The following is a 57671-nucleotide window of genomic DNA, read 5'->3' on the forward strand; positions in this document are numbered from 1 at the left end:
CACCGCGATTACGAGGCGCTGCCGGAGCGGTCCCGTTCGATGATCCATTGGGCCATGGTCAACTCCATGGTCAGCAGGCTGACCGCGAGCCCGAGTCAAATCGGGCAATACCTCCGCCCGAAACCGCCCGCGGCAGCATGAAACGGTACCGAACACCCTCTGAGACTGCAGCTGAACGACACGACCTGAGACAGCGAGCACATCTCCAGGTCACAGCATCGGCATCTGACATCGAAGCTGAGAACCTACACGGTCCTGCGGGGTCTCACGCACCGTGTCGTGCTCTCACGGCCGATGCCATAAGGATGTCGTTTACGACATCACCGTGAGACTGCCGACCGAGCACGTTCCCATTCCGGCTGGGGGTCCTGACCGCCATCGAGGTCCCCGAGAAAATGGCACGCTCCATGAGACGAACCCACCATGGCATGACGTGAGACAGGCTGAAGAACCGCAGGTCAGCCGTACTGCGGACTTTCCCGGTCTCGGACGACCGGTGCGGGACGGGTTCAGGACGGCGGAATGACGCGCGTGACCACCGTCCCCACCAGCCGGTTCAGGGTGGCTTCGGCCCGGAGATCGCTCTCGGGGTCGATGAGGACGTCGGGCAGCGTGAAGTGCTCCAGCAGCAGGCCCGTCATGGCCAGGTAGAGCACCAGGAAGGCGTCCGCGTCGCCCGGCAGGCCCGCCTCCTGGTGGAACCGGGCGGCCTCGTCGAAGTTGGCACGGACGGGCCGCGTCAGCCGGTTGCGGAGCGCCGGTCGGCGAGTGGCCTCCAGGCGGAGTTCCAGCATGGCGAGGTAGCCGGTGCGGTCGTCCTCCATGCGCTGCACCAGCCATCGCATCAGGTCGGCGACCAGCTCACGCGAGGGTGTCGGGCGCATGGCCTCCTCGACCTTGGCCGGGTCCGGTGTCATCCGGACGGTGATACGGGCGGCCGCCTGCATGAACAGGTCGTCACGGTTGGCGAAGTAATTGGACGACGTGCCCACCGGGACGTCGGCGCGTGCATCGACCGCGCGGAACGTGAGCCCTCGCGCGCCCTCGTCCGCCAGTACTTCGATGGCGGCATCGACGAGCGCTGTTCTGCGCTCGGGGTTCCTGACCATGCGTATGCCTTCCTTGATCTTCTTCTTCGGCTCTTTCGCGGAAAGGGATTGCATAACCACTACACATGAAGCACTCTAGCTGAAGTGGTTGTGGCTCGGATACGCCGCAACGGAACGGGGATCGTGTGCGCAAGCTGACCTACTTCGTCGCCTGCTCCATCGACGGTTTCATCGGAGACCCGAGCGGTGACGCGTCGTCCATGTATCAGTTCGTGAACGAGGAGTTCCTTGAGTTCCTGAAAACGCAGTACCCGGAGACGATTTCGACCGAGGGCCGCAAGCTGCTCGGCTTTCACGGCGTCGAGAACCAGCGGTTCGACACCGTGATCCAGGGGCGGGCCAGCTATCAACTGGCGCTGGACGTCAACATCACCAGCCCGTACGCCCAGCTGCGCGAGATCGTCGCTTCGCGGACTCTCAAGGAGTCACCCGACCCGAATGTCGAGCTCATCTCCGACGACGTGGTCGCAAGGGTCCGGGAACTCAAGGCGGAGAACAGCGAGCTCGGGATCTGGCTCTGTGGTGGCTCCCAGCTCGCCGGAGAGCTGATCGACGAGATCGACGAGCTGGTGATCAAGACGTATCCGCTGGTCTACGGATCGGGCATGCCGATGTTCGGATCGGATTCCGCGCCCACCGTGTTCGCGCTGGACTCGGTTCGTGCCTTCGGCAACGGCGCCCTGGTCAGGACCTACAGCCGTACGCGCTGACCGGGCGTCCGGTGGCGATGGCGGTGCGTGGTCCAGATGCTGCGAAATGGGCTCGCCACGGCTTGGGTTCTGCGGGTAGTTGTTGAGCATGACCTCCCCATCTGAACAGTTGCTCCCTGGTACGCAGCGTGCTCTGCTGCACCGCATCGCCACCGCACAGTCAGAAGGCCGGGCGCCCTCGCTCGTCGCCGCAGTACAGAGGCAGGGGCAGACCGTCTGGAGCGGCTCCCGCAGCTGTGTGGACGGCCATGCCCCCGACGCAGAAACCCAGTTCAGGATCGGCTCAATCACCAAGACCTTCACGGCCGTGCTGGTTCTGCGGCTGCGCGACGAGGGACTTCTGGATCTGGACGACCCGCTGGAGAAGCATCTGCCCGGCACGGGCGTCGGTGGAGTCACTGTCCACCAACTCCTGGGCCACAGCGCGGGACTGGGTGCCGAGTCACCTGCGCCCTGGTGGGAGAGGACTCCGGGCACACTGAGGCCCGAGCTTGCCGATGTACTCGGCGAGCAGACGAGGATGCACACTCCAGGCCGCCGTCACCACTACTCGAACCCGGGCTACACACTGCTGGGCGCGCTGGTCGAGAAGGTGCGCGGGGCGAGCTGGGCCGAGGTGCTTCGACGCGAGGTCCTGGAACCGCTGGGCATGCACCGCACGAGCCCCCAGCCGCAGGCGCCGCACGCAGGCGGCTGGGCCGTGTATCCCTGGGCGGATGTCATGCTGCCCGAGCCGACCGAGGATCTCGGGCTGATGGCCCCGGCCGGCCAGCTCTGGTCCACCACCGGCGACCTCCTCCGCTTCGCGGCCTTTCTCGCCGGAGGGGACGACCGGGTGCTCTGTGCCGCATCCGTGGAGCAGATGCGCGAACCGTCCGCGCCGACCGAGTCCGGTGAATGGGAGTCCAATTACGGTCTGGGGCTTCAGCTCGGGCGGCGGAACGGTCGCACGCTCTTCGGGCACACAGGCTCGCTGCCCGGCTTCCTGGCCGCCCTGTGGGTCAGCGTCGAGGACGATGTAGCGGCCGTCGTTCTCACCAACACCACGTCGGGGCTGATGGTCGGCGGTGTTGCCGCCGACCTCGTAAAGATCGTCGCCGAGGCCGAGCCCCGCATTCCGGAGCCCTGGCGCCCGCTGCCCGAAGCGGACGCGGAGCTGCTCGCTCTGACCGGTCCCTGGTACTGGGGCACAAACACGAACATCCTGCGACTGACTTCGGACGGTGGGCTGGACCTTGAGCCCCTGCGTGGCAATGGCCGCGGTGCCCGATTCACCGCACAGCCCGACGGCACCTGGGTCGGTCGCAACGGCTATTACGCGGGGGAGACGCTGCGTATCGTCCGGAACGGCGACGGCAGCGTGAACCATCTCGACCTGGGTTCGTTCGTCTTCACACGGGAGCCGTACGACGCCACAGCGGCCGTCCCCGGCGGTGTGGACGAGGGCGGGTGGCGGGGCCTCGGGGCCTGAGTACCACGTTTCACGTGAAACGGGCGGGGTGGTCGGCTCGGGCCGTCAACTCCCGTTCCAATGGGGGTACGAAAGCGTGGAGTGATCCGTGCTTGGCCCACCCATGGCGACAGCCGGGATGCTTCCGCCTCGACCACGGCGGTGGCATCCCGGTCGATGTCGGACAGCAGCCGCCAGACCGGCTCGCCATTGGCTCGCTGTGCCTCGGACATCCGGGCGTCCCCGGAAAGGAAGACGGTGGCGGTGCCGGTGGCGTGCAGAGCGACGACCGCATCGGCCACGGACACCGGGGACGCGGTCCGTACGGACAGGGCCAGGAGATGTTGCCGCCCGAGCCTGATCCTGCGCCGTTCGTCAGTGATGCGGTGCACAGACAAGCCCCCGGACTCCGGACTGGGGTCAGAGCGCGAGCTTGAAGCCCACGTGGCTGGCGGTGAATCCCAGTTGCTCGTAGAAACGATGAGCGTCGGTCCGGGTCGCATCGGACGTCAACTGGACCAACTGGCAGCCCTGGCGCCGGGATTCGTCGACGGCCCATTCGATCAGCTGGGTGCCGAGGCCGCTGCCGCGCTCGGCGGCGTGGATACGGACGCCTTCGATGACCGAGCGGGTCGAGCCGCGCCGGGAGAGTCCAGGGATCACCGTCAGCTGCAGGGTTCCGACGACGCGGCCCTCGCGCACGGCGACGACCACGTGCTGGTCCGGGTCGTCGGCCAGCCGCCGGAATGCGGCGCGGTAAGGGGTGAGGTCGTCCGGCGACTCACGTTCTGCACCCAGCGGATCGTCGGCGAGCATGGCCACGATCGCGGGGATGTCGGCGAGGGCCGCGGGGCGTATTTCCAGATCGCTCATGAGCGGCAGAGTACGCAGATCACGTGGATGGCGCGGGGAATTACCCGGCCTGCTCGGGGGACTCTCAGCGGCTGCGCGGCGGCTCACGCGACCTGTGCGGGGGCCTTAAGCTCTTCGACCGCCTTGACGAGTGGGGCCAGCTCGGGATTCTTGGCGGCTTCGTCGAGTGCGGCGCGCAGTGCGGTGTCATTGGTCGGCCGGGCCTCGGCGAGCAGGGTGAGGCCGGCCTCGGTGACATCGGTGTAGATGCCGCGGCGATCGGTGTCGCAGAGATACCGGGTCAGCAGTCCGCGGTCCTCGAGGCGGGTGACCAGGCGGGTGGTGGCGCTCTGGCTGAGCACGACGGCGTCCGCGACCTGTTTCATCTGGAGATGGCCGCCGGGGTCGTTGTGCTGCCTGCTCAGGACGTCGAGCAGGGAGTACTCCCGCACGCTGAGGCCGTGCCCGGCCTGCAGCGCCCGCTCGATACGGGCCTCAATCTTCCCGTGAAGCAAAGAGAGGGCGCACCAGCCCTGGGAGAGGGCGGTCAGTGCGGGGTCTGTAGCTGTCATGGGTCTCTTCTCCGTCTCGGAGCTGCTTGCGTCCAGGATAGGCGACGTCCACAATAGCCCGCGTTTGCAATTAGTGAGCGTTTGCAATTATTGTGGACGCTCGTAAGGCGCAGATGTAATCGTCAGGGAAGGTGAAACCCATGCCGCTCGCGCTCCTCGCCCTCGCCATTGGGGCTTTCGGTATCGGAACCACCGAGTTCGTGATCATGGGATTGCTCCCCGAGGTTGCTGCGGACTTCCAGGTCTCGATCCCGACCGCAGGATTCCTCGTCACGGGATACGCCCTCGGTGTCGTCCTCGGGGCACCGCTGATGACGGTCCTCGGCACCCGCGTCACCCGTAAGCGCATGCTCATGCTGCTGATGGGGCTGTTCGTCGTGGGCAACGTGGTCTCCGCCGTCGCCCCGGTCTTCGGCGTGATGGTCGCCGGCCGCGTGATCGCCTCCCTCGCCCACGGCGCCTTCTTCGGCATCGGATCGGTCGTGGCGGCCGATCTGGTCGCCCCGCAGAAGAAGGCCGGCGCGATCGCCATGATGTTCACGGGTCTCACCGTCGCCAACGTCGTCGGCGTACCGCTGGGCACCTACATCGGACAGAGCGTCGGCTGGCGGACCACATTCTTCGTCGTCGCCGCGCTCGGTGTCATCGGCCTCCTCGGTGTGGCCAGGCTCGTCCCCGAACAGCCCCGTCCCGAGGGCGTACGGCTCCGCCACGAGCTGGCAGCGTTCCGCAATGTGCAGGTCCTGCTCGCCATGGCGATGACCGTGCTGGGCTTCGGCGGAGTCTTCGCCGCGATCACCTACATCACCCCGATGATGACCGAGATCGCCGGATACTCCGCGTCTTCCGTCACCTGGCTGCTGGTCCTCTTCGGTCTGGGCATGGTGGGCGGCAATCTGCTGGGCGGCAAGTTCGCCGACCGCCATCTGATGCCGATGCTGTACGTGTCGCTCGGTGCCCTCGCCGTGGTTCTGGCCCTGTTCACCCTGACCGCCCACAACAAGATCGCAGCGGCCGTCACCATCGTGCTGATCGGGGGCCTGGGCTTCGCCACAGTGCCGCCGCTGCAGAAGCGGGTGCTCGACCAGGCAGCCGGTGCTCCGACCCTCGCCTCCGCCGTCAACATCGGTGCCTTCAACCTCGGCAACGCGCTGTCGGCATGGCTCGGTGGCCTCGTCATCGCAGCCGGCCTCGGCTACACCGCACCCAACTGGGTCGGCGCCGCTCTGGCCGCCTCCGCCCTGGTCCTTGCGGTCGTCTCCAGCGCTCTGGAACGCCGCAGCAAGGTCTCCCGGGGCCGACTCGTCGCCCAGCACAGTCCTGAACCGCTCGCGACCCCCGCGCCCCAGCGCTGACCCCCCTCACACCACTCCCCTCACACACAGCACCACATCGCACCAAGGAGACACCCCCATGAGCACCACCACTGTCGCCGTCGCCCCGCTGACCACCCCGGACGCCGAGGCGCTCATCGAAGCGGCCCGCGGCGCCGCCGAAGCCGCCGGTGTCGCCGTTGCTGTCACGATCCTCGACGCTGGCGGCCATCTGCTGGCCTTCCGGCGGGATGACCGGGCCGTTCTCATCGCGGGTGAGTCCAGCACCCGCAAGGCATACACGGCCCTTCAGCTCAACGCCCCCACCGCCGACCTCGTGGACGCGGTCCAGCCGGGCGGGCTCTTCCACACCCTGCCGACCGCCCTCGACCGTCCGCTGCTCTTCATTGCCGGTGGTGTCCCGGTCCACCGCGACGGTCGGCTCATCGGCTCCATCGGCGTCGGCGGAGGCGCTCCCGACCAGGACCACGGCTTCGCGACGGCTGCGGTGAAGGCTCTCGCCTGACGCTCGCACCGACCACGCTCGGTGTCAGTTCAAAGCCGCGTGGGTCAGCCCGTCGCTACGGTCAGCGGAGCGTAGCGACGGGTCCAATCGCCCGGCAGGTCCGAGGTTCCATAAGTCATCACCGTGGTTCCGGAATCTCTTTGCAGACCGCACTCCTCGAACCAGTCGAGCAGCTCCGCATGGCGCGCGTCGATGTCCGCGCGCAACCGTAGATCCGTCGCCTCTGCGAGCGATGCGACGAGTGCCTGAGCGGTGTCGGTGTCGGGTGCGATGAGCGGGCCGACCACATGCGTATGAGCGCTCGGCCAGGTTGCTGCGTAACCGACGAGCTTTCCGTCGTTCTCCGCGACCCGGATGTGGTCGGCATACGCGGGCAGCCGGGCGAGCACATGCGTCCGGTCGGAGCCGAAGACGTCCGTGTCCAGCCGGACCATGGCTTGCAGGTCCTCCGCCGTGGCCGGACGGACGGTGACAGCGGACGCTCTGTCGCCGGTCGGCCGGAAGAACCCAATGACCCGCTCGACGCGGCCCACTGCCGTGAAGCCGAGCTGTTCGTAGAGCGGTTGTCCCGCGGGTGTCGCGTACAGGCTGAGCGGGGTGCCTGCGGCCTCGTCGATCACATGGCGCATCAGATGGCGGGCGACTCCCTGTCGCGCATATCGCTCGGCGACGAGCAGCATGCCGATGGCAGCCAGCCGTGGGCCGTAGGAGGTCACTACACAAGCGGCCATCAGGCCTTTGCCTCCGGGGTCGTCCATGCCATAGCCGGTACTTGCGGCGAGGAGCAGACCCCACCTGTGCTCATCGCGTGGCCATGCGCGGTCCTCGCAGAGATCGGCGCAGGCGACCAGGTCACCCAGGGTGAGACGCCGGACAGGCAATTCGGCGAGCGGGCGGGGCAGCGGGGTGAGCATGAAGGTCAGACTCTCCGACGCGGTGATTGTTCGTCCACTCCTTTACCGGCTCCGGCCAGGATGCGCAGCCGTCGGCCGCGCTGGGTCAATCCCCAGGGCTTCAGCACTGATACCGCGGTGATGAACAGGTACGTTGCCGTCGCCACCGACGGAGCGACCACCAGGTCGATATCGACAGCGCCACGCGTCGCCGCCTCGTTGATGCCGGGGCGCAACGAGAAGATCGACAGTGCCGCAGTGATCAGGGTCAGCCAGAATTTTGTCCAGACCCACCGGTGCCTGGCCAGTCCCCAAGGCGTACGGAGAGCCAGGACGAGGCCGCTGAGCAGGGAGAGCAGGGCGACCGGGATGATCAGCCAGTCTCCGAAAATCTTCATGGCGCGGGTGGCGGCCTGCGCGGTGGTGGGGTCGCCGGTGAGGAAGGCCGTGATTCCGAGCGTCAGTAGTCCGACGGTCAGTCCCAGCCAGCTCACGGATACCGCGACATGCGCGACGAGAAGGCTGCGGCGAGCGGAGCGTTTGAGTGGTTTCACGTGAAACACGGTGCCGGGAATGGGGTAATCGGGCGTCTGACAGCGGGAGTAACCGCGCGTACTCGCCTCGGCGTACAGCGCCCACCGTTCTGCAGCCTTGCCGGTGAGGCGAGTTGGTGCGCACTCCTCTCGGCTGAATCGGTTGGTGCAAACTCCCGCGCTGATGTGGATGTGAGCGACTGTTGTGGATTCACGGCTCGGCCATGAGGCAAAGGAGCGTAACGGGAAAACCGGTTCGGATACCCGGACTTCCCGCTATTTGTCCGGTCTGCGTTCGTGGCAAGGCATGCTGGGGTGAGGGACCGCGGGCAGGACCCGACTACGCCCGCAGACAAGGGCCCGCGGGCCGCGAGTGGGTGTGTAAGGCGACCAGAAGACCTTCGAGGCGAGGCACAGTATGGATGCTCCGGCCACCAGGTGGACCGAAGACGGAACGGACAGATCTCCCGACGCGACCCTGGTCCACCGCACCCTGACCGAGATCTCGCCCGTCGCGGATCAGGCAACCTCGTACTTCTACGCCCTGCTCTTCATCCGGAACCCCGATCTGCGCGACCTTTTTCCGGTCGCGATGGATGTCCAGCGCGACCGTCTTCTCCGCGCGGTCCTCACCGCGGCGGACCGGCTGGACGACCCCGATGCGCTGGCCGAGTATCTCGGAGAACTGGGCCGGGGGCACCGCAAGTACGGCACACTGCCTGCGCACTATCCCGCTGTGGGCGAGGCACTCCTCGGCGCGTTGAGCCGCTACGCGCCCACCACCTGGGACGCAGAGACCGAAGCGGCGTGGGTCCGTGCCTACACCGCGATTTCGCAGATCATGATCGACGCGGCTGCCGAGGACGAGCAGCGGGCTCCCGCCCGGTGGCATGCCGAGGTCGTCTCCCACGACCTAAGGACCCGTGACATAGCGATCCTCACGGTCCGTCCCGACCAGGCCTACTCCTTCCTCGCAGGCCAGTACGTGGCGATGGAGACCCCGTGGTGGCCCCGGAATTGGCGGCATTATTCCTTCGCCTCGGCGCCCCGCCCGGACGGTCTGCTCACCTTCCACATCAAGGCAGTTCCGGCCGGCTGGGTCTCCAACGCCCTGGTGCACCGGGCCCGGCCCGGCGACATCCTGCGCCTTGGCCCACCCACGGGCTCGATGACGGTCGACCACTCCACCCACACCGGTCTGCTCTGCTTGGGCGGCGGCACGGGCATTGCGCCCATCAAGGCGCTCGTCGAGGACGTTGCGGAGCATGGCGACCGGCGTCCCGTGGAGGTCTTCTACGGGGCACGTAGCGATCACGACCTGTACGACATCGACACGATGATGCGGCTCCAGAAGACCTATCCCTGGCTTGAGGTGCGGCCGGTGGTCTCCACCGGCCCGGGAACGGAGGGGGGTCTGAAGGGGCTGTTGCCCGAGGCCGTGCGCCAGTGCGGCCCGTGGCACGAGTACGACGCCTATCTCTCGGGCCCGCCCGGCATGATCCGCAGCAGCGTGGATGTGCTCAGGGGCATCGGCATGCCGGCCGAGCGCATCCGGCACGACTCCGTCGAGGAACTCGCGACCACCGGCCCCGACTGAACCCGGGAGCGGCAGCCGGTCAGCCCAGGTCGGGCGCGTGCATCGCCCGTACGCCCTCGATATTGCCGTCCAGGTAGTGCCGCAGCGACAGCGGTACGAGATGAACGGCAGCGATCCCCATCCGGCTGAACGGCACCCGTACGACGTCGTACTCCCCGCAAGGATCCTCGATCTCGGGGCCATGGCGCCGGGACAGGTCCATCGACTCCAGCCGGCAGACGAAGAAGTGCTGCACTTTGACGCCCTTCACTCCGCCGCCCTCGATGTGCTCCACGGTGTCGACGAAACAGGGGACCACATCGGTGATCTTGGCGCCGAGCTCCTCGTCCACCTCACGGTGCAGGGCGTCGATGACGGTTGCGTCCTCGGGTTCGACCCCGCCACCCGGCGTGAGCCAGTACGGATCCACCCCGGGCTTGGTGCGTTTGATGAGGATGAGGTCGTTGCCGTCGAGCAGGATGGCACGTGCGGTGCGCTTGACCACAGGACGTTCGGTCATGGCAAGAGAGTGGCCCATGGAACCGGTTCTGAAACACTTGACCCGCGCCGGACCGCCCCGCGCTCACCAGTCGGCGGCAGCGCGCAGCAGCCACTCGTGCGCCCGCGCTATGTGCGGCAGCGCGAGCGTGCCGGTCCGCACGGCCACGAAATAGGTGCGCAGCGGAGGCACGGGAGGGTCGAGGAGCGCCACCACCTCGCCCCTTTCCAGTGCCCCCTCGCACAGATAGCGCGGTAGCACGGCGAGTCCGGCGCCCGCTGCCGTGCACTCCAGGACCGCCCGGAGATCCGGCGCGATGACGGCTCCCGCAGCGGCAGGCCGGCTGTCGAAGACGGCGGCCCAGTAGCGGGAGACGAGCGGCAGGCTCTCGTGCACCTCCACGACCGGCAGCTGGTCCAGCACCACGGGCCCCTTGTGCCGCAAGGTCCCGGGTCCCAGGCGCCCGGCCCAGCGCGGCGCGGCGATCAGCACATGTTCTTCGTCGCAGAGCGGAGTCGCGGTGAGCAGCCCACCGCGCGGACGGGCCGTCGCAATCGCCAGATCATGATGTCCGGCGGCCAGTCCGTCCAGCATCTCCTCGGCGCTGGTGAAGAACGAACTGCGCAGAGCCAGGCCCTGGGCGATGAGAGGGGTGAGCGCCGGCAGGGCACGCATCGACGTGAACTCGGGTGGCCCGGCCAGATGCAGTGTCCGTACGCCCGACTCCTCGTCGAGCTCGGTCTCGGCGATCTCGATCAGCGCGTCCAGATGGGGCGCCGCCCGGTGCGCGAGTTCGTCACCGATGGTCGTCGGGGTCACGCCGCGGGCCCTGCGCAGGAAGAGCGGGCGACCCAGCTGCCGCTCCAAGGTGCGGATCTGCGAGGTGACCGCGGGCTGGGAGAGGCCGAGCAGGGCAGCAGCCCTGGTGAAGGAACCGGCCCGGTGCACCGTGATGAATGTGCGCAGCAGGGCCAGGTCCATGTCCTGCCCCCTCCCACCCTCGCGCCGCTTCGGACCCGTACAACTATAAATATGTCGATAGGTCGCTGTCGCTACCGTGATTGGACACTGACGGAGAGTCAATTAGCCTTGTTCAAGCGGTTCTTCACGTTCGGAACCGGGACGGTCCGAGCCACGAGGGGGGAGGCTCGGGCCGTCCGTACCACCGGCTGGATCAGGTCTCGCCCAGCGCCGCGTCCAGTGCCCGCTCCACGTCGGCCATCAGGTCGTCCGAGCTCTCGGCGCCGACCGAGAAACGGATGAAACCCTCTGGTACGGCGTCACCGCCCCAGCGTGCTCGCCGCTCGGCGGTGGAGCGCACGCCGCCGAAACTCGTCGCGTCGTCGACCAGCCTCAGCTCGGTCAGGAAGCGCTCGGCCCGCTCGCGGTCAGGCAGTACGAACGAAACCACGGAGCCGAAGCGCCTCATCTGACGCACGGCGTTCGGATACGAAGGGTCGGTGGGCAGGCCGGGGTACCGCAGCCCGGTCACCCCCTGGCGCTTGCCCAGTGCCTCGGCCAGCGTCAGGGCGGTGGCGCACTGCCGGTCGATCCGCAGTTCCAGCGTGGCCAGCGAACGGTGCGCGAGCCAGGCCTCCATCGGTCCCGGAATCGCGCCGACGACCTTGCGCCAGCGCCGTACACCCGCTGCCAGCTCAGGATCGCGGCAGGTCACATGGCCGAGCAGGATGTCTCCGTGCCCGGTCACGCCCTTGGTGTCACTGGCCACAGAGAAGTCGGCCCCCAGTTCCAGCGGGCGCTGGCCGAGCGGTGTGGCGAGGGTGTTGTCGACAGCCACCAGAGTGCCGGCCGCGTGTGCGGCGTCGACGAGCCGGCGTACGTCGCAGACATCGAGCCCAGGATTGGACGGGGTCTCGATCCACAGCAGCTTGGCTCCTTCGAGGACCGCCAGCTGGGCATCGCCGCCGGTCGGCGCGGTCCGGACCTCGACGCCGTACGCCTCCAGCTGTTCACGCACCAGCGGCAGCGCCTGATAGCCGTCATCGGGCAGCACGACCACATCGCCGGTGCGTGCCTGGGACAGCAGCACGGCCGAGATCGCCGCCATCCCGGAGGCGAAGACCGTGGTCTCGACCGGTTCCCCCGGCGCCTCCAGCTCGCCGATGGCGCGTTCCAGATGCGTCCAGGTCGGATTGGTGTCCCGACCGTAGGTGTACGGACCGGTCGGTTCACCGGAGAGATGGAAGTGCGCGGCGAAGACCGGTCCGGGCAGGGTGGGCTCGAACTGCTCCGGTTCGGGCAGCCCGGCCCGTACCGCCCGGGTTCCGTCACCCATGGTGCTCATACCGTTTCCTTACTTCCCTCCCCGGTGTGCCACCGGTCCGACCTGCACTGTTTCAGTAGATGTCGGTCAGTCCTCGTCGGGCAGGACTACGTTCAGCGCCCACGACACGATCGAGATGATCAGACCGCCGAGCACGGCGGTCCAGAAGCCGTGGACATGGAAGCTCAGATTGAACTGACCGGCCAGCCACGAGGTCAGCATGAGCATGAGCGCGTTGACGACCAGGGTGATAAGCCCCAGCGTGAGGATGAAGAGCGGCAGGGTGAGCAGCTTCACGATCGGCTTGACCACAAAGTTCACCAGGCCGAAGAGCAGGGCGACCACGATCAGCGTGAGCGCCTTGCGCCCGGTGCTGCCGCCGTTCAGCGTGATGTCCTGGAGCAGCCAGATGGCCACGGCCAGCGCACCTGCGTTGGCGATCGTCTTGACTACGAAATTCTTCATGTGTCTGATCGTGGCAGACATGATCGGTGACGGACACCGGCAGGGCAGAGGCAAGGGGCGGACGGGCCATGAAGGCATTCAGACTGGACGAACTGGAAGCGGAACGGGCTGCCAACGACGGTGCGTATCTGCAGTTCGTGAAGGAACGGAACATGTCCGTCGGCCTGTACGCACTGGATGCCGGCGAACTCGACCCGCAGCAGCCGCACCAGGAGGACGAGGTCTACTTCATCGTCAGCGGCCGCGCCTCGATCACGGTCGGCATGGAAACCACGCAGGTGGGCAGAGGGAGCGTGGTGTATGTACCCGCCGGTGTTGCCCACAAGTTCCACCACATCACCGAGGACCTGCGGGTCATGGTGGTCTTCTCCCCGCCGGAAAGCTGAGCCGTTCCTACGGAGGACCGGGCTCCGGTCTCAGGGATCCCTAAGGGGTCGATCAGGGGACTTCAAGGGCTGTGGAACCCACGCCGGCCCCCTTTGCGCCTCTAGCATCGAGGTATCGAAACAGGAACTCACAGAGACGAGGCAAGGACGATGGCCGTGCGGGAGATATTCGCGGGGATGCCCTGGTGGGTGAAGTGGATCGCGGTGCCAGTCATCGCGATCGTCGTGTTCGGCGGTCTGATCGCCAGCGTGGTCGGGTTCGTGATCGGTCTGCTCTTCAAGGTTCTGGTCTTCGTGATCCTGGTCGGCGGACTCGTTTTCGTCGTACGCAAGTTCATGTCGTCCTCTTCCTCGCGCAGCGACTGGTAGGACGATCGGAAGCCGACCGGGGATTAGCCCAGCTGAGCTAAGTGCAAGACGAAACGAGACCCCTTACGGATGCGGCCGATATGGTGGCAGTCCGCTGCCACCACCTGGGAATTTACTGTCCGTTACCACCCTGACCAGTGGTTTGTACGGCGTTCGGCCTCCGGATCCCAGTCATGCGGCGGTCTGTGGGGGCGGCCCCCACAGGCGGGCTGACCGCCCGTCACCATGCCTGGGGGTGACCGTTGACCACGGCATCGAGCGCTGCTGTCCCGACGCTGATCGGTTCGGTCCAGCGAGCGCTGAGGCTGCTGGAAGCTGTGGGCGCCCATCGAGACGGGGCGCCCGCGAAACAGTTGGCCAGGGAAGCGGGCCTTCCCCTCCCCACTGCCTACCATCTGCTGCGCACCCTGACCCATGAGGGCTATCTGCGTCGGGAGAACGGCGTGTTCCTCTTCGGGACCGCCGCCGAGCGTCTGGTCGACGAGGGTTCGCTGCAGAATCGTCGCAGCAGAATGACCGAGTCGCTGAGCCGCTGGCGCGACACCATCGGCGCACCGGTGTACTGCGCCGTCTACCGCGAGGGTGAGATCGAACTCATCGCGGTCGCCGACGGCCCCGCCACACCCGCGGTGGACGAGTGGGCATCCTTCCGGGAGACCGGGCACGCCCATGCGATCGGTCAGTGTCTGCTGAGCCAGCTCGACGAGAAGGCCCGCGAGGACCATCTGGACCGTCACCCTGTGCGGCCGTTGACCCGCTACTCGGTGAGGGACCGCCCGGCGTTTCTTGAACGATTGCGGTCGTTGGAGCGAATGGAACCTGTCATCGAGCGACAGGAGTACGCCTTGGGCACGGTCTGCGCAGCCATCCCGATCACAGCCGGATTCACTGCCGCCGCGATGGCGATTTCGGTACCCCTGGAGCAGGAAGAACGGTTGCTCCCCGCAGTCGAACAACTACGTGGCGAAGTTGCCAGCCTCTTGCGCTCGTTCGTGTTCTCTATCAGTATCTGAAAAATCACTCCTTGTGATCTGCTATCGCGTGCACCACGATGGCGTCAATAGGGCCATGGGGGATCATTCCTGGCCAGATTCATCTACTGCGGGGTTGGACGATGCGCGAGTCGGTTCAAGCTGAGGTCATGATGAGCTTCCTCGTCTCCGAGGAACTCTCTTTCCGGATCCCGGTGGAGCTCCGGTACGAAGTGTGCGATCCGTATGCGATCCGGATGACGTTCCATCTGCCCGGCGACGCCCCCGTCACCTGGGCATTCGGCCGTGAGCTGCTGCTCGACGGCCTCAACAGCCCCAGTGGCGACGGTGATGTGCATATCGGGCCCACGGAGCCCGAGGGGCTGTCCGATGTACATATCCGACTTCAGGTGGGCACGGATCGCGCCCTCTTCAGGGCCGGTACGGCACCACTTGTGGCCTTCCTCGACCGGACGGACAAACTCGTGCCGCTCGGGCAGGAGTGCACGCTGGGTGACTTCGAGGGCAACCTGGAAGAGGCCTTGGGCCGGATCCTCGCCGAGGAACAGAACGCCGGCTGAGGAGGACGGCGCCGCCGATCGGCCCGCCGGTCGAACACAACACCTGCCGAATGGGTGAATCGCTCTCCGTGAGGAGGCGTTCAAGGCTTTGTCCTACGACGACGGCCCTTCCCGGTCCGTACGGGTGCCGAAGCTCCGGCTTCCGCGCCGACCCCTGTGCGGTCCGCGGAGACCACCAGCGCCGCGAGCACCGTCGTCACCGGCACCGCGGCGACCAGTCCGATCGAACCGACCAGCGTTCGTACGATCTCCTCCGCCACCAGCTCGCTGTTGGCCACCGTCCCCACGCTGCTCTGGGCGATCGAGAACAGCAGCAGCAGCGGCAGTGCGGCGCCCGCGTAGGCGAGCACCAGCGTATTGACGACCGACGCGATGTGATCACGCCCGATCCTGATCCCTGCCCGGTAGAGCCCCCGAGCACCCATCGTCGGGTTCGCCTGGTGCAGCTCCCAGACCGCCGATGTCTGGGTGACCGTCACATCGTCGAGCACCCCGAGCGAGCCGATGATGACACCGGCCAGCAGCAGGCCGCTCATGTCGATGTGCGGGTACAGGCCGTGGATGAGGCCGGTGCTGTCGTCGGTGTTGCCGGTCAGGCTTGCCCAGCCGATGAAGAGCGACCCGAGCAGCCCGATCAGCAGCAGTGAGATCAGTGTGCCGATCACCGCGACCGACGTGCGGGCGGTCAGGCCGTGGCACATGTAGAGCGCGATCAGCATGATCGCACTGGCCCCGACCACCGCGACGAGCAGTGGATTCGAGCCTTGGAGGATGGCCGGGAGAATGAACAGGGTCAGCACGGCGAACGACACGGCGAGTGCGACCAGTGCCATCACCCCACGCATCCTGCCCACCGCGATCACGACCAGGGCGAAGATCCCGGCCAGCAGCGTCATCGGGAACTTCCGGTTCACATCCGTCACCGAGTACTGCAGATCACGGGGTGCGTCGGGGGCGTACGCCACGACCACGCCCTGCCCTTCGCGCAACTGACGGGGTGCGTCCGGCTGGACGATCTCGACGAAGGTCCGGCCCTTGTCGTGACCGGTCGTCACCTCGACGGTGGCCTGCTCGCACAGCCCGGGACCGCTACCCGGCGGCGGGGTGGTTTCGCCGCTGATGGGTGCCTGGGCAGCATTCACGTCCTTGCAGTCCACTTTGTCGATATTCACCACCTTTCCCTGCTGGGTCTGCCGGTCGAAGCCGACACCGGTCCGCTCGTGCGGGGGCGCGCCGCCCGGCCAGAGCACCGCCAGGCCGACGACGACCGCGGTGGCGAACGGGATCAGCACGGCCGCGATGACCTTGCGCAGATGTTTGGATACGGGCTCGGCAGGGCCATGGCTGTGGGAGTGGCCGTGCTGATGGCCCTGCCGTTCGGGGCCGGTATGGGGGGACGTCACCGGCCGATCATCGCAAGAAGAGAAGGGCCCTCTGTTCATTACGCCGGGCAGGGCGCTAGCGTGGAGGAACCTTTGCACACGCGGGAGCTCGGAGCACCGGGCTGAGAGGGCGCTGATATCCGTACATCCGTACGGGAGAGGCTGCGCCGACCGCCGAACCTGTTACCGGGTAATGCCGGCGTAGGGAGTAGGTCTCATGACCACATCGGACGCACGCACGCCTGCCTCGAACCAGAGCGACGAGGCCGGGAAGTCCATCGGCTGGCACAAGGGATACGTCCAGGGCTCACGCCCGGACCTCCGGGTGCCGGTCCGTCAGGTGCACCTCACCAACGGCAAGGACGTGGCGCTGTACGACACGTCGGGCCCGTACACCGATCCCACCACCGAGACCGATGTCCGTCGCGGGCTCGCACCGTTGCGCGAGAGCTGGATCATCGCGCGCGGCGACACCGAGGAGTACCCGGGCCGCCCCGCCCGCCCCGAGGACGACGGGCTCAAGCACACCTCGCCGCGAATGGGGTCTCCCCTGCTCGAGCGAAGCGGAGAGCTTGGGGAAGGGCTGCGCAACCTCGACGCGGTCTTCCCCGGCCGCCCGCGCCTGCCCCGACGAAGCCGGGACGGGCAGCTGGTGACCCAGCTCGCGTACGCCCGCCGGGGCGAGATCACCCCGGAGATGGAGTACGTGGCAATCCGGGAGAACATCGAACCCGAGGTGGTGCGCGAGGAGATCGCCGCAGGCCGGGCCGTGCTGCCGGCCAACGTCAACCACCCCGAGATCGAGCCGATGATCATCGGCAAGCGGTTCCTGGTGAAGGTCAATGCCAACATCGGCAACTCCGCGGTGACGTCCTCCATCGAGGAGGAGGTGGAGAAGATGACATGGGCGACGCGCTGGGGCGCCGACACGGTCATGGACCTTTCCACCGGCCGCAACATTCACACCACCCGTGAGTGGGTTCTGCGCAACTCCCCCGTGCCGATCGGCACCGTTCCCCTCTACCAGGCCCTCGAAAAGGTCGATGGGCGGGCCGAGGAGCTGACCTGGGAGATCTACAAGGACACCGTCATCGAGCAGGCTGAGCAGGGCGTCGACTACATGACGGTCCACGCCGGCGTGCGCCTGCCGTACGTCCCCCTGACCGCCCGCCGCAAGACCGGCATCGTCTCCCGCGGCGGCTCGATCATGGCGGCTTGGTGCCTAGCGCACCACAAGGAGTCGTTCCTGTACGAGCACTTCGAGGAGCTCTGCGAGATCCTCGCCACGTACGACGTGACGTACTCGCTGGGCGACGGGCTGCGTCCCGGCTCGATCGCCGACGCCAACGACGAGGCCCAGTTCGCCGAACTGCGCACGCTCGGTGAGCTGAACACGATCGCCAAGCGGTTCGGCGTCCAGACCATGATCGAGGGCCCGGGCCATGTCCCGATGCACAAGATCAAGGAGAACATCGACCTGCAGCAGGAGATCTGCGAGGAGGCGCCGTTCTACACGCTCGGTCCGCTGACCACCGATGTCGCCCCGGCGTACGACCACATCACCTCGGGCATCGGTGCGGCGATGATCGCCTGGTGGGGCACGGCGATGCTCTGCTACGTCACGCCCAAGGAGCACCTCGGCCTGCCCAACCGGGACGATGTGAAGACCGGCGTCATCACGTACAAGATCGCGGCCCATGCGGCGGACCTCGCCAAGGGGCACCCGGGGGCGCAGGACTGGGACGACGCGCTCTCCGACGCCCGTTTCGAATTCCGCTGGGAGGACCAGTTCAATCTGGCCCTCGACCCGGTCACGGCTCGGGAGTTCCACGACGAGACGCTGCCGGCCGAGCCGGCGAAGACGGCGCACTTCTGCTCGATGTGCGGCCCGAAGTTCTGCTCGATGAAGATCTCCCAGGACATCCGTCGTGAACACGGCGGTTCCCAGGCGGAGATCGACGCGGGCATGGCGGAGAAGTCCAAGGAGTTCGCGGCGGCCGGCAACCGGGTCTATCTGCCGATCGCGGACTGAGCAGGACGCGCACAACAGGACACCGTCCCGAGCGGCCAGGGCTTCTCGGGACGGCGCCCCGTCGTCGGTACGGGCCCGGTGCCCGGACCCGGTCAGTCCAGTTCGTGCTCGGGGCCGCCGAAGTCGGGGCTGGTGAAGTCCGGGCTGGTGAATGTCGGGCGGGGGCCCGCCGCCGGGCCGTCGTCCGGGCTGGTGAAGTCCGGCCGGCTGTAGCCGATCTTCGGGATGCGGTTCGCCGAACGATGCGGTGTGCGCGACGCGGGGCCGGCGTCGGGGTCGGCGAGCGCGTCCCGCAGGAACGGCAGTATGCCGCGCTCCAGCAGTGCGTGGCGCCATGCCTCTCTGGCACGCGCCACATCCTCCGGCAACTCGTTCTCGGCATCCTCGGCGGGCTGCGACGTCGACCCGTTGCGCAGCGCGGTGATGAGCAGTCCGCCGGCGGCGGCCAGGATGGCGGCGGCCATGACCGCCGCGAAGAACCAGCCCGCGGCGACCATGGTGGAGGCGAAGGACGGCGGCGGATTGAGCAGCCTCAGCAGATAGCCGGACAGCAGGAATATGAACGCGGCCGTGCCGGCCAGCACGGGCGCCAGGACCGTGACGACGGCTCCTATGCCGGCACCCGACTGGTTCGGGCCGTCAGTGCCGGACCCGGGGCCCGAATCCTGGCCTGCTCCTTCGGCCGGTCCGCGCAGCTCTTCGCGGGCCTTCACATAGTGCTCGTACTCGGTGGCGGCCGTCGCGGTGATCAGCGACGTGGCGTCCAGCGCCATGGTGCGCAGCTGCACGGCATTGAGCCGCTCGCCGACTGCGGCCAGATCCGGTCGTTCATGGGCGTGACGCAGTGCGTCGTCGAGGATCCGCTCGTACTCGGGGCGGTCCTCGGTCAGTAGGTGCGGAGCGCTGTTCATCTGCATCCCCCGATGCTCCGTAGGGCCTGAGTACCCGCTTGGACCGGGCAGTTGGGCGGAAACGGAGGAGAGCCTGCTACTGATACGCCGATGGTAGAGCGCCCACGGCACGGGGTGACAGGGGGTTTCCGGAAATCGGCCCAGCGGTCTGCGTGGTCAGGTCGTGGATGCGTCTTCCCAGAAGAACGTCAGTCATGCAGGGGCAGTTGGACGACCAGTAGCTTTCCGGCCATGGTCACTCCACCGTCCATGGCGATGGCGAGCCCGTCCGCGTACACGTGCGGGCCTTCGACCACGGGGCCGGAGCCGTCCTCGCCGTCCTCCGAGCCGACCTCGCCGAGAAGGTACGGAATGGGGCTGTGACCATGGACGATGCGCTGACCGCCGTAGGCCGACATCAGCTCCCGGACGGCCTGCGGTCCTGCCTCGTCGCGGAAGGCGAACCGCTTGGTGAGCTTCCGGAAGAGGTCCCAGCACTCATCGGCGTCGTTACGCGTGAGAATGGCGTGCACGGTGTCGTTGACGTCCTCGATGGTGGCGCCGTAGTCGAGGTACGCCGTCGTGTCGGAGTGCATCAGCAGATGCCCGTCCTCCTCGACGATCGCGTCGAGCCGTGACATCCACTGGAGGTGGACGTCCTGAAGACGCTCCATGTCGTTCTTCTGGCCGCCGTTGAGCAGCCAGGCGGCCTGGAAGGTGGCTGTACCCGCACCGGAGTTGACCGGGGTGTCGCCGAACCGCTTGGCGCCGATGAGCAGGAGTTCGTGATTGCCCATCAGGGCCTTGCAGTAGCCGCCCGCGGCCGCGGCCTCGGCGGAGAGGCGCATCACGAGGTCGATGACGCCGATGCCGTCGGGGCCCCGGTCGGTGAAGTCGCCGAGGAACCAGAGCCGGGCATTGCCCGCGGACCAGTTGCCCTCGGCGTCGATGAGGCCCTGTTCGGCGAGGGCGGTGTGGAGTTCGTCCAGATAGCCGTGGACATCGCCGACGACGTACAGCGGCCCGAGGCCTGGCTCCGGTACGGGCCGCGGGTCGGGGACGGCCCGCACTTGGACCGTGTCGCCGCGGTTGATCACGGGAAGGTCGCGCGCGGTGGGTGTGTACCCCTCCGGCAGCTCGTCTCCCGGAACGGCATTGCCCGGGTGCGGCGGTGAAGGTGGCACCGGAGTCTGCGCATAGGGCGGTACGCGGAAGTCGCGCAACGTCGCAGTCCGCACCACGGGTTCCTGACCGGCCCCCTGTGTCATCGACCCCTCCACCACCGTCGCGCCGCCGTACACCTGACGGGCCCTGCTGGTCGGGGCGGTCCGCGGTGTCGTGCGCCCATCATAGGAATGCGGATCGTGCTGTGTGACGCACCAGGGGTGGTGAATCCGGGCGCACATCAGGTTCACCGGCCGTTTGGTCCGAAATCGCCCGATCAATCCCCGGCGGGGGAGCGCGGTGCGCTGACCGTGGTGCGGGGCGGACGGCGTTGCGAGGACGTCCGGACGATGAGCTCTGTCGGTATGACCTGCTCCACCGGTCCGTCGTGCTTCACACCTTCGATGGCGTCGATCAGGAGCTGGACGACCGCCGTGCCGATTCTGCGCGGCTTGAGCGAGAGTGTGGTGATGGGGGGCTCGGTCGTCGCGTACACGGTGGACTCGCTGCAGCAGACCAGCAGAAGGTCCTCGGGGACGCGCAGACCGTACCGGCGGGCGGCCGCCAGCAGATCGGTTCCATTGGGGTCGAAGAGCCCGTAGACGGCGTCGGGCCGGTCCGGGCGGGCGAGCAGCCGGTCGGCGGCGACCGCACCCGCGCACGGGTCGTGGGCGGGGTAGGACTCGTACACCGGGGCCTGTCCCACGCGCTCGCACCAATGGAGGTACGCGGTGGTGGAGAGACGGGTGTACGTGTCGGTGGTGGTGCCGGTGAGCAGGCCGATGCGGCGGGCGCCGGCGGCGGCGAGATGGTCGAGGAGGTCGAGCACGGCGGCCCGGTGGTCGTTGTCGACCCAGGCGGTGACCGGGAGGGTTCCGGCCGGCCGGCCGTCCGAGACGACGGGCAGCCCCTGGCGTACAAGCTCCGTGACGACCGGGTCCTGGTCGGAGGGGTCGATCACGACGGTGCCGTCGAGAGCGACGTTCGACCAGACGTCGTGGCGTGAGGTGGCGGGCAGGATGACGAGGGCGTAGCCGCGGGCGAGCGCGGCGGAGGTGGCCGCTCTGGCCATCTCGGCGAAGTAGGCGAATTCGGTGAAGGTGAAAGGTTCGTCCCCGTAGGTCGTCACGGTCAGGCCGATGAGGCCGGACTTGCCGGTACGGAGGGTTCGGGCCGCGGCGGAAGGGCGGTAGCCCAGGCGCTCTGCGACCTCGCGGACATGGCGGCGGGTGGCGTCCGGGAGCCTGCCCTTGCCGTTGAGCGCGTCGGAGACGGTCGTGATGGAGACCCCGGCGGCGGCGGCCACATCCCGGATTCCCGCTCGTCCTTGCCGGCCGCCGCGCCGGGGTGTCTCCGCCCGGCTCACCTGGTGTTTCCCTGCTGCTGTCATGGCGAGCCGATAGTAGGGCGCGGACGGGAGGTCGACCCGGTCGCATATTCACTTGTTGACAGGCACGTTTCTGCATGATCAGTAAGTGCCAAATGCCTTGCAAACCAAGGATGTTGGTGGGATCGGTCGTGATGTGTCATGCATCGAACCCGATGGGCCTACTAAATGGCCGATGTCTCGAAGAGGTCTCATCTCACCTCTTCGAGGGACGCGCGCCACGGAGTGAGCCACCGGCGCACGTCAGGGAGGAAAACGCTCCCCCACATTCCCGGTCGCACCGGACGATTGGACGTTCCGGCCATTCGCAGCAGCGACCAATCCTCATAAGGTGAGCAGTATTGATGTGTACAGACGGTCGAGGAGGACCTGCGGTGAGCGAGACGAGCCCCAAGCTGCGCGCCGAGCTGGACGGCGTTCCCGCCTATGTACCGGGCAAGCCGGCTGCCGCGGGCGGACCGGTTGCGTTCAAGCTGTCCTCCAACGAGAACCCGTATCCGCCGCTGCCCGGGGTGATGGAGTCCGCCCTGGCCGCGGCTGCGAACTTCAACCGCTATCCGGACATGGCCTGCACCGGTCTGATGAACGAGCTGGCCGACCGTTTCGGTGTACCCGTCTCGCACCTCGCCACCGGAACCGGCTCGGTCGGTGTGGCGCAGCAGCTGCTCCAGGCCACCTCGGGCCCGGGTGACGAGGTCATCTACGCCTGGCGCTCCTTCGAGGCGTACCCGATCATCACGCAGGTCAGCGGTGCGACCTCGGTGAAGGTTCCGCTGACCGGCGGTGAGGTGCACGACCTCGACGCGATGGCGGACGCGATCACGGACCGCACCCGGATGATCTTCGTCTGCAACCCGAACAACCCGACCGGCACCGTTGTGCGCCGGGCCGAGCTGGAGCGGTTCCTGGACCGGGTGCCGGGCGATGTCCTGGTGGTGCTCGACGAGGCGTACCGGGAGTTCATCCGCGACGCCGAGGTGCCGGACGGCATCCAGATCTACCGGGACCGGCCCAATGTGGCGGTGCTGCGGACGTTCTCCAAGGCGTACGGCCTGGCCGGTCTGCGAGTCGGTTTCGCCGTGGCTCACGAGCCGGTGGCGGCCGCGCTGCGCAAGACGGCGGTGCCCTTCGGGGTCAGCCAGCTCGCGCAGGACGCGGCGGTGGCCTCGCTGCGCGCCGAGGACGAACTCCTGGGGAGGGTCGGGTCCTTGGTGTGCGAGCGCGAGCGGGTGCAGCGGACGCTGGTGGACCAGGGGTGGACCGTGCCGGAGTCCCAGGCGAACTTCGTCTGGCTGCGGCTCGGGGACCGTACTGCCGACTTCGCCGCGGTGTGTGAGCGGGCCGGCGTGGTGGTCAGGCCGTTCGCGGGCGAGGGCGTGCGGGTCTCGATCGGGGAGGACGAGGCGAACGATCTGTTCCTGAAGGTGACGGAGTCGTACCGCAAGGAGCTGTAGAGCGGCGCAGGCCGCCTGCGCACACCGGAAGGCCCAGGCCCCCGTACCTCGCTCGCCGAGGTGCGGGGCCTTTGCGTTCGCGGCCTGAGATGTGCCCGGAACGCGGCGCTTCCGCGTGTCTGCTTCGGGGGGATTGATCGAAACGTCCCAAGAGGGGTACCCCGCCCGAACGTCCCGAAAGTCTGTGCGTCATAATTGCTTGTGAATGTGAACGCGTTCACAAGCGTGTCCTGTTTCCTCCCATGATTAGTCGGATTAAAAGGGCAAACTGCCGGTGTGGCTACGGCGACTTAAGGAGAAGACGACGTGGAGCTAGCTCTGGCGCCGGAGACACTGGCGCGATGGCAGTTCGGTATCACCACCGTCTACCACTTCCTGTTCGTCCCACTGACGATCTCTCTCGCTGCGCTCACCGCCGGCCTGCAGACCGCCTGGGTCCGGACGAACAACGAGAAGTACCTCAGGGCGACGAAATTCTGGGGCAAACTCTTCCTGATCAACATCGCCATGGGTGTCGTCACCGGCATCGTCCAGGAGTTCCAGTTCGGTATGAACTGGTCCGACTACTCGCGGTTCGTCGGCGACATCTTCGGTGCCCCGCTCGCGTTCGAGGCACTGATCGCCTTCTTCTTCGAGTCCACGTTCATCGGACTGTGGATCTTCGGCTGGGACAAGCTGCCGAAGAAGATCCATCTCGCCTGCATCTGGATGGTCTCCATCGGGACCATCCTGTCCGCGTACTTCATCCTGGCGGCCAACTCCTGGATGCAGCACCCGGTCGGTTACCGGATCAACAAGGAGCGCGGCCGGGCCGAGCTCACCGACTTCTGGCATGTGCTCACCCAGAACACCGCGCTCGCCCAGTTCTTCCACACCATCACCGCCGCCTTCCTGGTCGGAGGCGCGTTCATGGTCGGTATCGCCGCCTTCCATCTGGCGCGCAAGAAGCACATCCCGGTGATGCGGACCTCGCTGCGGCTCGGACTGGTCACCGTGGTGATCGCCGGACTTCTCACCGCCATCAGCGGTGACCAGCTCGGCAAGGTCATGTTCAAGCAGCAGCCGATGAAGATGGCCGCCGCCGAGGCGCTCTGGGAGGGGCAGGACTCGGCACCCTTCTCGATCTTCGCGGTCGGCGATGTGGCCAAGGGCCACAACACCGTGGAGATCTCCATCCCGGGGGTACTGTCCTTCCTTGCGGACGACAGCTTCACCTCGTACGTCCCCGGCATCAATGACATCAACAAGGCCGAGCAGGAGAAGTTCGGTCCTGGTGACTACCGGCCCAACATTCCGGTCGCCTTCTGGAGCTTCCGCTGGATGATCGGCTTCGGAATGGCGTCCTTCGCCCTCGGCATCCTCGGACTGTGGCTGACGCGAAGGAAGTTCATGCTGCCGCCGGGGATGAGGACCGGTGAGGACGAAGTGCCCCATCTGGTCCTCTTCAAGAACAAGGCCCTCAGCCCGAAGTTCGCCAAGTGCTACTGGATCGTCGCGCTCTGGACGCTGCTCTTCCCACTGATCGCCAACTCCTGGGGCTGGATCTTCACCGAGATGGGCCGTCAGCCATGGGTCGTCTACGGCGTGCTCCAGACCCGCGACGCGGTCTCCCCCGGCGTCTCGCAGGCCGAGGTGCTCACCTCGATGATCGGCTTCACTCTGCTCTATGCCGCCCTCGCGGTGATCGAGGTCAAGCTGCTCGTGAAGTACATCAAGGCCGGACCGCCGGAGCTCACGGAGGCCGACCTCAACCCGCCCACCAAGATCGGCGGCGACCATGATGACGCCGACCGGCCGATGGCCTTCTCCTACTGAGAGCAGAGGAGCTGAGAGATGGAACTCCACGACGTCTGGTTCGTACTCATCGCCGTCCTCTGGACCGGCTACTTCTTCCTGGAGGGATTCGACTTCGGGATCGGTGTCCTGACCAAGCTGCTGGCCCGTGACCGCAAGGAGCGGCGGGTTCTGATCAATACGATCGGGCCCGTCTGGGACGGCAACGAAGTGTGGCTGCTCACCGCGGGCGGTGCGACCTTCGCCGCCTTCCCCGAGTGGTACGCCACCCTGTTCTCCGGCTTCTACCTGCCGCTTCTGATCATCCTGGTCTGCCTGATCGTGCGAGGTGTCGCCTTCGAGTACCGGTCGAAGCGTCCCGAGGAGAAGTGGCAGACCAACTGGGAACACGCGATCTTCTGGACCTCGCTGATCCCGGCCCTGCTCTGGGGCGTGGCCTTCGGCAACATCGTGCGCGGCGTGAAGATCGGCGCCGACATGGAGTACGTGGGCACCTTCTGGGACCTGCTCAACCCGTACGCCATCCTCGGCGGACTGGTCACGCTCACCCTCTTCACCTTCCACGGTGCCGTGTTCGCGGGGCTCAAGACCGTCGGGGACATCCGGGAGCGGGCGCGCAAGTTGGCGCTGAAGCTCGGGCCGGTCACCGCGGTGCTCGCACTCGGCTTCCTGATCTGGACCCAGATCGACAACGGCGACGGCTGGAGCCTGCTGGCGATGTTCATCGCCGTGGTGGCACTGGTCGGTGCGATCGGCGCGATCGCGGCGGGACGTGAGGGCTGGTCGTTCGCGCTCTCCGGCGTGACCATCGTGGCCGCGGTCGCGATGCTCTTCCTGACGCTCTTCCCGAACGTCATGCCGTCCTCGCTGAACGACGCCTGGAGCCTCACGGTCACCAACGCCTCGTCCACCCCGTACACGCTCAAGATCATGACCTGGTGCGCGGGGATCGCCACCCCGGTCGTCCTGCTCTACCAGGGCTGGACGTACTGGGTGTTCCGTAAGCGCATCGGTACGCAGCACATCGCCGAAGCGCACTGAACGCACCTGGGGCCTGCCCGACCCTGATCCGCCGGACAGGCCCTGGTCCGCCGACCGAGCTCACTGGGGGCTGTTTCACGTGAAACCGATCGACCCGCGCCTGCTCCGCTACGCCCGCGCCACCCGCCTCTTCCTGGCAGCCGTGGTGGCACTCGGAGTCGTCGGGGCGGCGCTGGTCATCGCCCAGGCCATGCTTATCGCCGAAGTGGTGGTGGGCGGGTTCGAGGACGGACTGGCCGTCTCCGGGCTGCGGACTCCGCTGATCATGCTCGCGGCCGTCGCGCTCGGCCGGGGGCTGGTCTCGTGGCTGACCGAACTGGCCGCGTACCGGGCCAGCGCGGCGGTCAAGTCCGAACTCCGCGGCCGGCTGCTGGAGCGGGCCGCGGCGCTCGGGCCCGGCTGGCTGAGCGGACAGCGCACAGGCTCCCTGGTGGCGCTTGCCACCCGTGGGGTCGACGCCCTCGACGACTACTTCGCGCGTTATCTGCCGCAGCTCGGACTCGCCGTGGTTGTCCCGGTGGCGGTCCTTGCCAGGATCGTCACCGAGGACTGGGTCTCGGCAGCGATCATCGTGGTCACGCTGCCGCTCATCCCGCTCTTCATGATCCTGATCGGCTGGGCCACCCAGTCGCGGATGGACCGCCAGTGGCGGCTGTTGTCCCGGCTCTCCGGGCACTTCCTCGACGTGGTCGCCGGCCTGCCGACGCTGAAGGTCTTCGGCCGGGCCAAGGCCCAGGCCGAATCCATCCGCACCATTACCTCGCAGTACCGGCGGGCCACGCTGCGGACGCTGCGGATCGCGTTCCTGTCGTCCTTCGCCCTGGAGCTGTTGGCGACCCTGTCGGTGGCCCTCGTCGCCGTCACCATCGGCATGAGGCTCGTGCACGGCGAACTCGACCTCTACACCGGCCTGGTGGTGCTGATCCTGGCGCCCGAGGCCTATCTGCCGATCCGCCAGGTCGGCGCGCAGTACCACGCGGCCGCTGAGGGGCTCTCGGCCGCGGAGGAGATCTTCTCGGTCCTGGAGACCGAGCCCCGGCCGGGCGGTACGCAGGACATTCCGGAGTCGCTGCGGCTGGAGCTTGAGGGAGTGACCGTACGGCACGAAGGCCGTACCGAAGCTTCGCTGGACGGGGCCTCATTGGTGGTGGACGAGGGGGAGACCGTTGCCCTGGTCGGCCCGAGCGGCGTCGGGAAGTCCACCTTGCTCGATGTGGTGCTGGGATTCACGGCACCCGACGAGGGGCGGGTGCGGATCGGCGGCGTCGATCTGGCGACGCTGGCACCCGAACACTGGCGGGAACGGATCGCCTGGGTGCCGCAGCGCCCGTATCTCTTCGCCGGCACGATCGCGGAGAACGTACGGCTGGCCCGGCCGGACGCGGATGACGGCGCCGTGACTGCGGCGCTGCGGGACGCGGGGGCGTACGACTTCGTGGCGGAACTGCCGGACGGCGCGCAGACGCTCCTCGGCGAGGACGGTGCGGGCCTCTCCGCCGGCCAGCGCCAGCGCCTCGCGCTTGCGCGGGCCTTCCTCGCCGACCGGCCGCTGCTGCTGCTCGACGAGCCGACCGCGAGCCTGGACGGCGAGACGGAAGCGGGCATCGTCGAGGCGGTACGGAGGCTGGCGGCGGGGCGGACCGTGCTGCTGGTCGTGCACCGCCCGGCGCTGCTCTCGGTGGCCGACCGGGTGGTGACACTGGAACCGGGCGTGTCACTTCGGCCGGAGAAGCCCGAGGCGTTCGCCGCGGTGCCACGGTCGATGAGCGCACCCGTCGGCGAGAGTGACGCTGTGCCGGAGCCCGGGGTGTTGCGGGACACCGCGGCCCGCTCGGGTCAGGTCCTGGCCCGAGTCAGGGAGGCCGCAGGGGCACAGCGCGGACAGCTGGCGCTCGCGCTGCTGCTGGGAAGCCTCGCCCTGGGCTCGGCCGTCGGGCTCTTGGCCGTCTCCGGCTGGCTGATCTCCCGTGCTTCCGAGCAGCCCCCGGTGCTCTATCTGATGGTCGCCGTGACCGCGACCCGCGCCTTCGGCCTCGGACGAGCCGTCTTCCGATACGCCGAGCGCCTGGTGTCGCACGACGCCGTGCTCAAGATGCTCGCCGAGCTGCGCGTCGCGGTCTACCGAGGGCTGGAGCGCATCGCGCCGGCCGGTCTGCGCCGCACCCGGCGCGGGGACCTGCTCTCCCGGCTCGTCGCCGACGTCGACGCCTTGCAGGACTACTGGCTGCGCTGGCTGCTGCCCGTCGGGACCGCCGTCGTCGTGGGGGCGGCGACCGCCGGATTCATCGGCTGGATGCTGCCTGCGGCAGGCGTCGTGCTGGCCGCCGGACTGCTGCTGGCCGGAGCGGGAGTGCCGCTGGTCAGCGGCGCCTGCTCCCGCCACGCAGAACGCCAACTGGCCCCCGCGCGTGCCGATCTGGCCACCCGGATCACGGACCTGCTCGGCGGGACCGCCGAACTGACCGTCGCGGGCGCCCTGCCCGCCCGCTCGGAGCGGATCCGGGAGGCCGACGGCGTCCTGACCCGCATCGCCGCCCGCGCGGCCACCGCCACCGCGCTCGGCAGCGGTCTCATCGCTCTGATCGGCGGCCTCACCGTCGTCGCCACCGCACTCGTCGCCCTTCCCGCCGTGTACGACGGGCGGCTCGCGGGCGTGGAGCTCGCGGTGGTGGTACTCACGCCGCTGGCCGCCTTCGAGGCCGTGACCGGTCTGCCGCTCGCCGTGCAATACCGGCAGCGGGTCAAGCGGAGTGCGGAGCGGGTGTACGAGGTGCTGGACGCCCCACTGCCCGTGCACGAACCCGGCAGCCCGGCCGAGACACCCGGATCGCCCTTCCCGCTGGAGGTACGGGGGCTGTCGGCCCGGTACGCGCAAGCGGAGCGGGACGCCCTGGACTCCGTCGACCTGAGGCTGACGGCCGGCCGGCGCATCGCCGTCGTCGGTCCCTCCGGCTCCGGGAAGACGACCCTCGCGCAGGTCCTGCTCCGCTTCCTGGACGCACAGGCGGGGACGTACCGGATCGGCGGTGTCGATGCCTCCGCACTGGAGGGGGACACGGTCCGGCAGTTCGTCGGGCTGTGCGCCCAGGACGCCCATATCTTCGACAGTTCCATCCGGGAGAACCTGCGACTGGCCCGTACCGGTGCGACGGACGAGGAACTACGGGCCGCGCTCGACCGGGCACGGCTGCTCGACTGGGCCGAGGCGCTGCCCGACGGGCTCGACACCCTTGTCGGCGAACACGGCGCACGTCTCTCCGGCGGCCAGCGCCAGCGCCTCGCCCTGGCCCGGGCGATCCTCGCAGACTTTCCCGTACTCGTTCTGGACGAGCCCGCGGAACATCTCGACCTGGCGACCGCGGACGCACTGACCGCGGACCTGCTGGCCGCCACCCGGGGGCGCACGACGGTGCTGATCACCCATCGCCTCCAAGGGCTCGAAGCCGTCGACGAGGTGGTGGTGCTGGATGCAGGCCGGGTCGTGCAGCGGGGACCGTACGCCGCTCTCGCCGCTGAGGACGGGCCGCTGCGCCGGATGTTGGAGCGCGAGCGGGAGACCGTACGGGTGCCCGGGGACGCCGTGGGCGTACGGGCATGAGCCGAGCGGCACGATAGCCGACTTTCCTCCCCAATAAGGACTAACTAGTCTCGGGGTATGCCAGAGCAGGACCCGAAGGACTCACTCGAAGCCGCGACACAGGCGACACGCAGCCTGCAGGGCCTGTCCACCGAACTCACCGCCCGTGTACCGCAGCTGCTGGAAGCCATGCGTTCGGTCGGCACGGGCCTCGAACTGCACTCCACCCTCGACCGGATCTGTGAGACCGCGGCGGAACTCGCCCACTCCCGCTACGCCGCCATCGGCGTCGTCGACGAGGAGGGTGCGGGGCTCTCGGATTTCGTCACGTACGGAGTTTCGGACGAGGTGGCGCACGAGATCGGCCGCCGCCCCGACGGGCACCGGGGGCTGCTCGGTGCACTGATCCACGACCCGGTACCGGTGAAGCTCGCCGATCTGACGGCCGATCCGAGGTTCGCTGGATTCCCGCCCGGCCATCCGCCGATGCGGAGCTTCCTCGGCGTCCCGATCCGGGTACAGGGAGAGATCTTCGGAAATCTCTATCTGGCCGAGAAGGACGACGGGGGCGAGTTCAACGACTACGACCTGCACATGGTGCGGGTGCTCGCCACGGAGGCCGGGATCGCCATCGGCAACGCCCGGCTGTACGAGGCGGCACGCCAGCGCGAGCGGTGGATCGACGGCTCGGTGGCCGTGACCACCGCCCTGCTGTCCGGCGGTGACGCCGACGACGCGCTCTCCGTCGTCGCCGAACAGGCCCGCCATCTTGCCGCGTCCGCCGCCGGGATCGTGCTGCTGCCGGCCGAGGAGGGCGGTCTGGAGATCGTCGCCGTCTCCGCGGACAACCCCTCTGGCCAGCTGGGGGCGATCATCGGGCCGGAGAGCCCGGTGGTTACGAAGCTGCTGGACGGCGAGGCGGTCTTCGTGGACGACTCGGCCACCGATCCCCGCATGGTCACCATGCTGGCCCACCGGTTCGGCCCCAGCATGCTGCTGCCCCTGCACAGCGGTGGCCGGGTGCTGGGCGCGCTCGCCACCCCTCGCGCCCGCGGCGAGAGGCCGTTCACGGAGACGGAACGGACCCTTGCCACCCAGTTCGCCTCGCAGGCCGCACTCGCGCTGATGATGGCCGAGGCGCAGCGGGACCGGGAGCGGCTCGCGGTGTACGAGGACCGCGACCGGATCGCCCGCGATCTGCACGATCTGGTCATCCAGCGGCTGTTCGCCACCGGGATGATGCTGGAGAGCGCCCAGCGCCGGTCGGTCGTACCCGAGGTGCAGACGGGTGTCGGCCGGGCGGTCGACGAACTGGACGTGACCATCCAGGAGATCCGTACCGCGATCTTCGCACTGCAGCAGGAGCCGGCCGAGGCGCCGTCCGGGCTGCGCACCCGCGTCCTGCGCGAGATCAACATGGCGGCGGTCCCGCTGGGCTTCAAGCCCTCGCACCGCTTCCTCGGCCCGGTCGACTCGCTGGTCGGCGAGCTGACCGGCAAGAACCTGATCGCTGCGCTGCGGGAGGCGCTGTCCAATGCCTTCCGGCATGCCGAGGCGTCGTTGATCGACGTGGTCGTCGATGCAACCGTCACACTGCCCGACGGGAGGGACGCGGTGCGGCTGTCGGTCGCCGACGACGGAGTGGGCATCCCGGAGGGCGGTCGGCGCAGCGGGCTGCGGAATCTGGCGCGCCGGGCGGAATCCCTTGGCGGTGCGAGCTGGTTCGGGCCCGGCATCGGGGAGGACGGGGGCGGCACGACGGTGGTGTGGGAGGCGCCGATCTGAGGGCGGTCGGGCGCTCAGGGGCCCGGACGGCGAGGACGCTGCCGGGCGCGGGCCTCAGCGTGCCGCGCCGGGCGTCCGGCGCTCGGCGAGGATCCGCTCGATGACTACCGCGACGCCGTCGTCGCCGTTGGTGGCGGTCCGGCCGGAGGCGGCGGCGATTGCGGCGGGGTGGGCGTTGCCCATCGCGTACGACGTGCCCGCCCAGCGCAGCATGTCCACGTCGTTGGGCATGTCGCCGAAGGCGACGACCTCGGCGGGCGAGATACCGCGCTCGGCGCAGCAGAGCGCCAGGGTGCTGGCTTTGGAGACTCCGGGGCCGCTGACTTCCAGCAGGGCCGTGGGGCTGGACCGGGTGAAGGAGGCCCGGTGGCCGGCTGCCGTTCGGGCCAGGGCGAGGAAGTCGTCCGGGGCCCGTTCGGCATGGTGGGCGAGGAGCTTCAGCACGGGGGCGCCGGTACCGGGCGTCTCCTCGTGGAGCAGCTTCTCGGCGATGGCGACGGTGGCACCCGGGTCCAGGTGGAAGGGCGGGTAGGCCGGTTCGTAGTGGATGCCGGTGGTCAGTTCGACGGCGAAGGAGGCGCCGGGGGTGGCGGCGCGCAGTGTGTGCACGACGTCGAGGGCGATGTCGCGCTCCAGCGGGCGGACCTTGACCAGCTTGCCGTCCGCATGCAGATCCGCGACCGCGGCGCCGTTCGCGCAGATCGCCAGGCCGTGTCCGTGGACGTGATCGCTGACGACATCCATCCAGCGGGCCGGGCGTCCGGTGACGAAGAAGACCTCGATACCGGCCTCCTCGGCGGCGGCGAGCGCGGCGACCGTACGGTCCGAGACGGTCTTGTCGTCGCGCAGCAGGGTGCCGTCCAGGTCGGTGGCGATCAGCCGGGGAGCGGCAGGAGAAGGCGAGTCGGTAGCTGAGGTCACGCGCCCATTCTCGCGTACGAAGGCGCACGGGCGTGCAGAGGGGCGCACATATGAGGATGCGCGCCCCTGACCAGCGGAACATGCCTGGCACATATGCCAGTGGTTCTCGAGCGGTAGTGCCGGGCCGATCGGCGCTCGTGGCCGTCCGGTCGGCGGTCGAGCCGGGTCCGTCAGTGGCCGAGCTGGGCCTGTCGGCGGCCGAGCTGGGCCAGGCCTTCGGTGGCGATGCGCTCGAAGACCTTCTCGTCCGCCGCGAAGTCGGAGTCCGGGATCGGCGAGTGAATGACGATCTCCGTGAAGCCCAGTGCGAAGTGGGTGCCCGCGAAATCCACGAAGGCGTCCAAGGACTGCAGCGGGCGGTCCGGCGTGAAACCGGTGAGAAGGATCTTGTCCAGCTCACCGACATCCCGGCCGACGGACTCGCAGGCCGTGCCCAGCTTGGTGAGCTGCCCGCGGATGGCCTCGACGGACTGCTTCCGGGTTCCCGCTTCGTACAGCTTCGGGTCGCCCGTGGTGACCCAGGCCTGGCCGTACCGCGCGGCGAGCTTCATCCCGCGCGGCCCGGTGGCGGCCACCGCGAACGGCAGCCGGGGCCGCTGCACACAGCCGGGGATGTTCCGGGCCTCGTTCGCCGTGTAGAACCGGCCTTCGTACGTCACCGAGGGCTCGCGCAGCAGCTGGTCGAGCAGTGGTACGAACTCATCGAAGTGGTCGGCCCGTTCCCGCGGGGTCCACGGCTCCTCGTCGCTCCGGCGCAGCGTCGTGGCATCGAAGCCGTTGCCGCCCGCGCCGATGCCGAGGGTGACGCGTCCGTCGGAGACGTCGTCCAGCGTGATGAGGTCCTTGGCGAGCGTGACGGGGTGCCGGAAGTTGGGGGACGTCACGAGCGTTCCCAAACGAATACGCTCGGTTGATGCGGCGGCAGCGGTAAGGGTGGGTACGGCACCGAACCAGGGCTGGTCGCGGAAGCTCCGCCACGACAGGTGGTCATAGGTGTAGGCGGCGTGGAAGTCGAGTTCCTCGGCTCGCTGCCACACTTTCTTCCCCTTGGCCCAGGGGTAGATCGGAAGGATCACGGTGCTCAGACGCATGGGTAGAGCCTACGCGGCGGCCGAAGGTCGCCATCCTCACGTCCGACGTCGACGACTTGTCCCGGTTGTGCGGCAGCAAGGTCCGGCTCATCGGCCTCTGACCGCAGCACTGTCGCGAAGTCGGTCACCGGAGTGCGCAAGAGCAGGGTGCCGGTCGGTTTCGCAGGTCAGCGCATGATGCATGAACGAGGCGCGAGTGACGTGGACTTGTGCCCCACCGTCCACGGGCCTGTCGTTCGTGTCACGCCTCGGTCTGCTGCCAGACCGCGGTGAGCGCTGTGATCGGGTCGGTATCGGCCGGTGCCGCGGGCCACCATTCGCCGTTGTCATCCTGGAGGTAGGGGTACCAGCAGGTGTCGGGGCCCAGGCGCAGCTGGATGCCGTGGTCGGTGAGGGTGAGGCGGTTGCGCCAGGTCCGGAGAGGGCCGGGTGTGGTGGTCATCTCGGTGAGGGCTGTGGTCAGAGTGGCGCGGGCGGCCGACATCGTCGCCGGGGCTGGGGTGTGGGGTTGTTCGGCGACGGTGAGGCCCGTCGTGCCGCCGTGGCGCCAGGCGCGGGTGAGGCGGGCGAACTCGGTCGGTCTGGTGCCGGTGTTCACGATCAGGTGGTGGAACCACTCGGGGCTGGGGCTGCACGCGGCGATCCGCACCGTGTCCTGGTGCTGGGTCAGGTGCAGGTCGGCGGTGTCACCCGCGAGGAGCCGTACGGCGCGTGAGGCGGTGTCGGCTACGAGGTGCTCCAGGTCCGTGGAGGTCAGGCCGCTGCCGGGTGGTGGGGCTACGGGCAGGGTCGCGGTGTGGGCGGCCGGTGCGGGGAGTTCTGGCAGCCCGGGGGCGTGTTCGGCCCAGTCGGTGTACGCGGCGGAGGCCGGGACGCCGGTAGGGGCCGGCGGGCTGGCTGCCTGCCGGGGCACCGTACGGCGTGTGCGCAGCTGGGCGAGGACCTCCTCGCGGCCTCGGCCGCGCAGCGCGAAGAGCACGAACGGGTCGGCGTCGATGGCGGCGGCGATGGCGTAGCAGAGCGCGGCGGCGTGTTTGCAGGGGTATCCCCAGTCGGGGCAGGAGCAGTCCGGGTCGAGTTCGGTGGGCTGAGGGAGAAGGGGGACGCCCGCCTGGCGGGCGTCGTCGACGAGTTCGGCGGGCATCTCGCCGTCGAGGAGCGCCGCCAGATGCCCGGCACGGGCCGCGACGGTGTCGAGCAGGGTGTCCCACTGGGTGTCGGTGAGGACGGGCAGACGGACCGAGGAGCGGTACGGGCTCGGCCGGCTGCCCTGGACGGCGGCCTTGACCCGGCCCGGGGCGACATCGGCTGGGCCGACCTTGCCCTGACGGGCGTAGGTACGTCCGCGGGACAGGCGTCCGGCGTCCAGGGTGGAGTCCTCCAGGGCCGTCACCCACGCCTGGCCCCACCAGGTCGTGGCGAAGACGCGCTTGCCGCGGGCGGGTGCGCGGCGCTGGCCGGGTAGTGAGCGGGTCATGACTGCCTTCCCAGGGCGACGAGTTCGGCGAGGTCGGCGTCGGACAGCTCGGTCAGGGCGGCCTCGCCGGAGCCGACGACGGCGTCGGCGAGCGCGCGCTTGGACTCCAGCAGCTGCGCCACCTTGTCCTCTACGGTGCCCTCCGCGATGAGCTTGTGCACCTGGACGGGCCTGTTCTGGCCGATGCGGTAGGCGCGGTCGGTGGCCTGGTCCTCGACCGCAGGGTTCCACCAGCGGTCGTAGTGCACGACGTGGGTGGCGCGGGTGAGGTTGAGTCCCGTGCCCGCCGCCTTCAGCGACAGCAGGAACACCGGTACCTCACCGTGCTGGAAGCGCTCCACCATCTCCTCGCGCCGCGCGACGGGGGTGCCGCCGTGCAGGAAGAGGGTGGGGGTGCCGCGTTCGGCGAGATGTTTCTCCAGGAGGGTCGCCATCTGCTTGTACTGGGTGAAGACCAGCACCGACTCGCCCTCGGCGGTGATGGTGCCGAGCAGCTCGTCGAGCAGGTCGAGCTTGCCGGAGCGGCCGCCGAGCGGCGTGGACTGGCGCAGGTACTGGGCGGGGTGGTTGCAGATCTGTTTCAGCCCGGTCAGCAGCTTGAGCACCAGACCGCGGCGGGCGATGCCCTCGGATTCCGCGATCTTCGCCATGGTCTCGCGGACCACCGCCTCGTAGAGGCCAGCCTGTTCGGCCGTCAGCGCCACGACCCGCTCGGTCTCGGTCTTGGCCGGCAGCTCGGGCGCGATTCCAGGGTCGGACTTCCTGCGGCGCAGCAGGAAAGGGCGCACGAGACGGGACAGGCGTTCGGCGGCCTCGGGGTCCTCGCCCGACTCGATGGCGCGAGCGTGCCGGTCTCGGAAGGCCGCGAGGGGGCCGAGGAGCCCCGGAGTGGTCCAGTCGAGGAGCGCCCACAGCTCGGAGAGGTTGTTCTCCACGGGCGTGCCGGTGAGGGCGACGCGGGCGCGGGCGGGCAGGGCGCGCAGCTCGCGGGCGGTGACGGCGTAGGGGTTCTTGACGTGCTGCGCTTCGTCCGCGGCGATCAGCGACCAGTCGGTCTCGGCGAGGGCTTCGCGGTCGCGGCGCAGCACCCCGTAGGTGACCAGGACGATCTCGTCGCCGGCCAGGTCGTCGAGGTGGCGCTCGCCGCCGTGGTAGCGGCGCACGGGAGTGGAGGGCGCGAACCGGGCCGCCTCGCGCTCCCAGTTGCCGAGCAGGGAGGCTGGGCAGACGACGAGGGTGGGGCCGGCGGTCGCGGGGTCGGTCTGGCGGTGCAGATGCAGGGCGAGAAGGGTGATGGTCTTGCCCAGGCCCATGTCGTCGGCGAGGCAGCCGCCGAGGCCGAGCTCGCACATCTCGGCCAGCCAGGCGAGGCCCCGCCTCTGGTAGTCGCGCAACATGGCCTTGAGCGCGGCGGGCTGCGGGGCGGGAGTACGTGACTCGGGATCGCGGATACGGGCGACGAGGTCGCCGAGCGCGCCGACCGCCTCACAGGGGATCTGCTCGCCGTCCCTTTCCACCTCGCCGGTCAGCGTGGCGCTCAGCGCCTCCATGGGCGTGAGCGGTTCCATCCGGCGGCGCCTGACGCGGGCAACCAGCTTCGGGTCGGCGACCACCCACTGGTCACGCAGCCGGACCAGAGGGCGGCGCGTCTCGGCGAGGGCGTCCATCTCGGCCTCGGTGAGCGGCTCGCCGCCGAGCGAGATCTGCCAGCGGAAGTCGAGGAGTGCGTCGGCGTCGAGGAGTCCGCCCGCACTGGAGCCGGGGGCGGTGCGCTGCCCGATCTCCGCGGTCGCGGTGAGTGCCTTGACCAGCTCGCGCGGCCAGTGCACGTCGATGCCGGCCGAACGCAGTGTGTCGGTGGCGTCGCCCAGCAGGTCGAGGGCCTCGTCGTCGGACAGGCGGAGTTCGTCGGGAGCGGCGTCCCTCAGCAGCCGCTGAAGCGGAGGCCAGGCGCGGGCTCCGCGGCGCAGCGCCAGCAGCGTCTCGGTCTCGGCGCGCGGGCCGAGCAGCCGTTCCACCTCGTCCGGCTCGCTCCACAGCCGGGCGGCCTCGACGACGAGCCCCGGATCCGCCGCGGTGTGCAGCTGCGGCACGGCCCGGAACACTCGGCGCCGTCCCTCCGGGGGGTCGACGCGCAAGGAGACGCCGACATCGGCGGTGAACGCGGCGGCGGTCTCCTCGGCCCACTCGCGCAGGGCGGGTACGGCACGCGTCTCGCGCCAGGCGTACGGCAGCGCCCCCACGGCGAGCGGCGCGGCCGGGGTGCGGACCAGGTCGTCGGCGACCGCGTCGCAGAACTGGCGTACCAGCGCGGCGGGTTCGGCGATCCGCACCGGAGGGGGGCCGGGCTCGGGCAGACAGTGGGCGTGGGGCGGGAACGCGGCGGCGAGGGCGTCCAGGGTCTGACGCTGGGCGGCGGTGAAAGGCCCCGCCTGCCAGGTGTCGTAGCCGGCGGGGGTGAGGGCGGGGTGGAGGCGGCCGTCGGCGAGCAGCCGGAGCGCGAGGCGGGCGGCGGCCTGCCAGGCGGCGGCGGACGGATTCGGTGGCCGCGCCCCGGTCAGGGCGGCGACGGCGAGGGCGGCGGGCAGCGCGTGGCCCGTCACCTTGCGCCGCCTGACCGAGCGGCCGTGCGGCAGCACCAGTTCCGCCGTGTCGGTCTCGACACCGGTGGGTGCCGTGCCCTCGGCGGCGGCCGCCCCGGCGGGCTGCCACAGCAGCAGCCGGCCGAGGCGGGCGGGCTCGCCGGGCAGGAACACCGCCGCCCAGCCGTTGTCGAGCAGGCCCCGCGCCCAGGAGGCCGACTCCGGTGCCGCCAGCGGCAGCACACTCCTGCGGCCCGTGCCCGGCTCCCGTGCGACGACTCGTGCCACCTTCCTCAACTCCGTCCTTCTGCGAGCGAGCCGCACCGTGCCTCGCTCATCACCACGTACCCGTCGTTCTCCGGTGAGTTCCACCGCCCCGCCGTCACCGGCGGGAGCGCGCCTTGTTCGCCGCGGTGCGGATGCGTTTGGCCAGCCGCTTGTCGACGTCGCGCAGGCTCTCGCCCAGCTCGGCAAGCACCTGGGCGGTGGCCGGGTGCTCCACTCGCCAAAGGTCGTCCACCCGCTGTTCGAGCACCTCTGGTGCCACGTTCGGGTTCTCCTGGAAGCTCAGGAGCAGCTCCTCGTCCTCCTGGGCACCGACGAAGAGCGAGAGACCGTCGATGAACAGCCACAACCGGGCCTGCTCCGCGCGCGCCGCATCCGCGTACGCGTCCGCCTCAGGGCGTGCGCCCAGGGCCGCGGCGGCCACCTGGCGGCATCCCTCGACGTCGGAGTCCGCCGCCTTGCGCAGCACGCGCAGTGCTCGCGAGTCGTCGAGTACGGCCAGCACCGGCTGGACCACGGCGCGTCTGGCCGCGATGTCGGGGCCGTCGCCCGCACAGGCGTCGAGCAGTCCCACCGCGGCGTCGGCCCCGGAACGGTGCTTCAGCCACCCTTCGACCTCTTGGCGCGTCTCCTCGGGGGAGTAGCCCAGAAGGCCCTGGAGGAGGGTGGCGGCGTCGGCTTCGGCGTACTCGCCGAGCAGCGGTGCGAGCGCACCGCATTCCATCAGGTAGGCGCGCAGTCCGTGGCGGCCGAGCGGGGTGAGCCGCATACGGTCCCCGTTCTCGTGGTCCCGCGGCCGGCCCGACGCGTCCGACCAGGCATCCGAACCGGCGAGGCCGCGCCCGCTGACGGCGTTCAGGGGCGTGGCCAGGACATCCTCGGCCGCGACATCGTGGTCACCGGGCACGAACTCCACCGCGCCCAGGTGGGCGAGCTCTGCCGCCAGGCCCCGGAACGCCGCCGCGAGCAAGGCCAGGAGGAAATCGAGCTCGGGCCCTTCAGTACCCGCCTCTCGGGCTTTCGCCCGCAGGTCGTCGATCTCCACCCAGGCGCCGTCCAGGGCGTCGTACAGCTGCCCGATCAGAGCGTCGGCGATCTCGGCCGACAGCTCGCCCAGCTCGCCGAGCGGTTCGTCCAGTACCCCCGTCTCGTCGATCTCCTCCAGCAGGTCGCCCAGGGTGACGGACCAGAGCTCCAGAAGATTCTCGCCGGCGAAGTCGGCCGTCTCGCCGCCCCAGGCGCGGCCCCCACTGATCCTGATCAGGCCGCTGTTCACGGCGAAACTCCACGGCTCGTCGAGAACGTCCACGTCCTTGGCGCTGCGCAGCGCCTTCAACGCACGGGCCCGGGCGGCGGCCTCGGCGTACGGCGAATCCTCGTCGGCGAACTCCCATAGCCGGAGCTCCTCGATGGCCTCACGGGCGAGCGCGGGCCGCAGCACCCGGCCCGCGGTGACCTGCCGTCCCTCGCGACACCAGGTGGTGAGCCGCAGCGCCGAATCGAAGAGCGGGACATCCCGCACAGCCGCCGCGAGGTCCTCCCGCGGAGCCAGGGTCACCGGGCGCAGCACGGGCATACTCGCGACCGGTCCGTCGACTCCGGGGTCGACCGGGCCGCCCGACCCTCGGCAGCGCCCGCAGGCGCACGATGCCGTGTCCTCGGCAGCCGGCTGTCCCCCACCGCCGCGCCCGGCCCGGGTACCGGCCGGCGGCTTCGCCGTGCCGGGCACCGTGTCCGGCGTCAACCGGGCCAGCCGCTCAGCGATCCCGTCCCGGGGGAAGGCTGCCGGGTCGTAGCCGGCCGACCGCAGCTCGGCGACCAGCTCGTCGTACGGGCCGTCTCCCGCCCTGTCCGGTACTTCGAGGTGTGCCAGTACCTCGCCCAGGCCCCACACCCCGCCGATGTCCTCGGCCGGTACGTCGGCACGACGGCCGCCGACGCAGCGCACCGCTCGCTCCGCGCCGACCGGTCGCGGCAGCGTCTTCTCCAGCGTGATCCGGTGCTCCCAGCCATCGCCGAAGTCGTAGACATAGCGCAGCCGCGCCCCGTCCTCGGGCAGAACATCACCGAGCGCGGTGGCGTGCTGGTCGCTGCTGCCGGGGCCGAAGCCGAGATCGATGTCGGTGAGCCGGGCCGCGTCGCCGTACACCCGGCCGGACTCGTCGGTGAAGAGGTGCAGATGGCCACCCTGCCAGCCGAAGGCGGCCTGGACGGCGTCGTGCAGGGTGCGAAGAGAGGTGTCGGACGGCAGTACGAGGCGCCGCCACAGAGGCGGCTGGGTGCCGTGCAGCGCGATCTTCAGCTGGAGATCGGACGGGGCCGCCCCCGTGTCTTGTCGCATCCTTTGTCTCCCACCCGTCCGAGGCCGCTCGAATGGCCCCAGCATGACGGTCGCGTGTGTCCCGACCCAAACCGGATCACTTCGGCTGGGGCTACTTCGGTCGTGGGGGCCCCGGTGTCGCTCGCAGCGGATACCCTGCGTCCGCGCACCGACCTCGCGGCCCCGCCATTCGCGGACGCATACCTGGCGGGACGGCAGCCGTGGGGTGCGCATATCGCAGTATGTTCGCGTCATGGCGGATACGACGCGCATCACGGTGACGCTGCCGACCGAGCAGGTCGCCGAACCGAGGAAGCTCGCTCCAGCGGTGGACGGGCAGAATCACAGTGCTCAGACGCATGACGACGACCTTACGGGCCGGAAAACCGGTGGGCGTCTTCGTGGAAGCACACCGGTCCCCGGTGGGACCGGTCGTGGGATCAGCCGCCGGGATCAGTCGCGGAAACGCAGGAACGCGGGCGGTACGGCAGCGGTGAGCCAGACTCCGTTGGCGCTGACATAGAAGGTGTGGCCCGCGCGGTGCATCGCGGCCGCGTCCACCGACAGGACGACAGGGCGGCCGCGCCGTGCGCCGACCCTGGTCGCCGTCTCGCGGTCGGGCGAGAGATGGACGTGTGTGCGGGCCATGGGGCGCAGACCCTCGCAGCGGATCGCGTCCAGCACGCGGCCCACCGTGCCGTGGTAGAGGTACAAGGGCGGCTCGGCCGGCGGGAGAGCGAGATCGACCGGGACGGTGTGGCCCTGGCTCGCACGAATGCGGCCGTCCTCGACGGCGAAGCGCTGCTTGTCGTTGGCGGCGACGACGTGGTCGAGTTCGGACCGGGTGATGGGGAAGTTGTTGCGGGCCGTGGCGCGCAGCAGTTCGTCGATGGTCACCCAGCCGTTGGCATCGAGCGTGATTCCGATCCGCTCCGGCTGGTGTCGCAGGTGTTTCGAAAGGTATTTGGACACCTTGATGGTGCGTCTGTCGTCCATCCCGTCAGAGTGCCCGCGGCGGTCGCTCACACGCATCCGGATTTCACCCCGATTCACTACAGCAATTTTATTCGCTGTAGCAATTTTTCGTCTACAGGTTTGATCCACAACCAACTTGAGTTATCCACAAGCTAATGGGCGATTCTGTGGACAAGTCGGTGAAGGATCAATCGCTTTGGGTAATCTGTGTTACTTTGCCGGGGGGTGGGGTAAGTGTATCCAATATCCTTGATTGCACCTCGCGTTCCGCCGCTGCCGCGACGAAGGCGGACACGTTCTCCGGACCAACCAGTCGTTCTACGGAGCGGATCGTCTCCGATGGCAGATCCACCTGGCGCGTCAAGGGGGTCGAGGCCTCCGAGGTGAGCGGGGTGTCGGAGCCGAGATGGTGCTGCAGATGTCTTGTGGCGAACGTCCGCATTGCGCGCGCCAGTTCGGCGTCCACCGTCAGCTGAGCGAGCGGACGCAGCCTGCGCACCATGGCGGCCGCTTCTGCCGCGTCCGAGTCCGTCGGCGGGCGATGACCGAGATAGCGCGCGAAGACGTGCTCCGTGGTGAACTCCAGGAAGCGCGAGGCGATCTGCTCGACCTGGCCGCGAAGTTCCCGCAGATGGCCCGAGATTGCGCTGAGTGGCACACCGGCTGCGTACAACTCAGCTGCCACTGCCAGCTCTTGAGGGCTCGGAACCAGGAACTCGTCGTCCCGTCCTTGGATGCGTTCGAGTACGCCGAGCTCCACCGCCTCGGCGACCGCCTCGTCGTCCGGGCTGCCGCCGAACCTGGTGTTCAGCTCGGACCGGGTGATCCGGTCGGCCTGCTCGTCCGTCCAGGGGCCGTGCACCTCGGCGACGAGCCCGAGCACCCCGCCCAGACCACGGCCCGTGTCCCACGCCTCCAGGAGTTCCTTGATGCTGGCCAGGGTGTACCCGCGATCCAGCAGATCGGCGATCTGCCGGAGCCGGGCGAGGTGGGTGTCCCGGTACACATTGGCCCGGCCGCGCCGTTCGGGCGTCGGCAGCAGACCGCGGTCCTGGTAGGCACGGATCGTACGGACCGTGGCGCCGCTCGCATGCGCCAGGTCCTCGATCCGGTACTCGGTGGCGCACCGGCCGGCCACCACCGACGACTGCCCGGGGCCACTCACAGCGGCGGCTTCAGCCGGGCGATCCCGCGCAGCGCACCGGGACTGAACCGGGACAGCAACCGGGCGCCGCGAGCCTCCGGTGTCACCGGCACGACGGCCTGGTTGCGTACCACTGCCTTGAGGATCGCGTCGGCGACCCTCTCCGGCGGATAGTTGCGCAGCCCGTACAGCCGGCTGGTCCGCTTCTGCAGACGCTTCTCCTCCGCGGCGTCGGCACCCGCAAAGTGCGTCGTGGCGGTGATGTTCGTGTTGACGATGCCGGGACAGATCGCGCTGACCCCGATCGACCGGTCGGCGAGCTCGGCCCGCAGACACTCGCTGAGCATCAGCACGGCCGCCTTGGAAGTGCTGTATGCGGGCAGCGCCCGGGAAGGCTGATAGGCGGCGGCGGAAGCCGTGTTGACAATATGGCCGCCCTGGCCGCGTTCGGCCATCTGCTTGCCGAAGATCCGGCAGCCATGGATGACACCCCACAGATTGACGTCGAGGACATTCTTCCAGTCCTCGCTCGTGGTCTCCAGGAAGGAGCCGGACAGGCCTATCCCTGCGTTGTTGACCAGGACGTCGACGATGCCGTACTCGGTGGCGACCTTCTCGGCGAGTTTCTCCATCGCCTGTTCGTCACTGACGTCGACCGCTTCGCCCCAGGCTTCCGGGGAGCCGATCAGCCGGGCCATCTCCGCCGTCCTGGCCGCTCCCTCCGCGTCCCGGTCCACGGCCACCACCCGTGCGCCGGCCTCGGCGAAGGCGAAAGCGGTGGCACGCCCGATGCCGCCTGCCGCGCCCGTCACAAGGACCAGCTGCCCGCCGAACCGGTCCGCGTACGCCCCGGTCGGCGCGGTGTCCTGCACCGGCCGGCCGTCCTCCCGCGCCGCCTCGTTGGCTGCCACGAACTCACTGATCCAGGAGGCAATCCGGTCCGGCCTGGTGCGCGGTACCCAGTGCTTGCCCGGCAAGGAGCGGCGTACCAACTGGGGGGCCCACAGCTCCAGTTGGTCGTACAGCTTCTCCGACAGGAAGATGTCGCCGGTCGGCGTGATCAGCTGGACCGGTACATGCGCATAGGCGTCGGTACGGGGCCTGCGCAGCCGGGCCCGGACGTTGTCGCGGTAGAGCCAGGCGCCGTGCGCAGCGTCGCCCGGCAGGGAGGGCGTCGGATAGTCACCCGCGGGCACCTTCTCCAGTCGCTGGAGAATCCGCGGCCACTGCTTGCCGAGCGGGCCGCGCCAGGCGAGCTCGGGCAGGACCGGCGTATGCAGCATGTAGACGTACCAGGACTTGGCGCCCTGGCCGAGCAGCTGGCCGACCCGGCGCGGGGTGGGCCGGGTCATCCGCTGCTTGATCCAGTGCCCGAAATGGTCCAGGGAGGGCCCGGACATCGAGGTGAACGAGGCGATCCGGCCCTCGGTCCGCTTGACCGTGACGAACTCCCACGATTGGACAGACCCCCAGTCGTGCCCGACCAGATGCACCGGCCGGTCCGGGCTCACGGCGTCGGCGACGGCCAGGAAGTCATCGGTGAGCTTTTCCAGGGTGAAGCCGCCGCGCAGGGGTGCCGGCGCTGTGGAGCGGCCGTGCCCGCGCACGTCGTACAGCACGACGTGCCACTGGTCGGCCAATTGCCCGGCGACATCCGTCCAGACTTCCTTGCTGTCCGGGTAGCCGTGCACGAGGACGATCGTCGGCCGTCCCTCGTCGCCCAACTCGGCGACACACAGATCGATCCCGCCCGTACGCACCCGGCGCTCGCGCGCTCCCGGCAGGCTCATGCCGCCACCCCCTCCTCGGCCCAGCGCCGCACATGCGGCAGATCGTCGTCCAGCCAGAAGGCGCTCTGCTCGGGGTCCTTGGAGTCGGTGACCACCAGGATCTCCTCGAACTTGGCGCCCGTACCCCGGAATCCGAGGTGGGGTTCGACCGCCCACAGCCCGGGCTGCGGCGGATGGTCGGAGAAGCGGTATGGACTCCACAGCGGCGACCAGCCGTCCCGGTGCCCGTGCAGTGCGTCGCTCATCAGGCCCTTGAGCGACTGGGTGCCGAAGCCGAACACACGAGGGGACCAGCGGTGCTCGGCGACGCGGTCGATCTTGTGGGCGATGACACCGAAGGGGTAGGCGCGATGTCTGTTGGCGTACCCCTGCTTGATCATCAGGCGTTCGACGTTCTCGTAGATCTCGCGCAGCGAGCGCCGCTCCCGCACCTGGCGCAGAATCAGCTCACGGTGGACTTCCAGATCGGCCAGGAGCTTGTCGTGCAGGGGACTGAGCCCGAGGCAGCCGGAGTAGCCGATGTCCGCTGTGAAGCCCTTGTACACCGGGGCCATGTCGAGGATGAACGCCATTCCCGGCTCCAGCTTCCGGTTGGTCGGGAAGAACTGCAGGGGCATCTTGAAGCCGGCGAACGCCGTGCGGTCCCCGAACCAGGCGAAGGGGAGGTGGAGCCAGTCCCGCACCCCGCGCTCGCGCAGCCAGTCGCGCTGCATGCGGGCGGCCTCGCGCTCGGTCACCCCCGGCGTGAGCCGGGCGGCGACCGCCTCGGCGCAGTCGTACGCGAGACGTTGTACCTCTCTGAACCCCCGCAGCTCCGGGGCCGGTTCGTCCTTCACTGCCGAGGCCATGCCACCGTCCGTTCCCTGCCGTGTGCGGTACGTGCCCGTAACGTGACACTGATGAATGTGACAATGTCCGGCGACTGCGTCAAGAGGTGTGCGGAGACCTGTGGACAACCCGGGTCGGCCCTTCCCCCGACCTCCGGACTCCTCCCCCGTGGTGGCCCCTACGGGTCCGTACGCCTGGAGTCTGATGCGGATCCAGCCGCCAGGGCTGACGACCGGTGTGGTCCGCGCCACTATCGTCGAAGGCGTGACTGTGATCGCGACCGAAAGCCTGAGCAAGCGGTTCCCCCGGGTGACCGCGCTTGACCGGCTCTCCCTGGACATCGGACCCGGTGTGACCGGCCTGGTGGGTTCCAATGGGGCCGGCAAGTCCACATTGATCAAGATCCTGCTGGGTCTGTCCCCTGCCACCGAAGGCCGGGCCGCGGTGCTCGGACTCGACGTCGCCACCAATGGCGCCGCCATCCGGGAACGGGTCGGCTACATGCCCGAGCACGACTGTCTGCCGCCGGACGTCTCGGCCACCGAGTTCGTCGTCCACATGGCGCGGATGTCCGGACTGCCACCGACGGCAGCGCGCGAGCGCACTGCCGACACACTGCGCCACGTCGGTCTGTACGAGGAGCGCTACCGCCCCATCGGCGGCTACTCGACGGGTATGAAGCAGCGCGTGAAACTGGCCCAGGCACTGGTCCACGACCCGCAGCTGGTCCTCCTCGACGAGCCGACGAACGGCCTCGACCCGGTCGGCCGCGACGAGATGCTCGGGCTGATCCGCCGCGTACACACGGACTTCGGCATCTCGGTCCTGGTCACCTCGCACCTCCTGGGCGAGCTGGAACGCACCTGCGACCATGTCGTCGTCATCGATGGCGGCACACTTCTGCGCTCCAGCTCCACCAGCGACTTCACGCAGACGACCACGACCCTCGCGGTCGAGGTCACCGACAGCGACACCCACCCCGACGGCACCGACGCGCTGCGTCAGGTCCTCACCCGGGCCGGCGTCAAGCTCGTGGGCCACGACGGTCTCGACGAGCAGGGGCTGCCCGGTGCGGGCCACATCCTGCTGGTCGAGGCGACCGGCGAGGAGACGTACGACATCGTGCGCGACAGCGTCGCCGGGCTCGGGCTCGGTCTCGTAAGGATGGAGCAGCGGCGCCACCACATCGCCGAGGTCTTCCGTACCGAAGAGGCACCGCATGCCGCAGCCGTCACGCAGACCGTGTCCGCGGTTGTCGGGGCCGTACAGCAGAAGGGGAGCGGTCGTGATGAGCACTGAGACCGGAGCCGTGAGCGGGAGCGAGACCTCCCGGATCCACAACATCGGGTACCGCTCCTACGACGGCACGCGGCTGGGCCGCAGCTATGCGCGGCGCTCGCTCTACTCGCAGTCCCTGCGGGGTTCCTTCGGACTGGGGCGTTCCGCGAAGTCCAAGGTGCTGCCGATGCTGCTGTTCGGTGTGATGTGCATGGTCGCGGCGATCATCGTCGCGGTCGCCATCGCCGCCCCGGGGGCCACGGCTCTGCCGATCAAGTACACGGCGTTCGCGATCTATCTGCAGGCCGTGATCGGACTCTTCCTCGCGGCGCAGGCACCGCAGTCCGTCTCCCGTGACCTGCGCTTCAAGAGCGTGCCGCTGTACTTCTCGCGGCCGATCGAGCGGGTCGACTATGTCGTCGCGAAGCTGATGGCCATGGCGTCCGCGCTCTTCATTCTCACCGGGGCGCCGATCGTCATCCTCTATGTGGGCGCACTCCTGGGGAAGTTCGACTTCGCCGAGCAGACCAAGGGGTTCGGACAGGGGCTGGTTTCGGTGGCGCTGCTGTCCGTGCTCTTCGCCGGACTGGGCCTGGTGATGGCCGCGCTGACACCGCGCCGCGGTTTCGGTGTTGCCGCGGTGATCGCCGTACTGACCATCTCCTACGGCGCGGTCTCCACGGTCCAGGCCATTGCCTGGCAGACGGGTTCAGCGGGGGCCATCGAGTGGCTGGGGCTCTTCTCCCCCATCACGCTGATCGGCGGTGTGCAGACCGCGTTCCTCGGGGCCAGTTCGGCCTTCCCCGGAGAGGAAGGCCCGGGGGCTGGGGCCGGCGTGGTCTATCTGATCGTTGTTCTCGCGCTCGTCGCCGGCTCGTACGCCGTACTGATGCGCCGCTACCGGAGGGTCGGGCTGTGACCACCATCGAGATCGACCACACCTCGCGCTGGTTCGGCAATGTGGTCGCCGTCAACGACGTGAGCATGATGGTGGGCCCGGGCGTCACCGGGTTGCTCGGCCCCAACGGCGCCGGAAAGTCCACGCTGATCAATATGATGGCCGGTTTCCTCGCCCCGTCGACCGGCACGGTCACGCTCGACGGCCGGCCGATCTGGCGCAATGAAGCGGTGTACAAGGAGATCGGGATCGTGCCGGAACGGGAAGGGATGTACGACTTCCTGACCGGCCGCGAATTCGTCGTCGCCAATGCGGAACTGCAGGGACTCGGCGATGCGGCGGCGCAGAAGGCGCTGGCCACGGTCGAGATGGAGTACGCGCAGGACCGCAAGATCTCGACCTACAGCAAGGGCATGCGCCAGCGCGTGAAGATGGCGTCCGCCCTGGTCCACGAACCGTCGGTGCTCCTGCTCGACGAGCCGTTCAACGGGATGGACCCGCGCCAGCGGATGCAGCTGATGGCGCTGCTGCGGCAGATGGGGGCGGAGGGACGTACCGTGCTCTTCTCCTCCCACATCCTGGAAGAGGTCGAACAACTCGCCTCGCACATCGAGGTGATCGTGGCGGGACGGCACGCGGCATCCGGTGACTTCCGGAAGATCCGCCGGCTGATGACGGACCGCCCGCACCGCTATCTCGTGCGTTCCAGCGACGACCGCGCCCTCGCTGCCGCGCTCATCGCCGACCCGTCGACGGCCGGTATCGAGGTGGACCTGGGCGAACAGGCCCTGCGTATTCAGGCGGTCGACTTCGGACGCTTCACCGAGTTGCTGCCGAAGGTCGCACGGGACCACGGAATTCGCCTTCTGACCGTTTCGCCGTCCGATGAGTCCCTCGAATCGGTCTTTTCCTATCTCGTAGCGGCCTGAGTAGTGGCCTGAAAGGAGCTGTGAAGCGTCATGTACGACCCCACAGTCGCCCGGCTCACCTACCGGGCCCTGCTCGGCCGGCGCCGGGCCGCCATCCTCTTCGTCCTGCCGGCGCTGCTGGTGATCATCGCCGTGGCGGTGCGGGCGTTCGCCGGAGCCGATGACCAGGTCGCCTCGGATGTGCTGGGCGGCTTCGCCATCGCCACGATGGTGCCGCTGATCGGCGTGATCGCCGGAACCGGAGCCATCGGTCCGGAAATCGACGACGGATCGATCGTCTATCTGCTGGCCAAGCCGGTGAAGCGGCCGACGATCATCTTCACCAAGCTGATCGTGGCCATCGCCGTCACGATGGTCTTCTCCGCACTGCCCACGCTGATCGCGGGGCTGATCCTCAACGGAAACGGCCAGCAGATCGCGGTGGCTTACACCATCGCGGCGCTGGTCGCCTCGATCGCGTACAGCTCGCTGTTCCTGCTGCTCGGCACCGTCAGTCGGCACGCAGTCGTCTTCGGCCTCGTCTACGCGCTTGTGTGGGAGGCCCTGTTCGGCACTCTGGTGCCGGGGGCACGCACGCTCAGCGTTCAGCAGTGGTCCCTCGCGGTTGCCGAGAAGGTCGGCGGGGCCGGCGCGATCACCTCCGATGTCGGGCTGCCGGTCGCGACGGTCCTGCTGGTGGCGGTCACGGTGGTGGCGACCTGGTACGCAGGTCAGAAGCTGCGCACACTGAAGCTGGCCGGCGAGGAGTGATCGGGGGTTCCCCCCGGATGCCTCTGCCGTGCTCCGTTTCCGATCACTTCGATCTTCGTCAACCCTCGCCTCCTGGGCGGGGGTTGACGCATTTCGGACAGTAGTACGCGTAACTGTACGGTTATCGGTTCGTTGTGCAGGGTGCGTGGAGGCAATTGGAATCTGTGGCGTCGTAGCTTTCGTGAAATCAGGGATTGCCGATGCCGGTGAGGGAGTACCCGCCGGGTCGGTCATTGAGTGAGTGGCAACCGTGAGCGTCCCCCGCCCCTCAGGCCCGGGACAGGGCTGTCCATCGTCGGTTTCACGATCGGAAGGCATGTCCATGCCCACAGAAGTTGCTCTGCTCGAATCGCGTGCGCTGCGCGTCGAGCAGATGGGGCGCGTCGACGTCCTCGACAAGGTCAAGAGTCTTGTCATGCTCCCAGACGGAATTCACCTTCGCACAGAGGATGTGGCCCGTTACTTCGAAGTGTCCACAGAGGTCATCAAAAAGGTCACCCAGCGGCATCGAGCCGAGGTCACGGAGAACGGGCTCAGGCTGCTTCGTGGCCCTGAGCTGCGGGAATTCCATAGGGACATGTTGTCCCTATGGGGCGGTGACGAGGACGGCAGTTATCCACAGGCCGCCACTCAGCTCACCCTCTACACCCGAAGGACCGTGCTCAACGTCGCGATGCTTCTTCGCGACAGCGACATCGCCCGATGCGTCCGTACGTATCTGCTCGACGCCGAGCAGGACCTGCGCGCGGGCTATGCCTCGCTCGAACACCGCGTCACCCGGGTCGAGAGCTGCCTCGCAGGAGTGGGCAGCGCGCTTCAGGAGCTCGGGCCCGTCCTCAACCGGATGTCGCACCGGCTCGACAGCCTCGACCGGAGGCTGGACGTCACACATCAGCTCGTCGGCGCCATGAGCGTGCGGCTGGGCCACCTGTCGGAGGACATCGTCCGTATCGACGGAAGGATGGACGATCTCGCCCGCCACCTGAAGGATCTGAGCCGCCGCAACAAGCAGCGCTGATCCGAAGGCCGTTCACGGCCTTTCGGTGATGCCCGGAAAATGGGTGGCGCCGAAAGGCCATGCCGGTCAGTGTAGTTGGTGCAGCACACGCCGAAACCGGCGCAGTACGACCCGACGACAACAGCCACACGCCGACATGCACGCCACGGGCCGGGAGAGGAACGCGACGATGACCGAGAGTCCGAGTCTGTCGAGTTCCCAGCAGGGCGGGCCCGAGCCGGCACCGGAGTAGTCACCGACGGCTCCGCCGTGCCGATCGGAGCAGGACGCCCGGGGCGGTCTCTGCACATCGTGCGGCCGCCCTCCCGGAGGATTGGCCGAGTGGTAAGGCAGCGGCTTGCTAAGCCGTCGTCGGGGCCGTGAACCCCGCGCGCGTTCGATCCGCGCATCCTCCGCAGCAGCAGTGTCGGGTACCAGTACGAGTGGGGCAGCCGATCCAGCCGCCCGCGCCCGTACCCGTACGACTAGAGCAGCCGCTCCAGCACCACAGCGATGCCGTCGTCCTCGTTGGACGCGGTGATCTCCTGGGCCACGGCCTTCAGATCCTCATGCGCATTGGCCATTGCCACACCCCGCTGTGCCCAGGCGAACATCGGGATGTCGTTCGGCATGTCACCGAAGGCCAAAGTGTCAGCGGCCTTCAGACCCAGCCGGCGCGCGGCCAGCGAGAGTCCGGTCGCCTTGCTCAGCCCCAGCGGCAGGATCTCCACCACACCAGGACCGGCCATGACCACATCCACCAGGTTGCCGACGGCCGATCGCGCGGCCTTCGCCAGTGCGTCGTCGTCGAGATCGGGATGCTGGATGTAGACCTTGTTCAGGGGTGCCGACCACAACTCGGCCGGGTCCTCCGCGAAGACAGCCGGAAGCGGCCCTTCCTGTACGCGGTAGCCGGGGCCGACCAGCACTTCGCCGTCGAGCCCGTCGCGGCTCGCCGCCAGCGCCAACGGGCCGACCTCGGCCTCGACCTTGGACAGCGCGAGACCGGCGAGCTGCCGGTCCAGTGTCAGCGAGGTCAGCAGCTTGCGTTCACCCGCGTGGTAGACCTGCGCGCCCTGGCCGCAGACCGCGAGACCCTCGTAACCCAGGTCATCCAGGATGTGCCGGGTCCACGGGACAGCGCGGCCGGTGACGATGATGTGCGCGGCACCGGCCGCGGTGACCGCGGCCAGTGCCTCACGGGTGCGCTCGGAGACCGTGTCGTCGTTACGCAGCAGAGTGCCGTCGAGATCGGTCGCGACGAGCTTGTACGGAAAGGTCACTTGGCGACCGGCTCCAGAACCTCGCGCCCGCCCAGGTACGGCCGGAGCACCTCGGGCACCCGCACGGAGCCGTCGGCCAGCTGGTGGTTCTCCAGGATCGCCACGATTGTGCGCGGTACGGCGCACAGCGTGCCGTTCAGCGTGGCCAGCGGCTGGACCTTCTTACCGTCGCGCATCCGGACGGAAAGACGGCGCGCCTGGAAACCGTCGCAATTCGAAGCGGACGTCAGCTCGCGGTACTTGCCCTGCGTCGGGATCCACGCCTCGCAGTCGAACTTGCGGGAGGCCGAGGCCCCCAGATCGCCGGTGGCGACATCGATCACCTGGAACGGCAGCTCAAGAGCGGTGAGCCACTGCTTCTCCCAGTCCAGGAGCCTGCGGTGCTCGGCCTCGGCGTCCGCCGGGTCGACGTACGAGAACATCTCGACCTTGTCGAACTGGTGGACACGGAAGATGCCCCGGGTGTCCTTGCCGTATGTACCGGCCTCGCGGCGGAAGCACGGTGAAAAACCCGCGTACCGCAGCGGCAGCTTGTCGGCCTCGATGATCTCGTCCATGTGGTACGCGGCGAGCGGCACCTCGGAGGTGCCGACCAGGTAGAAGTCGTCCTTCTCCAGGTGGTACACGTTCTCTGCGGCCTGGCCGAGGAAGCCGGTGCCCTCCATGGCGCGCGGGCGGACCAGCGCAGGCGTCAGCATCGGGACGAAGCCGGCCTCGGTGGCCTGCGTGATCGCCGCGTTGACGAGGGCGAGCTCCAGCAGCGCGCCGACACCCGTCAGGTAGTAGAAGCGCGAACCGGAGACCTTGGCGCCACGCTCCATGTCGATGGCGCCGAGCTTCTCGCCGAGCTCCAGGTGGTCCTTGGGCTCGAAGCCCTCGGCCCCGAAATCACGGATCGTGCCGTGCGTCTCGAGGACGACGAAGTCCTCCTCGCCACCGACCGGCACGTCCTCGTGGACGATGTTGCCGAGCCGGAGCATCAGGCTCTTGGCCTCGGCGTCGGCCTCGTCCTGTGCCGCGTCGGCCGCCTTGACGTCGGCCTTCAGCTGCTCGGCCTTCTTGAGGAGCTCGGCACGCTCCTCGGGCGAAGCCTTGGGGATGAGTTTGCCGAGCGCTTTCTGCTCGGAGCGGAGTTCGTCGAAGCGGACGCCGGACGACCTGCGCCGCTCGTCGGCGGAGAGAAGGGCGTCGACGAGCGCGACGTCCTCTCCACGGGCGCGCTGGGAGGCGCGAACACGGTCGGGGTCCTCACGGAGCAGGCGAAGGTCAATCACCCCTCCAGGCTACCGGTGTGCGCTTCTCCAGCTCGAACCGATATTGCCAAGCGTGTCACTTTGCCCGAATTGCCTGAATTGGTAATGCTGAAGGTTATTGCGTGGCTGGAGTTGATCCCGATCGTCAATGAAAAGAGTTTATTCCCCTAAATGGGGCAGAGGGCATCGACCGTCTTGACGCATCCGCCTTGCCTGGCAGGGGAGTTGGGCATCGCTTGTCCACAGGTATTGGTGCTCCTCAAAGTTATCCACAGGCTGTGAGGAAGATCTGTGGACACCGGAAGAGATCATTCCGAAAGCGGCTTGAGGGCTCACGGATTCCCCGTTCAAACCCACTTCAGACGCTCGTTCGGGTGGGAATTCGCCGCCCAAAAGAGTTGATCAATGGAATTCAGGTGACACGGGGCAACCCGGACGACCTGACGGCCTGTGGATGCATCTGGGTCGACTGGGGTGATATGTCGACCATGTCGCATTGGAGTGTCGACTTGTCCCCAGGTCGAGAACCACCCCTGTGGATAACTCTGTGGATGATGAAAAGCGGTAGATAGAACGGGCGGTTCAGGCGCACCGGCCCCCGGGCGCACCGGCCCCCGGGACCGGCAGTCCCGGACAGCCGTCAGCCCCGGCCGTCCAGATTGCGGGCCAGCCAGTCGGAGGCCTCCGTGAACTCCGCGTCCGACGTCCCCGCCCGCAGTGGCCGTACATCCTGCAACGCCACCCCGGCGCGCGGGTACGAGCCGAGGAACCGTACCTTCGGGCAGATCCGCTTCAGCCCCATCAACGCCTCGCCGACCCGGCGGTCCGCGATGTGCCCCTCGGCGTCCACCGCGAAGCAGTAGTTCCCGATGCCCGCCCCGGTCGGCCGCGACTGGATCAGCATCAGGTTCACCCCGCGCACCGCGAACTCCTGGAGCAGTTCGAGCAGCGCACCGGGGTGGTCCTCGCCCAGCCAGATGACCACCGATGTCTTGTCCGCACCCGTCGGCGCCGCCGGCCGGGCCGGTCGGCCCACCAGGACGAAGCGGGTCTGCGCGTTCACCGCGTCATGGATATCGGTCACCAGCGGCTCGAGACCGTAGGTCGCCGCCGCGAACTCACCGGCGAAGGCGGCGTCGTACCGTCCCTCCTGCACCAGCCGGGCACCGTCGGCGTTGGAGGCCGCCGACTCCCATACGGCGTCCGGGAGATGGGCGGCCATCCAGTTGCGGACCTGCGGCTGCGCGGCCGGGTGCGCGGTGACCGATTTGATGTCGGACAGCTTGGTGCCCGGCCGCACCAGCAGCGCGAAGGTGATGGAGAGCAGCACCTCGCGGTAGATCATCAGCGGTTCGCCGGTGGTCAGCTCGTCGAGCGTCGCGGTGATGCCGCCCTCGACGGAGTTCTCGATCGGTACGAGCGCTGCCGCGGCGGCCCCGCTGCGTACCGCGTCCAGAGCCACCGGTACGGAGACCATCGGGACGAGTTCGCGGGTGGCGGCTTCCGGGAGCGTACGGAGGGCGACCTCGGTGAAGGTGCCTTCAGGGCCGAGATATGCGTAGCGCGTGGCGGACATACCGTCACCCTAATGTGCCCCGGTCTCTCAGGACTCCAGTAGCCGCTGACCCACGTATTCGCCGTCCGCCGCACCACCCGGCACCGCGAACAGGCCGCTGGCCTCGTGCCGGATGAACGGCGACAGGGCATCGCCGCGGTCCAGCTTGCGCTGCACCGGAACGAACCCCCGCAGCGGATCCGCCTGCCAGCAGATGAACAGCAGCCCGGCGTCCGGAGTGCCGTCCGCCGAGATGCCGTCGTGGTACGAGAAGGGGCGCCGCAGCATGGCCGCGCCGCTGTTCTTCTCGGGGGAGGAAATCCGGGCGTGGGCGTTGTCCGGGATCAGGAGTTTGCCGTCGGGGCCGGCCTTGTCGAGGTCCATCGCGGTGGTCTCGGCGCCACCGCTCAGCGGAGCGCCGTCCTTCTTGCGGCGCCCTATGACCTGCTCCTGCCGTTCCACCGGGAGCTTCTCCCAGTCGTCGAGCAGCATCCTGATCCGCCGAACGACCGCATACGAGCCGCCTGCCAGCCAGTCGTACTTCGTACCGGTCCCGGTCGGTACGAAGATGCGCCGGTCGAAGTCGCTCTCGGCGGGCTTCGGGTTACCGGTGCCGTCTATCTGGCCCATCAGATTGCGGGCGGTCATAGGCTGCGCGGTGGCGCCGGGGGATCGGTTGAAGCCGTTCATCTGCCAGCGGACCCTGGCGGCCGGGGCGGCCTCCTTCTGCACGGCACGCAGCGCGTGGAAGGCGACGAGAGCGTCGTCGGCGCCGATCTGTACCCAGAGGTCACCGTTGGAGCGCTTGGCGTCGATGTGGTCGGAGGAGAACGGCGGCAGCGGGTCGAGTCCTGGTGGCCGGTGGCCGACCAGGCCGGTGCGCTCGAAGAAGGTGTGGCCGAAGCCGAAGGTGACGGTCAGCGAGGACGGTCCGGCATCCAGCGCGATCCCGGTGTCATGGGCGGCGCCGTCCACCGTGCCGCTGTCGGCGGCTTCGCCGGCCATCAGGCGCCGGGCCACGGCCGACCATCGGCGCATCAGGGCAGCCGCTTCCTTCCGTCCCGCACCGGGCGCCAGATCGAAGGCGACGAGATGGCCGCGGGCCTGAAGCGGAGTGGTGATCCCCGGTTGATGTTTCCCGTGAAACATCACCCGGGTGGAGCCGACCGCGGTCAGAGCGGTCGGCTCGTCGGTCCGGGTCGCCGCATAGCCGGTCGCGCCGCCCGCCGCACCCAGTACCAGCCCGGTCGCACCGGCCGCGCCCGCGCTGCCGAGCAGCCGCCTCCGGGAGAGGGCGCCGCTGCCACGGGCTTTGTCGTCCCCGCTGCCTGCGGAGGTCTTCCTGTTGCTGTTTCCGCTCACGATCCTGCTCAGCCGATCTTCACGTTCTTGTCGATGGTCGTCTGATCGATGTCCGACGTACGCACGGTCACCGCGACCTTCCAGTTGCCCGCCATCGGGATCTGGACGTTGCTCGCCGTCCAATGGCCCTCGGTGAGCCGGACAGGGACGACGGGGAGCGGGCCGATGTTTTTGGACCCCAGAGTGAAGGCGAGCTTCAGCTCGGGGACGTCCATGGCCTTGCCGTCGATGCTGTCGATCCAGATGTGGAGTTCATTGGCACCGGTACGGGCGGGGTCGATGTCCATCCGCACCGTTCCCTTGCCGTTCTTGCCGCCTGTGTCGAAGGGCAGCGTCAGATTGACCGGGCCTTCGGCCGCGGGGGCGGCTGCCGCCGTCGAGGTGCGGGCCGCCTCTTCCTCGGTGCGTCCCGGCTCGGTCGAGGTCAGTACGGTCGTCACGGCCAACAGCGCCACGGCGACCCCTACCTCCGCCAGCACCGAACGGCGGAGCCCGGACCGGTCGGGGTCGGCATCGCGGATCCGCTTCTTCTCGGCGGCGGCCACGGCGGCCCTCTGCCGGGCGAGCTGGGTCTCCCGCGCGGGGTCCTCGGCCACGGCGTCCGATGCACCCGCGGCCCGGGACTCTTCGACTTCGTCCCTGGCGTCGGCCCGGAGCTCCGCTCCCTCCCCGCCGGTTCCGCTCGTGACCAGCCGCGCGGTCCAGCGACGCGAGATCCAGGCGATCCCGACCAGGACGGCAACGAGCCCCACCTTCACGAGCAGCAGCTGCCCGTACCCGGTGCCGGTGAGCGCGGACCAGGTGCCGACCTGACGCCAGGACTGGTAGATCCCGGTGGCGGTGAGTACGAGCACGCTGCCGAACGCGATGCGGGAGAAGCGCCGCACGGCCGCGGCTTCGATGTCCGGTGTCCGGTACAGGGCGACCAGCAGGGCCGCCAGCCCGCCCAGCCAGGCCGCGACGGCCAGCAGATGCAGCACGTCGACCGGCATGGCGATGCCCGGCTGGATCCCGGTCGAGGCGTGTTCGGCGAGTGCCCAGGTCCCGGCGATCCCGGCGGCGATCACCGTGCCGCCGATGGCCAGTCCGAAAGTGAGGTCCTTCTTCTCGCGCTCGTCCTCGCGCTTCGCGTATGCCCCGAACAGCACGGCGACGAAGAGTGCGGAGGCGCCGAGCAGCAGCAGCCGGGATACGAGTGCCGCTCCGGGTTTGGTGTCGAGCACGGCCTTCAGACCGTCGAGGTCGAAGGCGTCCGCGAGCTTTCCGGAGCCGGTGTACGGGTTGCGCAGGAGCAACATGGCCAGGGTGGCCGCGGTGAGGGCCATCCAGCCGCGTACGACCAGGCGCTGCAGGGGGCGTGCACCCGCCCCGCGCTGCCAGCAGGCCAGTACGAAGGCGGCGCCGCCGGCCAGCAGGATGAAACCGCCGTACGCGGCGTAGCGCGCGATGCCGTAGAGGGTGCCGACGAGGCCGCCCCCGGCCTCGCCCGTCGGGAGGGCGACGGTGGTCTCGGAGGGGGCTCCGACGGAGAAGGTGAAGGCGCCCGAGACGGGGTGGCTGTCCGCGGAGACGGCCTGCCAGGCGACGGTGTACGTACCGTCGGGCAGCCCGGTGTGCAGTGAGACGCCGTACTTCACGGTGGAGCCGCTCTGCAGATCACGGGGTGCGGCGCCGGTGTCGGCGCGCTTGCCGCCCGGGTCCAGGACCCTGATGGAGTCGTCGCCCATGGCGACCTGCTCGGAGAAGGTGAGAGTGACTTCCTTGGGAGCGGTGTCGACCACCGCCCCGTCCTGCGGATCGCTCCCGGTGAGCGCGGCATGCGCGGACGCGGGGCCCGCGCCGCCCAGCAGCAGGCCGAACACCATGCCGACAAGGGCGGCGAGGAGTGCGGCCGCGGCGAGTGGGCGGCGTGGCGCGTGAGTGGACGGGGACGGTCCGAAGTGCGGGGCGGTGGCTGTCATGGCGAGTCAGTCCCTCACTGCTTCTTCGGGTTGTGGGTGGTCTCCTTCACGGGAAGGTCGACCTTTATCGGGTCGGCCTTCTCGAAGTGCAGCTCCACGGACACCTTCTCGCCCTGCTTGGGCTGCTGCTTGAGCTTCATGAACATGATGTGGCTCCCGCCGCGTTCCAGATCCAGCTCGCCGCCCGCGGGCACCTCGAAGGACGTCACCATGCGCATCGTCTGGTTCTTCGTCTCGTGGATCGTGACGTCGTCCGAGAGCGGGCTGGTGACCGAGGTGAGCCGGTCGGACGTGCCGCCGCTGTTCTTGACGACGAGGAAACCGGCCGCCATGTCGCTGACGGGCTGCGGCATGAACGCGCCGGTCACCTTCAGCTCGGGCTCGCTTTCCGAGGACG

At 68.7% G+C, this 57671-nt stretch carries 48 protein-coding genes, 1 tRNA gene and 1 riboswitch (1 of these 50 running past the window's edge); of the genes, 21 read left to right on the forward strand and 28 right to left on the reverse strand.

Annotated elements, in window-relative coordinates; all coding sequences use genetic code 11:
• Positions 1-509: 509 nt before the first annotated feature.
• Positions 510-1109, reverse strand: coding sequence for a TetR/AcrR family transcriptional regulator (locus tag ACIPEK_RS20270; protein WP_401998203.1), 600 nt, complete (start codon positions 1107-1109; stop codon positions 510-512).
• Positions 1110-1234: 125 nt separating this feature from the next.
• Between ACIPEK_RS20270 and ACIPEK_RS20275 the strand changes: the two genes are divergently transcribed.
• On the forward strand, positions 1235-1819 hold the full coding sequence (locus ACIPEK_RS20275) for a dihydrofolate reductase family protein (RefSeq protein WP_401997821.1): 585 nt from the start codon (positions 1235-1237) through the stop codon (positions 1817-1819).
• An 88-nt stretch (positions 1820-1907) separates the two neighbouring features.
• The gene (locus tag ACIPEK_RS20280) at positions 1908-3290 is read left to right on the forward strand and encodes a serine hydrolase domain-containing protein (RefSeq protein WP_401997824.1); all 1383 of its coding nucleotides are present in this window, start codon (positions 1908-1910) and stop codon (positions 3288-3290) included.
• A 399-nt stretch (positions 3291-3689) separates the two neighbouring features.
• On the opposite strand, the gene ACIPEK_RS20285 is transcribed toward ACIPEK_RS20280, so the two are convergent.
• Both ACIPEK_RS20285 and ACIPEK_RS20290 read right to left on the reverse strand, forming a co-directional pair.
• Positions 3690-4142: a GNAT family N-acetyltransferase gene (locus tag ACIPEK_RS20285; RefSeq protein ID WP_383071115.1), complete on the reverse strand. Its 453-nt coding sequence runs from the start codon at positions 4140-4142 to the stop codon at positions 3690-3692.
• Between the two features lie 83 nt (positions 4143-4225).
• Complete coding sequence (locus tag ACIPEK_RS20290) at positions 4226-4693, reverse strand: MarR family winged helix-turn-helix transcriptional regulator (RefSeq protein ID WP_401997827.1); 468 nt, start codon at positions 4691-4693, stop codon at positions 4226-4228.
• 140 nt (positions 4694-4833) lie between these two features.
• On the opposite strand from ACIPEK_RS20290, the gene ACIPEK_RS20295 reads away from it, so the two are divergent.
• Positions 4834-6048 (forward strand): MFS transporter, encoded by a 1215-nt coding sequence (locus ACIPEK_RS20295; RefSeq protein ID WP_401997830.1) that lies wholly within the window; start codon positions 4834-4836, stop codon positions 6046-6048.
• 58 nt (positions 6049-6106) lie between these two features.
• Entirely contained in the window at positions 6107-6532 is a 426-nt protein-coding gene (locus ACIPEK_RS20300) for a heme-binding protein (RefSeq protein ID WP_401997833.1), read from the forward strand.
• Between the two features lie 44 nt (positions 6533-6576).
• Here ACIPEK_RS20300 and ACIPEK_RS20305 read toward each other — a convergent pair whose 3' ends face one another.
• On the reverse strand, positions 6577-7446 hold the full coding sequence (locus ACIPEK_RS20305) for a GNAT family N-acetyltransferase (RefSeq protein ID WP_401997835.1): 870 nt from the start codon (positions 7444-7446) through the stop codon (positions 6577-6579).
• Between the two features lie 5 nt (positions 7447-7451).
• Positions 7452-7979, reverse strand: coding sequence for a DUF2269 domain-containing protein (locus ACIPEK_RS20310; RefSeq protein ID WP_401997838.1), 528 nt, complete (start codon positions 7977-7979; stop codon positions 7452-7454).
• Between the two features lie 397 nt (positions 7980-8376).
• Between ACIPEK_RS20310 and ACIPEK_RS20315 the strand changes: the two genes are divergently transcribed.
• Positions 8377-9555 (forward strand): globin domain-containing protein, encoded by a 1179-nt coding sequence (locus tag ACIPEK_RS20315; protein ID WP_401997841.1) that lies wholly within the window; start codon positions 8377-8379, stop codon positions 9553-9555.
• A 19-nt stretch (positions 9556-9574) separates the two neighbouring features.
• On the opposite strand, the gene ACIPEK_RS20320 is transcribed toward ACIPEK_RS20315, so the two are convergent.
• The 4 genes from ACIPEK_RS20320 to ACIPEK_RS20335 form a co-directional block, all read right to left on the reverse strand.
• On the reverse strand, positions 9575-10054 hold the full coding sequence (locus tag ACIPEK_RS20320) for an NUDIX domain-containing protein (RefSeq protein ID WP_401997844.1): 480 nt from the start codon (positions 10052-10054) through the stop codon (positions 9575-9577).
• 63 nt (positions 10055-10117) lie between these two features.
• Positions 10118-11014, reverse strand: coding sequence for a LysR family transcriptional regulator (locus tag ACIPEK_RS20325; RefSeq protein WP_401997847.1), 897 nt, complete (start codon positions 11012-11014; stop codon positions 10118-10120).
• Between the two features lie 193 nt (positions 11015-11207).
• Positions 11208-12338, reverse strand: a complete 1131-nt coding sequence (locus tag ACIPEK_RS20330; RefSeq protein ID WP_401997850.1) for a cystathionine gamma-lyase — start codon at positions 12336-12338, stop codon at positions 11208-11210.
• A 66-nt stretch (positions 12339-12404) separates the two neighbouring features.
• Positions 12405-12782, reverse strand: a complete 378-nt coding sequence (locus ACIPEK_RS20335; RefSeq protein ID WP_327274108.1) for a phage holin family protein — start codon at positions 12780-12782, stop codon at positions 12405-12407.
• 68 nt (positions 12783-12850) lie between these two features.
• Here ACIPEK_RS20335 and ACIPEK_RS20340 point away from each other — a divergent pair, with 68 nt between their 5' ends.
• The 4 genes from ACIPEK_RS20340 (at position 12851) to ACIPEK_RS20355 (ending at position 15089) form a co-directional block, all read left to right on the forward strand.
• A complete protein-coding gene (locus tag ACIPEK_RS20340; protein WP_383071135.1) occupies positions 12851-13168 on the forward strand; it encodes a cupin domain-containing protein in 318 nt (105 codons plus the stop codon).
• 156 nt (positions 13169-13324) lie between these two features.
• A complete protein-coding gene (locus ACIPEK_RS20345) occupies positions 13325-13537 on the forward strand; it encodes a DUF5326 family protein (RefSeq protein WP_093895169.1) in 213 nt (70 codons plus the stop codon).
• A 242-nt stretch (positions 13538-13779) separates the two neighbouring features.
• Positions 13780-14550: an IclR family transcriptional regulator gene (locus tag ACIPEK_RS20350; RefSeq protein WP_401997855.1), complete on the forward strand. Its 771-nt coding sequence runs from the start codon at positions 13780-13782 to the stop codon at positions 14548-14550.
• 101 nt (positions 14551-14651) lie between these two features.
• Complete coding sequence (locus ACIPEK_RS20355; protein WP_093895105.1) at positions 14652-15089, forward strand: SsgA family sporulation/cell division regulator; 438 nt, start codon at positions 14652-14654, stop codon at positions 15087-15089.
• A gap of 80 nt (positions 15090-15169) precedes the next feature.
• On the opposite strand, the gene ACIPEK_RS20360 is transcribed toward ACIPEK_RS20355, so the two are convergent.
• Positions 15170-16492 carry a YibE/F family protein gene (locus ACIPEK_RS20360; RefSeq protein WP_401997858.1) on the reverse strand — a complete coding sequence of 441 codons (1323 nt, stop codon included), beginning with the start codon at positions 16490-16492 and terminating at the stop codon, positions 15170-15172.
• A 70-nt stretch (positions 16493-16562) separates the two neighbouring features.
• Positions 16563-16696, forward strand: a riboswitch (TPP riboswitch).
• Here ACIPEK_RS20360 and thiC point away from each other — a divergent pair.
• Positions 16689-18503 carry a phosphomethylpyrimidine synthase ThiC gene (thiC, locus tag ACIPEK_RS20365; protein WP_401997861.1) on the forward strand — a complete coding sequence of 605 codons (1815 nt, stop codon included), beginning with the start codon at positions 16689-16691 and terminating at the stop codon, positions 18501-18503. It overlaps the preceding riboswitch by 8 nt.
• Before the next feature lie 92 nt (positions 18504-18595).
• Here thiC and ACIPEK_RS20370 read toward each other — a convergent pair whose 3' ends face one another.
• From ACIPEK_RS20370 to ACIPEK_RS20380, 3 genes are all read right to left on the reverse strand, one after another.
• Positions 18596-19420: a hypothetical protein gene (locus tag ACIPEK_RS20370; protein ID WP_401997864.1), complete on the reverse strand. Its 825-nt coding sequence runs from the start codon at positions 19418-19420 to the stop codon at positions 18596-18598.
• Positions 19421-19602: 182 nt separating this feature from the next.
• Entirely contained in the window at positions 19603-20661 is a 1059-nt protein-coding gene (locus tag ACIPEK_RS20375) for a metallophosphoesterase (protein WP_401997867.1), read from the reverse strand.
• A 173-nt stretch (positions 20662-20834) separates the two neighbouring features.
• Positions 20835-21947, reverse strand: a complete 1113-nt coding sequence (locus tag ACIPEK_RS20380; RefSeq protein ID WP_093895110.1) for a LacI family DNA-binding transcriptional regulator — start codon at positions 21945-21947, stop codon at positions 20835-20837.
• 371 nt (positions 21948-22318) lie between these two features.
• Between ACIPEK_RS20380 and hisC the strand changes: the two genes are divergently transcribed.
• From hisC to ACIPEK_RS20405, 5 genes are all read left to right on the forward strand, one after another.
• Complete coding sequence (gene hisC, locus ACIPEK_RS20385) at positions 22319-23398, forward strand: histidinol-phosphate transaminase (RefSeq protein WP_401997870.1); 1080 nt, start codon at positions 22319-22321, stop codon at positions 23396-23398.
• 306 nt (positions 23399-23704) lie between these two features.
• The gene (locus tag ACIPEK_RS20390; protein ID WP_401997873.1) at positions 23705-25213 is read left to right on the forward strand and encodes a cytochrome ubiquinol oxidase subunit I; all 1509 of its coding nucleotides are present in this window, start codon (positions 23705-23707) and stop codon (positions 25211-25213) included.
• 18 nt (positions 25214-25231) lie between these two features.
• Positions 25232-26233 carry a cytochrome d ubiquinol oxidase subunit II gene (cydB, locus tag ACIPEK_RS20395; protein ID WP_401997876.1) on the forward strand — a complete coding sequence of 334 codons (1002 nt, stop codon included), beginning with the start codon at positions 25232-25234 and terminating at the stop codon, positions 26231-26233.
• A 79-nt stretch (positions 26234-26312) separates the two neighbouring features.
• Positions 26313-29831, forward strand: a complete 3519-nt coding sequence (gene cydD / locus ACIPEK_RS20400) for a thiol reductant ABC exporter subunit CydD (protein WP_401997879.1) — start codon at positions 26313-26315, stop codon at positions 29829-29831.
• A gap of 57 nt (positions 29832-29888) precedes the next feature.
• Positions 29889-31595, forward strand: a complete 1707-nt coding sequence (locus tag ACIPEK_RS20405; protein WP_401997882.1) for a GAF domain-containing sensor histidine kinase — start codon at positions 29889-29891, stop codon at positions 31593-31595.
• A 54-nt stretch (positions 31596-31649) separates the two neighbouring features.
• Here ACIPEK_RS20405 and ACIPEK_RS20410 read toward each other — a convergent pair whose 3' ends face one another.
• From ACIPEK_RS20410 to ACIPEK_RS20450, 9 genes are all read right to left on the reverse strand, one after another.
• Positions 31650-32516, reverse strand: a complete 867-nt coding sequence (locus tag ACIPEK_RS20410; protein ID WP_401997885.1) for a Cof-type HAD-IIB family hydrolase — start codon at positions 32514-32516, stop codon at positions 31650-31652.
• Between the two features lie 170 nt (positions 32517-32686).
• Complete coding sequence (locus ACIPEK_RS20415) at positions 32687-33607, reverse strand: LLM class flavin-dependent oxidoreductase (RefSeq protein WP_401997888.1); 921 nt, start codon at positions 33605-33607, stop codon at positions 32687-32689.
• Between the two features lie 241 nt (positions 33608-33848).
• Positions 33849-35084, reverse strand: a complete 1236-nt coding sequence (locus ACIPEK_RS20420; RefSeq protein WP_401997891.1) for an SWIM zinc finger family protein — start codon at positions 35082-35084, stop codon at positions 33849-33851.
• Positions 35081-37864: a DEAD/DEAH box helicase gene (locus ACIPEK_RS20425; RefSeq protein ID WP_401998206.1), complete on the reverse strand. Its 2784-nt coding sequence runs from the start codon at positions 37862-37864 to the stop codon at positions 35081-35083. The genes ACIPEK_RS20420 and ACIPEK_RS20425 overlap by 4 nt, the downstream gene beginning before the upstream one ends.
• Positions 37865-38048: 184 nt before the next feature.
• Positions 38049-40292 (reverse strand): plasmid pRiA4b ORF-3 family protein, encoded by a 2244-nt coding sequence (locus tag ACIPEK_RS20430; protein ID WP_401997894.1) that lies wholly within the window; start codon positions 40290-40292, stop codon positions 38049-38051.
• Positions 40293-40724: 432 nt separating this feature from the next.
• Entirely contained in the window at positions 40725-41267 is a 543-nt protein-coding gene (locus ACIPEK_RS20435) for an RNA 2'-phosphotransferase (protein WP_401997897.1), read from the reverse strand.
• Positions 41268-41433: 166 nt separating this feature from the next.
• A complete protein-coding gene (locus ACIPEK_RS20440; protein WP_401998209.1) occupies positions 41434-42384 on the reverse strand; it encodes a MerR family transcriptional regulator in 951 nt (316 codons plus the stop codon).
• Between the two features lie 23 nt (positions 42385-42407).
• The gene (locus tag ACIPEK_RS20445) at positions 42408-44180 is read right to left on the reverse strand and encodes an SDR family oxidoreductase (RefSeq protein ID WP_401997900.1); all 1773 of its coding nucleotides are present in this window, start codon (positions 44178-44180) and stop codon (positions 42408-42410) included.
• On the reverse strand, positions 44177-45028 hold the full coding sequence (locus tag ACIPEK_RS20450) for a M24 family metallopeptidase (RefSeq protein WP_401997903.1): 852 nt from the start codon (positions 45026-45028) through the stop codon (positions 44177-44179). The genes ACIPEK_RS20445 and ACIPEK_RS20450 overlap by 4 nt, the downstream gene beginning before the upstream one ends.
• A 289-nt stretch (positions 45029-45317) precedes the next feature.
• Here ACIPEK_RS20450 and ACIPEK_RS20455 point away from each other — a divergent pair, with 289 nt between their 5' ends.
• From ACIPEK_RS20455 to ACIPEK_RS20480, 6 genes are all read left to right on the forward strand, one after another.
• Complete coding sequence (locus ACIPEK_RS20455) at positions 45318-46307, forward strand: ABC transporter ATP-binding protein (protein ID WP_401998212.1); 990 nt, start codon at positions 45318-45320, stop codon at positions 46305-46307.
• On the forward strand, positions 46297-47205 hold the full coding sequence (locus ACIPEK_RS20460; protein WP_401997906.1) for an ABC transporter permease: 909 nt from the start codon (positions 46297-46299) through the stop codon (positions 47203-47205). The genes ACIPEK_RS20455 and ACIPEK_RS20460 overlap by 11 nt, the downstream gene beginning before the upstream one ends.
• On the forward strand, positions 47202-48113 hold the full coding sequence (locus ACIPEK_RS20465) for an ABC transporter ATP-binding protein (protein ID WP_383071176.1): 912 nt from the start codon (positions 47202-47204) through the stop codon (positions 48111-48113). The genes ACIPEK_RS20460 and ACIPEK_RS20465 overlap by 4 nt, the downstream gene beginning before the upstream one ends.
• A gap of 30 nt (positions 48114-48143) precedes the next feature.
• The gene (locus ACIPEK_RS20470; RefSeq protein WP_383071178.1) at positions 48144-48863 is read left to right on the forward strand and encodes an ABC transporter permease; all 720 of its coding nucleotides are present in this window, start codon (positions 48144-48146) and stop codon (positions 48861-48863) included.
• A gap of 322 nt (positions 48864-49185) precedes the next feature.
• A complete protein-coding gene (locus ACIPEK_RS20475; protein ID WP_401997910.1) occupies positions 49186-49881 on the forward strand; it encodes a hypothetical protein in 696 nt (231 codons plus the stop codon).
• 307 nt (positions 49882-50188) lie between these two features.
• Positions 50189-50276 (forward strand) — tRNA-Ser (locus tag ACIPEK_RS20480).
• A 69-nt stretch (positions 50277-50345) separates the two neighbouring features.
• Here ACIPEK_RS20480 and ACIPEK_RS20485 read toward each other — a convergent pair.
• From ACIPEK_RS20485 to ACIPEK_RS20510, 6 genes are all read right to left on the reverse strand, one after another.
• On the reverse strand, positions 50346-51143 hold the full coding sequence (locus ACIPEK_RS20485; protein ID WP_351255658.1) for an HAD family hydrolase: 798 nt from the start codon (positions 51141-51143) through the stop codon (positions 50346-50348).
• The gene (gene serS, locus ACIPEK_RS20490) at positions 51140-52417 is read right to left on the reverse strand and encodes a serine--tRNA ligase (RefSeq protein ID WP_383071182.1); all 1278 of its coding nucleotides are present in this window, start codon (positions 52415-52417) and stop codon (positions 51140-51142) included. The genes ACIPEK_RS20485 and serS overlap by 4 nt, the downstream gene beginning before the upstream one ends.
• 619 nt (positions 52418-53036) lie before the next feature.
• On the reverse strand, positions 53037-53972 hold the full coding sequence (pheA, locus tag ACIPEK_RS20495) for a prephenate dehydratase (RefSeq protein WP_114245581.1): 936 nt from the start codon (positions 53970-53972) through the stop codon (positions 53037-53039).
• 27 nt (positions 53973-53999) lie between these two features.
• Positions 54000-55313, reverse strand: coding sequence for an iron uptake transporter deferrochelatase/peroxidase subunit (gene efeB / locus ACIPEK_RS20500; RefSeq protein WP_401997915.1), 1314 nt, complete (start codon positions 55311-55313; stop codon positions 54000-54002).
• An 8-nt stretch (positions 55314-55321) separates the two neighbouring features.
• Positions 55322-57274, reverse strand: a complete 1953-nt coding sequence (locus tag ACIPEK_RS20505; RefSeq protein ID WP_401997918.1) for a copper resistance CopC/CopD family protein — start codon at positions 57272-57274, stop codon at positions 55322-55324.
• A 14-nt stretch (positions 57275-57288) separates the two neighbouring features.
• Positions 57289-57671, reverse strand: partial view of a copper chaperone PCu(A)C gene (locus tag ACIPEK_RS20510; protein WP_401997921.1) — the 3' portion only. Its footprint extends 67 nt past the window's final position; 383 of the gene's 450 nt are visible here — the last part of the coding sequence; its start codon lies off the right edge, out of view; its stop codon occupies positions 57289-57291.

The organism is Streptomyces sp. NPDC088246 (genome assembly GCF_044741025.1).
In the GTDB taxonomy this organism is placed as follows: Bacteria; Actinomycetota; Actinomycetes; order Streptomycetales; family Streptomycetaceae; genus Streptomyces.

Coding starts and splice junctions, on each gene's coding strand:
- ACIPEK_RS20370 (WP_401997864.1), bottom strand. CDS start 19,420: ATGCAGATGAACAGCGCTCCGCACCTACTGACCGAGGACCGCCCCGAG.
- ACIPEK_RS20415 (WP_401997888.1), bottom strand. CDS start 33,607: ATGCGTCTGAGCACCGTGATCCTTCCGATCTACCCCTGGGCCAAGGGG.
- ACIPEK_RS20430 (WP_401997894.1), bottom strand. CDS start 40,292: ATGCGACAAGACACGGGGGCGGCCCCGTCCGATCTCCAGCTGAAGATC.
- thiC (WP_401997861.1), top strand. CDS start 16,689: ATGACCACATCGGACGCACGCACGCCTGCCTCGAACCAGAGCGACGAG.
- ACIPEK_RS20320 (WP_401997844.1), bottom strand. CDS start 10,054: ATGACCGAACGTCCTGTGGTCAAGCGCACCGCACGTGCCATCCTGCTC.
- ACIPEK_RS20435 (WP_401997897.1), bottom strand. CDS start 41,267: ATGGACGACAGACGCACCATCAAGGTGTCCAAATACCTTTCGAAACAC.
- ACIPEK_RS20325 (WP_401997847.1), bottom strand. CDS start 11,014: ATGGACCTGGCCCTGCTGCGCACATTCATCACGGTGCACCGGGCCGGT.
- pheA (WP_114245581.1), bottom strand. CDS start 53,972: ATGTCCGCCACGCGCTACGCATATCTCGGCCCTGAAGGCACCTTCACC.
- ACIPEK_RS20420 (WP_401997891.1), bottom strand. CDS start 35,084: ATGACCCGCTCACTACCCGGCCAGCGCCGCGCACCCGCCCGCGGCAAG.
- ACIPEK_RS20300 (WP_401997833.1), top strand. CDS start 6,107: ATGAGCACCACCACTGTCGCCGTCGCCCCGCTGACCACCCCGGACGCC.
- cydB (WP_401997876.1), top strand. CDS start 25,232: ATGGAACTCCACGACGTCTGGTTCGTACTCATCGCCGTCCTCTGGACC.
- ACIPEK_RS20380 (WP_093895110.1), bottom strand. CDS start 21,947: ATGACAGCAGCAGGGAAACACCAGGTGAGCCGGGCGGAGACACCCCGG.
- ACIPEK_RS20285 (WP_383071115.1), bottom strand. CDS start 4,142: ATGAGCGATCTGGAAATACGCCCCGCGGCCCTCGCCGACATCCCCGCG.
- ACIPEK_RS20340 (WP_383071135.1), top strand. CDS start 12,851: ATGAAGGCATTCAGACTGGACGAACTGGAAGCGGAACGGGCTGCCAAC.
- ACIPEK_RS20330 (WP_401997850.1), bottom strand. CDS start 12,338: ATGAGCACCATGGGTGACGGAACCCGGGCGGTACGGGCCGGGCTGCCC.
- ACIPEK_RS20475 (WP_401997910.1), top strand. CDS start 49,186: ATGCCCACAGAAGTTGCTCTGCTCGAATCGCGTGCGCTGCGCGTCGAG.
- ACIPEK_RS20305 (WP_401997835.1), bottom strand. CDS start 7,446: ATGCTCACCCCGCTGCCCCGCCCGCTCGCCGAATTGCCTGTCCGGCGT.
- ACIPEK_RS20405 (WP_401997882.1), top strand. CDS start 29,889: ATGCCAGAGCAGGACCCGAAGGACTCACTCGAAGCCGCGACACAGGCG.
- ACIPEK_RS20280 (WP_401997824.1), top strand. CDS start 1,908: ATGACCTCCCCATCTGAACAGTTGCTCCCTGGTACGCAGCGTGCTCTG.
- ACIPEK_RS20270 (WP_401998203.1), bottom strand. CDS start 1,109: ATGGTCAGGAACCCCGAGCGCAGAACAGCGCTCGTCGATGCCGCCATC.
- ACIPEK_RS20445 (WP_401997900.1), bottom strand. CDS start 44,180: ATGAGCCTGCCGGGAGCGCGCGAGCGCCGGGTGCGTACGGGCGGGATC.
- ACIPEK_RS20470 (WP_383071178.1), top strand. CDS start 48,144: ATGTACGACCCCACAGTCGCCCGGCTCACCTACCGGGCCCTGCTCGGC.
- ACIPEK_RS20505 (WP_401997918.1), bottom strand. CDS start 57,274: ATGACAGCCACCGCCCCGCACTTCGGACCGTCCCCGTCCACTCACGCG.
- ACIPEK_RS20295 (WP_401997830.1), top strand. CDS start 4,834: ATGCCGCTCGCGCTCCTCGCCCTCGCCATTGGGGCTTTCGGTATCGGA.
- ACIPEK_RS20335 (WP_327274108.1), bottom strand. CDS start 12,782: ATGAAGAATTTCGTAGTCAAGACGATCGCCAACGCAGGTGCGCTGGCC.
- ACIPEK_RS20460 (WP_401997906.1), top strand. CDS start 46,297: ATGAGCACTGAGACCGGAGCCGTGAGCGGGAGCGAGACCTCCCGGATC.
- ACIPEK_RS20355 (WP_093895105.1), top strand. CDS start 14,652: ATGCGCGAGTCGGTTCAAGCTGAGGTCATGATGAGCTTCCTCGTCTCC.
- ACIPEK_RS20290 (WP_401997827.1), bottom strand. CDS start 4,693: ATGACAGCTACAGACCCCGCACTGACCGCCCTCTCCCAGGGCTGGTGC.
- ACIPEK_RS20450 (WP_401997903.1), bottom strand. CDS start 45,028: ATGGCCTCGGCAGTGAAGGACGAACCGGCCCCGGAGCTGCGGGGGTTC.
- ACIPEK_RS20315 (WP_401997841.1), top strand. CDS start 8,377: ATGGATGCTCCGGCCACCAGGTGGACCGAAGACGGAACGGACAGATCT.
- ACIPEK_RS20375 (WP_401997867.1), bottom strand. CDS start 20,661: ATGACACAGGGGGCCGGTCAGGAACCCGTGGTGCGGACTGCGACGTTG.